Here is a 57,671-nt window from a genome sequence, read left to right on the forward strand (position 1 = left end):
GTTATTTCCGATTTTAGCCTAGAAAATAGAAATGAAAACTTAAAAAACTATCTTAAGTTTCTAAAAAAGTTGCATCGCGAATAGGTCGCAGCATAGATTAACAGGCGTTCTGAGTCATTTAACAGATTGCTCTTTGTAACAATAAAGAGGTTTCAAATGAAGAGATACTTTTTATAGTAGTTTTTACTAAATTCATCAATATACTTTTTAGTATAAATTAATATATACTTTTTAGTATATATTGAAAAACAATGTTTACATTTGTCTTATAGGTTTATTTAAATATTAAAAATCCATTATTAAAACATCAAACTTTTAAACAATGAAAATAACAGCACAAGACGAGTATGGCTTAAGACTATTAGTCCGGATTGCAAAATGTAATGATCAGTCCGGCTTGAGCATTCCTCAGCTCAGTGAAGCCGAAGGGTTATCGCAACCTAATGTTTCTAAATTGACCCGAATCCTTCGTATGGAAGGTTTAATTAATAGTACCAAAGGACATGTTGGAGGATATGTATTGGCCAGACCTGCAAATACGATAACAGTAAACGACATTTTGAATGCCTTAGGCGGGCGGTTATTTGACGAACAATTTTGCGTCAATCATGTTGGCGTAATGAAAATATGCAGCAATTCAGTTGATTGCTCCATTCGATCACTTTGGACCATAGTTCAATCTGCAATAGATAAGTTACTAGATACCATCACACTATCTGATTTGTCCCATGGTGAAAAAGAAGCTACAGTTACTTTTAAAAGTTTATTTGAAGAAATAAGTGGAGAAAATAAAGAATTATTATAATCATTAATTAGAAATAGAATGATAACAGTTTCAGAAAATGCAAAAGAACACGCATTAAGTTTAATAGCAAACGAAAATAGCCCAGAAGGAACCTTTATTAGAGTAGGTGTGGATGGTGGCGGATGTTCCGGTCTTACTTATAAACTCGTGTTTGACAATGTGATTACAGTGAGCGATAAGGTTTTTGAAGACAAAGGAATAAAGATTGCTGTTGACAAAAAAAGCTTCCTTTACTTAATAGGTACGGAGCTCGATTATGTGGGAGGCTTAAACGGAAAAGGATTTGTATTTGTTAATCCAAATGCAAGCAGAACTTGCGGTTGCGGAGAATCGTTTGGCGTTTAATATTAGATTTAAGGTTTAAAACTTGTAAGTGTTTCTTGGAAAAGCTTTCGACTTTTGAACAATTTAAAAAAAGAAAAATGGCAATTATAATTACCGATGAATGCATTAATTGCGGCGCTTGTGAACCCGAATGTCCGAATAATGCAATCTACGAAGGGGGCGATGAATGGCGCTTTGCTGATGGAACAGCCATAAAGGGAATGTTTACCTCAAAAAGTGGATTGACTGCCGATGCAAATGAACCGCAAGAACCTGTATCCAATGATGTTTATTACATAGTAGCCGATAAATGCACTGAATGTGTTGGTTTTCATGATGAGCCTCAATGTGCCGCAGTTTGTCCTGTTGATTGCTGTGTAGATGATGACAATTGGCGCGAAAGCGAAGAAGAATTATTTGCCAAAAAAGATAGTTTGCATTTAATAATTTAATCAAAATGATTTTTGGGATTGGGAATTACCGATGAACAAAATAACAATAGTAAAACTTAAATAGTATGAACGAGGTTTTAGAACAAAAACTCAGCACAGAATACAAATATGGGTTTGTTACCGATATTGATGCTGACAACGCACCGAAAGGATTGAATGAAGATATTATTCGTTTTATTTCTGCCAAAAAAAAGGAACCCGAATGGATGTTAGACTATCGCTTAACAGCCTTCCGTCATTGGATAACAATGAAGGAGCCAGATTGGGCTCACGTTTCTTACGAAAAACCAGACTTTCAGGATATCATTTATTACTCAGCTCCAAAGCCAAAAGCGGTATTAAACAGTTTAGACGAAGTCGATCCGGAATTATTAAAAACATTTCAGAAACTCGGTATTTCAATCTTGGAACAAGAACGTTTAACAGGAGTTGAAAATAGGATAGCCCTGGATATTATAGTCGACAGCGTTTCGGTCTCAACAACATACAAAAAAACATTAGCTGAAAAAGGAATTATATTTTGCTCGTTTGGCGAAGCAATTCAGGAACATCCAGAATTGGTAAAAAAATACATGAGCTCTGTAGTTCCTTATACCGATAATTTTTATGCAGCACTAAACTCCGCCGTATTTACAGATGGTACATTTTGTTATATTCCAAAAGGAGTTCGTTGTCCGATGGAACTTTCGACTTATTTCAGAATAGAAGCGGCTGGAACTGGTCAGTTTGAACGCACCTTAATTATTGCTGATGAAGATTCATATGTGAGTTACCTCGAAGGCTGTACGGCACCGATGCGTGATGAAAATCAATTGCATGCAGCCGTTGTAGAGCTCGTGGCACATAAAAATGCGCAAATAAAATACAGCACCGTACAAAACTGGTATCCAGGTGATAAAGACGGTAAAGGAGGTATTTTCAACTTTGTTACAAAACGAGGTATTTGTTTGGAAGAAAATTCTAAAATCTCTTGGACTCAAGTAGAAACAGGATCTGCAATTACTTGGAAATACCCATCGGTGATTTTAAAAGGAGACAATTCGATAGGTGAATTCTATTCTGTTGCCCTCACCAATAACTATCAGCAAGCCGATACTGGAACAAAAATGATCCACATTGGTAAAAATACTAAAAGTACCATCATATCCAAAGGGATTTCGGCAGGTTACAGCAACAACAGTTACAGAGGGTTAGTCCGTATTGGAAAAGGTGCAGATAATGCCCGTAATTTTTCACAATGCGATAGTTTATTGATGACTGATCAATGCGGAGCACATACCTTTCCATACATCGAAATAAAAAACAACACCGCCATTGTCGAGCATGAAGCAACAACTTCAAAAATTGGTGAAGACCAATTATTTTATTGCAAACAAAGGGGTATTGATAATGAAAAAGCCATTGGTTTAATTGTAAATGGCTATTGCAAAGACGTATTAAGTCAATTGCCAATGGAGTTTGCTGTGGAAGCGCAAAAATTGTTGGAGGTTTCTTTGGAAGGCTCAGTAGGATAAAGGTGAAATCTTTTACAACCTATAAATTTTAACTCATAAATTTTAAAAAAATGCTATCAATAAAAAATCTACACGCGTCAATTGACGGGAAAGAAATATTAAGAGGGATTAATCTAGAAATAAAAGCGGGAGAAGTACATGCTATTATGGGCCCTAACGGTTCTGGAAAAAGCACTTTATCTGCAGTACTTGCGGGTCGTTCCGAATACGAAGTTACAGAAGGTGAAATAATCTATAACGGTATAAATTTATTAGAACTAGAAGCGGAAGATAGAGCTAGAGAAGGCATATTTCTTGCGTTTCAATATCCCATTGAAATTCCGGGGGTAAGCAATATTAATTTTTTAAAAACAGCTATTGGCGAAATTCGCGCTTATAAAGGTTTGGAACCTCTGGCAGCAAAAGAGTTTTTAACTCTGATGAAAGAAAAGCAAAAGTTAGTTGAGATAGATAAAGCACTTATCAGTCGCTCGATAAACGAAGGTTTTAGCGGTGGTGAAAAAAAACGAAATGAAATATTTCAGATGGCGATGCTGGAGCCAAAACTTTCCATACTTGATGAAACCGATAGTGGACTTGATATTGATGCCTTACGAATTGTTGCTAACGGCGTGAATAAATTAAAATCGAAAGATAACGCAACCATTGTTATCACGCATTATCAAAGGTTGTTGGATTATATTATCCCCGATGTTGTTCACGTTTTATACAATGGAAAAATTGTGAAAACAGGGCCAAAAGAATTGGCTTTAGAACTAGAAGAAAAAGGATACGATTTTATTAAAGAAGTAGAAGAAGTAGAAGCTTAATTTAGTACAAAATGGAAACAGCAATTAAAACCAGTACGATAAAAGATAAATTGATTTTTGAATTTGAGACATCAAAATTATTTTTATTCGGCGATACACAAATTCGTGATCAGGCGATGGAAAGCTTTTACAAACAAGGTATTCCAACCAGAAATCACGAAGAATATAAATATACTCCTATCAGTTCAATATTAAAAGGGGAATTTGATTTATCGACCAGTAAAAACTGTAATGATGAGCAAATTGAACCGCTGAAATTTTTAAAAGAGGCTTATAATGTAATTATCGAAAACGGCATTTTTGTGGAAGGATTATCCAATTTAGAAAATCTTCCAAAAGGGGTAACGATTTGCAGTTTAGTAAATGCGGCAACTAGTAATTCCGCTGTTTTTGAAAAACATTATGCACAATATGCAGATATTAAAACGGATCCATTCATAGCGTTAAATACCGCAATGACTAAAGATGGCGTGTTTATTCATATCGCAAAAAATGTGGTAATTGAAAAACCAATCCATATCATTCATATTGCAACAGCATTCGAAAACACCATAATTCATCCACGTAATTTAATCGTGGTGGATGAAAATGCACAAGTGAAAATAGTAGAATCTTATCAAACGGTTGATTCCAAAGCAAAAACCTTCAGTAATGCGTTAACAGAAATTGTAGTGGATAATCACGCCATTGTTGATCATTATAAAATTCAAGATGAAAATGCCTGCCTGCCGGAGAGGAAGGAGTTGGGTTATTTAATGAATACTACACAAGTAATTCAAAAGAAACAAAGCGTATTTTCTACACATACTTTTACCTTGAGTGGCGCATTAGTTCGCAATAATTTGACTATAGTTTTAGATGATGAACATATCGAATCACATTTGAACGGGTTGTATATAACTTCAGGAAATCAAGTAGTTGACAATCATACTGTCGTAGATCATCGCAAGCCAAACTGCAACAGCAACGAGCTTTACAAAGGGATTATTGACGGAAAGTCAACCGCTACTTTCAATGGAAAAATATTTGTTAGAAAAGATGCTCAAAAAACAAATGCATTTCAATCCAACAAAAATATTTTACTAAGCGAAGACGGAACAATCAATACAAAACCGCAATTAGAAATTTATGCCGATGATGTCAAATGTTCGCACGGGACATCTACAGGTAAATTAGATCAAGAAAAAATATTTTACCTGCAAGCTCGTGGAATAGGTCTAACAAATGCTAAAAAATTATTGATGCACGCCTTCGCTTCGGAAGTTGTGAACACTGTAAAAATCGAGGCTTTGCGTGACTATATTGAAGGAAAAATTGCTAAAACATTTGAATAATAAATATGGCAGCACAAATTATAAAACAAAATATGGCGCTTGCGCAAAAGGCTATCAATACCCTTAAAACTTGTTACGACCCTGAAATACCTGTTGATATTTGGGAGTTAGGATTGATTTACGAACTCAATATTGATATAGAGAACAACCTTACTATTCTAATGACTTTAACATCACCATCCTGTCCCGTAGCAGAAACACTGCCTCCGGAAACAGAACAAAAATAACGTGAAATAGAGGGGATTAAATCAGCAAAAATAACAATGACTTTTGAACCGGCTTGGGCCAAAGAAATGATGAGTGAAGAGGCGGAATACGAACTTGGAATGATGTAAAATCCCCACCCAACCTCCCCAAAGGAGAGGAGCAAAAAAGAAATAGATGAAGGAAATCATAAATAAAGTAGCATTAAGTGGCATCATCACCATTGACTTGGAAGCTTTTTACCCTCAAGGCAATCGTGTAGTATTGGATATAAAAGAGCATTTATTTCAAGGTTTAATCTTGAAAGAAAAAGACTTTAGGGAATTTATCAAGAATGAAGATTGGAGTAAATACTCAGAGAAATATGTGGCCCTTATTTGCTCTGCCGATGCTGTAGTTCCAACTTGGGCTTACATGCTGTTAGCAATTCAGTTAGAGCCTTACGTAAAAAGGGTCGTGTTTGGTGATTTAGAAACACTGGAAACCATTTTGTATAATGAGATCCTTAACAAACTAAATCTCGATGAATATAAAGATGCACGAATCGTGATAAAGGGTTGTGGCCATTTACCAGTCCCTAAAGCGGCTTATGTTGAAATCACTAGGCTTTTACGCCCAATTGCAAAAAGTGTTATGTATGGCGAAGCTTGTTCTATGGTTCCTTTATACAAGCAGCCCAAACAAATTTAAATACGAGCTAAAGACATGAGTATATGAAGTCCGTATTGATACCAAATATTGCAGAAAAATAATTTCCAGCCTGTAAAAGGTTCCCTTATATTCTCTAGGCATATTGAGCATTTTTATTTAAGATTAAGTGTCCTGATTTAAATACTGTATAAGCTGCATCACAACAATTTTAGAGCGATTGTTCTATTGGTACACTCAGAAATTGATAGCAGCAAAACGGTAATGAAGGATCAAAAAAAGTATGTAAAATATAAAAATATAAAACCAGTAAAAATGAAAACTCAAAACGTTAGTCAAAAAATGATTAGTTCTCATCTTATTTCCGGTGAAATGACTCCCGGAACTGAAATCGGGTTGAAAATTGATCAGGTATTATTACAAGATGCCACAGGCACATTAGTAATGCTGGAATTAGAAGCATTTAATTTAAATAAAATCAAACCAGAGGTTGCAGTACAATATGTAGACCACAACCTGCTTCAAACGGATTATAAGAATATGGATGACCATCTATTTCTTCAGTCGGCAGCAGCACGTTTTGGATTCTGGTTCAGTAGGCCAGGAAATGGAATTAGCCACGTAGTACACATGGAGCGATTTGGTAGGCCAGGCAAAACGTTGTTAGGTTCAGACAGCCATACTCCTGCTGGAGGTGGTATTGGAATGCTCGCCATCGGTACGGGCGGATTAGATGTTGCCCTCGCTTCAGCAGGGGAACCGTATTTTGTTAAAATGCCAAAAGTGATGGGTATCAAACTTGTTGGAAAGCTTCCCGACTGGGTAAGCGCTAAAGATGTTATTTTAGAAATGCTTCGCAGGTATGATGTGACTGGAGGACGTGGATATATCTTAGAATATTATGGCCCCGGTTTAAAGTCTCTGAGTGCTTGGGACCGTCATGTTATCGCCAATATGGGAACAGAGACTGGCGCTACAACTTCCGTATTTCCCTCCGATGAAATCACACTTGAATTTCTTAAACAAGAAGGAAGAGAAGATGAGTGGATGAAATTGGAAGCCGATGAGGGCGCAACATATGACCTTAATATTGAAATCAATTTATCTGAGTTAGAACCTTTAATTGCACTTCCTGGAAGTCCCGGTAATGTGGTTCCGGTGAGAGAAGTTAGCGGATTGAAAATAAACCAAGTTGTAATAGGCTCTTCTGCAAATCCAGGACTACGTGATTTTTGGATCACATCACAAATTTTAAAAGGGGAAGTTATTTCTCCCGATGTTTCTTTCGATATCAATCCTTCTTCACGTCAAGTGCTAGAAAATTTGACAGAAATGGGCGCTCTTGGCCCGTTGATCGCTGCTGGTGGACGCCTTCATCAATCCGGTTGTATGGGATGCATCGGTATGGGACAAGCTCCTGCTACCAATACTATCAGCCTCCGAACGATGCCTCGTAATTTTCCGGGACGTTCAGGAACACTAGATGACCAAATATACCTATGTAGCCCGGAAACTGCGGCAGCTTCAGCAATTACAGGAAAAATTACGGATCCAAGAGAACTTGAAATTTTAATGAATATGGCTTATCCAAAATGGATAGAGCCATCCCAAATCAAGATAAGTAAGAAGATGCTAATTGCTCCAAATGAAGAATCTCCTGAATTGATTAAGGGACCAAACATTAAAACACTTCCCAATTTTGAACAACTTCCAGATAAACTAGAAATCCCTATCCTTTTGAAAATGGGAGACGATATCTCCACAGATGGAATATTAAAAGCGGGTGCCGATGTACTGCCCTTGCGTTCAAATATTCCGGAGCTAAGTAAATATGCATATTATGCTATTGACGAAAGTTTTTATGATCGAGCCATTGAAAATCAAAAATTACATACGGGCTTTTGTGTTATTGCAGGCAATAATTACGCACAAGGTTCGAGTAGAGAACATGCTGCATTATCTCCTCGTTATCTTGGACAAAAGTTTGCTATTGCCAAATCTTATGCTCGTATCGGTTGGCAGAACCTGATCAATTTTGGTATAATTCCTTTCGAATTTAAAAACCCAGCTGACTGGGATAAACTGGAACAAGGTGATATTTTACAGATAGAAGGCTTAAGGATAGCTATTAAAAACAGAGAAGCAGTAACAGCTACTGTAATTGGGAAAAATATTGAAATTCCACTTATTTACAATATAAGTGAGAGACAAGTTGAACATATCTTACAAGGTGGAGTTATTAATTTTGTAAAGCAAAAGTGATTTTTCACTTGGTTTTATTTCAAGAAAAACAGCACAACAAAATAAAATGGAGACAATAAAAAAAATAAACATTGGTATAAAACATATCGCAACACTTACTGGCCACAGCGGCTGTGTATATGCGATGGATAAAGGCATATCTGACAACACTGTTTTTACAGCGGGTAGCGATATGTTTATCGCATTATGGAATTTAGAAACTCTGCAAGCCGAAAAATTTTCAGCATCTTTACCTGCTGCTGTTTATGCTATTTGTCATATTCCTGAAAAAAAATTATTGCTTGCGGGAACAACAACCGGAAGTATTCACATCCTTGATTTAGAGAAAAAAGAAGAAAAAAAAATGCTGCAACATCATACGGCACCGATTTTTGATATCAAATATTCCTTAGAAACCAATTGCTTTTATACAGCCGGTGGCGATGGTAATTTTGCCGTTTGCTCACTCGATACTTTGTCATTGATTAAAATGAAAAAACTATCCAAGGAAAAAGTACGCAGCATTGATTTTAATTACACCACTTCCGAAATAGCGGTTGCACTAGGGGACTGTAATATTCTTGTATTTGATCTGCATACATTGGATTATAAAAAAGATTTTATTGGGCATGGACTTGCATCAAATGTTGTGCGTTACAGCCCTGATGGTAAATTTCTTTTGACCGGAGGAAGAGATGCACATTTAAACATATGGCAAGTAGGAAATTATGATTTACTAAAGTCAATTCCTGCACATAATTGGGCAATTTACGATATCGTATTTAGTCCCGATGCTACACTTTTTGCCACTGCCAGCCGTGATAAAACCATCAAAATTTGGGATGCAAAAACGTTTCAATTATTAAAACGCATCACCAAAGAAAATTTTGATGCTCATACACATTCGGTAAATAAATTGATTTGGAGTACTTATAATAACTATTTGGTTTCTGTAGGTGATGATAGATTGGTTATGGTACGGGAAGTAAATAGTTTTTAGAACAAAAAATTAAAGAAATAAAAGGAGGCCAAAATGAATATTACAAAAGAACAAGTTTTAGAAGCTTTAAAAAATGTCGAAGATCCTGATTTAAAAAAGGATTTGGTAACCCTTGGTATGATCAAGGATTTAGAAGTAGAGGGTAAAAACGTGAGTTTTACCGTAGTACTTACAACACCTGCCTGCCCAATGAAAGAATTGATTCACAAGGCTTGTGTAAATTCGATTTTGCATTTTATAGATGAAGAAGCGAATGTAAATGTGAAAATGACTTCCGATGTTTCCTCTCGAAAAAGCGGTGGACCTCTGTTACCAAATGTTAAAAATATTATAGGAGTAGCATCTGGTAAAGGTGGTGTTGGGAAATCAACGGTAGCTTCAAATCTGGCTTTGGCTTTGGTAAAACTTGGGGCATCGGTTGGTTTAGTAGATGCTGATATTTATGGACCTTCACAAACCATTATGTTTGATGTGATGGATGCAAAGCCACAAATTAAAGCGATTAATGGTGTAAATAAAATGATTCCCGTAGAAAGTTTTGGTGTCAAATTATTATCTATAGGATTTTTTGCAGATACTTCCCAAGCGCTAGTCTGGCGTGGACCAATGGCATCAAAAGCGGTTGTCCAATTGTTTCAGGAAGCAGAATGGGGGGAATTAGATTATATGATAATTGATTTACCTCCCGGAACTGGCGACATTCATTTATCATTAGTTGGTGCCGTTCCTTTGAACGGAGTTGTAATTGTAAGCACTCCTCAATTTGTGGCTTTGGCTGATGCCAAAAAAGGAGTTGGAATGTTTCAATTACCGTCGATAAATGTACCCGTTTTAGGCATTGTAGAAAATATGGCCTATTTCAGTCCTCCCGACGAGCCGGAGAAACGCTATTATATTTTTGGCAAAGATGGAGCAAAAAAACTTGCCGAAGAATTAGAAGTTCCGTTGTTGGGAGAAATACCATTAGTACAAAATATTTGTGAATCTGGTGATCTAGGTCGCCCCGCTGTGCTGCAGGAAAACACACCCCAAGCTATTGCCTACATGGAAATGGCACGTAAAGTGGCACAACAAGTGTCTATACAAAATGCAAAAGCACCAGCTCAAGTGGCAGATGTTAAATGGTAAGATCAATAAAATAACACCTATCCTTTTTTCGATAAAAGGTTAAATAAATATAAAAAAATGAACGCACCAATCTCCATTTATACCGAAATGACGCCCAATCCCGTCACAATGAAATTTGTACTGACCTTTTTATTAATCGATGAAGAAGGAGAAAGTATTGAATTCCGCACAAAAGAAAAGGCAGCCATTTCTCCTCTTGCCACAAAAATATTTGAACTTCCTTATGTAAAAGGCGTTTTTATTACTTCCAATTTTATTACCGTAACCAAGGACGAAAGCTTTGAATGGTATGAGGTAATACCGGAAATTAAGGAGCTAATTAAAGCAAAGCTTGCCCTAAAAGAACCTCTTCTCAATGGCGAATTAATTGAAGAAAAATCAGAAGTACCGGTAAACATTTCTGGGGATATTGAACAAAAAATAATTTCAATTCTTGATGAATATATTCGGCCAGCCGTTGAAGGAGATGGTGGCGCCATTAATTTTAAATCTTTCGAAAACGGAACAGTAACCGTGATGCTCAAAGGTTCTTGTCACGGCTGTCCTTCGACCAATACTACTTTGAAAATGGGTGTCCAAAACATGCAACGGGAAATGCTTCCCGAAGTGAAAAATGTAGTTACGGAAACCGCATAACAGCTATACCAAGGCAACAGTATTAGATATAGTATAAATTACGCGATTATCACTTAACAATATAAATGACGAACTAATATATTATACCGTTTTACCCTTTTTTTTAGTCTAGGATAGAACAAATGTTTAACCGGAACCAAAAATAAAAGGGTTGCTTTTATTTTAATAATTCCCAATTTTTTTAAAAATGTTACATAACGATATTAAAATAGTAGAAGAGCCAAGGTATAAAACCAAACCAGATTGGCTGAGAGTGAAACTGCCAATGGGCGAAGAATATAAAAAGGTTCGAGAAATCGTATCTACTCATAAATTACATACCATTTGCGAAAGCGGCAGTTGTCCTAATATGGGCGAATGTTGGGGGGCAGGTACCGCCACCTATATGATTCTAGGAAATATATGCACCCGTTCCTGCGGATTTTGTAATGTGGCTACCGGTCGTCCGTTGCCTGTTGATTTAAAAGAACCGGAGCGTGTAGCAGAATCTGTGCGTCTCATGAATGTGAAACATTGCGTAATTACCTCGGTTAACCGTGATGATTTAAAAGATGGCGGCTCCATTATTTGGGTAGAAACGATTAATGCGATTCGTAGAGTGAGTCCTGAAACAAAATTTGAAACGCTTATCCCCGATTTTATGGGCAGTTGGGAAAACCTACAACGTATTATAGATGCACATCCAGACATCATTTCTCATAATACAGAAACGGTTCGCAGGTTAACAAAACAGGTTCGTGTGCAGGCAAAATATGATCGAAGCCTCGAGGTATTACAACGACTGAAAGAGGCCGGAATGAAAACTAAATCAGGAATTATGCTTGGATTAGGAGAAACCGAACAGGAGATTTATGAAACAATGGATGATTTACGTGCAGTAGGCTGCGATGTATTAACAATGGGGCAGTACTTGCAACCTTCACCAAAACATTTGCCGGTTGTAGAATTTATTCACCCTGAAGTATTTGCTAAATATAAGGTAATAGGTCTCGAAAAAGGGTTTCGTTATGTGGAAAGTGGCCCTATGGTTCGTTCTTCCTATCATGCTGAAAAGCATATTTTTTAACCAATGGTTTTAAATTGATTATTCATTCGAATGATTCCTATTTTAAATTAAAAAAATCACAGAGTTTATTAGGGTTCTCTTTAAAACCTTGAATTTTATTTTAAATTATAAATATCACACTATGTATCCAGAACAATTAGTAATACCAATGAAGGAAGAACTTACATCTGCTGGTTTTGAAGACCTGCGCAACGCTGAGTAAGTAGAAGCTGCCATTAATTCAAAAGGTACCGTTTTAGTAGTTGTCAATTCAGTTTGTGGATGTGCTGCCGGTGCCGCACGACCGGGAGTAAAACTTTCATTGGACGCAAGCAAGCGCCCTGACCGAATCACAACTGTATTTGCAGGTTTCGATACTGAAGCCACTGCAGAAGCACGCAAACATTTTTTCCCATTTCCTCCTTCATCGCCTTGTGTAGGCCTATTCAAAGACGGAGAATTAGTCCATTTTGTAGAACGCCACCATATTGAAGGAAAGTCGGGAGCAATGATTGCCGAAAACCTAAAGGCCGCTTATGAGGAGTATTGTTAATCAACAAAGAAAAAAATAGCTTCTAATTTTAACGCGATAATTGCCGATTGATCGTTTGGCATTTTTAAAGATTAAATGTTATTTGGAATCTAATAAATAAGCAAATTGTATAAATCAACTGGGCTTGGAATTATTTTGCAAAAGATTTTTTATTGTGGTTACTACTTTCACCAAAAAAAAATAATGAATAATAGAATTGAACAATTACAGGAATTTTTAAAGGAAGATAGCAACGACTCTTTTCTGAAATACGCATTGGCATTAGAATATGTTTTGGTTAAAGAAAATGATACCGCTGTAAATTGCTTTTTGAAATTGATAAATGATGATGAAAATTATGTAGCGAGTTATTATCAATTGGGGAAATTATATGAGTCGCTGAATGAAGTAGACAAAGCAGCTGAAACTTATAAAAGAGGAATTGAGATTGCCAAAAAAATGGGGAATAAAAAAACGTTATTGGAATTACAAGAAGTTTACAATATGCTTCTAGGGATTGATGAAGACGAATTTTGATTATCTTTCCTTCTTTTATTAAATAGACATTTCAAACTTTCATACACTCTCGAAAGGGAATTAATATATAGGATACTATGGAAAATTATTCAACAGAAGGTCCTTCTGTTCTAAGTGGAATCAAAAGTAACGACTTAGTTTATACCTATGGTAGCAGCCAATCAGATGTATATGACTGGCTATCGGATATTGTTGTACCACTTGATGATAAAGCTTATACTATTATTGAGATAAAATTTAAAGGATCCCGAAAGGAATTTTATCTTAATCATCAAAACATAGATTTAAAAAATGGAGAATTAGTTGTAGTTGATGGCAATAAGGGTGGTTATGATGTTGGGCATGTTTCCTTAACTGGTGAACTGGTAAGCTTGCAGCTCAAGAAAAAAAATGTAAATAAGGAAGATATCTTTAAAAAAATTCAACGGAAAGCTACTCCCTATGATGCAACTAAATGGAAACGTGCCAAAGAGATGGAATTTGATACGATGTGTAAAGCACGCGTGATAGCCACAGAGCTCGGTTTATCAATGAAACTAACCGATGTTGATTATCAGGGTGATAAAGCTAAAGCCACATTTTATTACACTGCCGAAGGACGTGTGGATTATAGGGAGTTAATTAAATGCCTTTTCGAAGCCTTTCATGTGCGGATAGAGATGTGTCAAATTGGGTTGCGTGAGGAAGCAAATCGAATTGGCGATATTGGTCCTTGTGGAAGCTATTTGTGTTGTCAAACCTGGTCAACTAATTTTAAAACCGATTCTCCTTGGGCAGGTCCTCACAAAAAAAAATCATTATATAAGCGACAAGGTGATAAATTTGAATGCTACATCAATGATGAAAGCGAAAATAATCAACTAATTAAATCGGATGCTCGGCACGATGAGGCACAAACACAAAAAAAGCCTGAAGTTGTAAAGCCTCTATCCTATGTAAATGTTGTTGGTCAGGATAGTATAACTCGTTTTGATACTAAGGGGAGTGAGCTTAAAAAACACCATATTAAAAATAAGAAATGCAAACCAGAATAATAAATTTAAAAAATTACTGTGGCAGGACATAAAGTTAATTTAAGTTGGAAAAATGATTCGGACAATTTATCTTTTAAAATTATGATCATACCCATCTACGACCAAAAATAACCTTTACAGGAGATTACATTCCATATGAAACGATACTTAATGAAATTCACCATCGCGCCCACACGGAGTGTTTTATTGCAAACTCAGTTTTAACAGAGATAATTATTGAATCGGTATTTTTATAAAATATAAATCAGCAATACGATGTTACAACCCATTCATCAGCTAAGTTTTTTTAGTTTCATAGTCTAATTGCTACTTAAAATCGAAGGTATCGTATTTCTAATTAATTCTGATTTCCAGACTAATTAGCGCTTTTTAAAATTGTAGAATTAACAACTCCCTCTCTTTTGGAGAGGGTTAATGAAAAGGTTAAGAATTACTAAACTGTAGATTACTCAAATTTTTATAGATTCCATTTTCTAAGGCAATTAATTCCTGATGTGTTCCTTGCTCTGAAATTTTACCATTGTCTAAAACTAAAATTTGATCCGCACTGCGAATGGTTGACAAACGATGCGCTATAATGATACTGGTTCTTCCTTGCATCAAAATTTCTAAAGCTTCTTGTACCTGTTTTTCGCTTTCGCTGTCTAATGACGATGTGGCTTCATCTAAAATTAAAATACTTGGATTTTTTAATAACGCTCTTGCAATTGCAATGCGTTGTCTTTGCCCACCAGACAATTTAATTCCTCTTTCACCCACAATAGTTTCAAATTTTTCAGGAAAACTTTCGATAAAAGTTAAAGCATTAGCTTGTCGTGCTGCCAAAATAATTTCATCTTCAGTAGCATTGGGTTTTCCGTAGGCAATATTTTCTTTAATGGTACCTCCAAATAATATCACATCTTGGGGAACTATGCTCATATTCCCTCGAAGATTTTCTAAATCATAATCGTAAATATTTTTTCCGTCAATCAATATCTCTCCGTTATCAATGTTATAAAAACGCAATAGGAGCGAAGCGATAGTTGATTTCCCCGTTCCACTAGGTCCCACAATCGCTATTTTTTGACCAAAATTAGCGGTGAAACTAACATCTTTCAATACTTTTATTTCTTTTCTGGAATGGTAGCTAAAAGCCACATTTTTGAAAGTAACGTTTCCTTTTATTTTTTGAGCTGTTTCATTTTGAGTTGAATTAATTTTTTCAGGAGTTTCGTCTAATAATTCAAAAACGCGTTCCGTTGCTCCAATTGCTTTTTGGATTTGGGCATATAGTTCTGCAATTCCTCCAAAAGAAGCTCCTACAAACGTAGAATATAGGACAAATGAGATTAATTGTCCTACACTCATTTCTCCACTAATGCTCAATCGAACACCAAACCAAACTACGGCAACAATAGCTCCAAAAAGACAAAAAATAATGAATGAAGCGAAGTATCCTCTGTATTTCCCGCCTTTGATGGCTATTTTAACCACTTCTTTAATTTTGCCATTGTAGCGGGCAATTTCGTACCATTCATTGGCGAAAGCCTTTACAATACTAATTCCTTGCATGGTTTCTTCAACTATTACTTGACTTTCGGCTACTTTATCCTGAACATTTTTGGAATACTTACGGATAAATCTACCAAAAATAACAGCAGCAACGGCAACAAGTGGAACTACGGATAACATCAACAACGTCAATTTAATACTTTCATTTGCCAATAACAATACGCCACCGATAATTAAAATGAATTGTCTTAGGAATTCGGCTATGGTTGATGTTAAGGTATCTTGTATTTGGGTGATATCAGAACTGATTCGGCTATTTAATTCTCCAACCCTTTTTTGCGAAAAGAAGGACATTGGTAATTTTACTAAATTACTGTAAAGCGATAATCTAAGATTAGCTAAGGTATTTTCAGTAAAATTGACGAATAAGTACAATCTAAAAAACGAAAAAATCGATTGAAGAAATAAAATGACAATTAATCCTAAAGCTATAGTATTAGCTTGAGAATTATCTTTGTTTTTTACGCAATCGATAAGCATTCCCATTAATTTAGGAAAAGCCAAAGCAGTTGCGCCAGTAAATAGAAGGAAAACCAAACCAACATAAAATTTCCATTTATGATTTCCAGCATACTTAAATATAATGATTGCTTTACTGAGAGAAGTTGCGGTTATTTTTGATTTTGGTAAATCGTTTTCTTTGAATCTTGCCATTATTTATTATTTATGGGACAAATGTAAGACTATACGAAGTCAATACAAAAAAATCATTCAGTTTCATCTTTTATTTAAAATGCTGTTAAAGAGTAAGAAAGAAGATTTATCGCAAATTTTAATAATTTATTTTAAAAAAGTGTTTGCAGATATGGATTCTAAGTGTATATTTGCACACGCAATACAGAAACGAAAGTTACTAAATTGTAGAAGGGCGATTAGCTCAGCTGGTTCAGAGCACCTCGTTTACACCGAGGGGGTCGGGGGTTCGAACCCCTCATCGCCCACCAAAGACAAATAACGCCAATGGAAGACATTGGCGTTATTTTTTTATAATTATACTACTTTAAAATTTCAAAAAATGTTAAAACAGGTACAACGTGTTTGATTGTACTCCTGACAGCACACTTTGAGGTATACTTGAAAAAGTATCCCTCTTTTTTTGATATATATGATATCCTTTTTCCTCTATTTTACTGGCATTATATGATAACATTTCTGCATTGAACTGATTTTCAGCACAAACATTTTCTAGTTGTTCTAAAACAAGCCACTCCTCTTCCTTATTTGGGTCAAATGTCCTGCCTAAATTGCTGGAAAACTTATTAAAGTTTTTTTACATGTTTTCTAGACTGTGCTTACCTATACATTCGCCATTCAGAAACCGTGTGGCAAATACAAAAATTAAGCCCATTTCATGATGTATAGTATAAGTTTATATCTACTAATTTTAAAGCTTTTAGGTTAGTATTTTTACTGTTAATGTTGCTCTTCATATTAATTTTCGAGCGGTAGAAATTATTCTTTTCATAACTTCTTAATCCAAAAATTATTTAATTCACCACCTCTTAAAATTTGAAGCTAAAAAATAATCTATTCACAAATATTATTTTTAAATTTGCATTGTGAAAACTTGGAGTATACTTTTATCATTTTTGGTACTATTATTATCAACCGTACCTTGCAGCGCTTTTGAAAGCAATTCTAAGTGTACGCTAGATAAAAAGTGCGAAAAAGAATCTCACAAATGCGGTAACGATTGCACTGGAAAATGCTCTCCCTTTTACACTTGTGGTAGCTGCGTGGGTTTTGCTATGAGTACAGCTACTGTAGCCAAAGCTCAAAAAAATTTTTCTGTTAACAGTGACAAAACGCATGATATTGACATAGTTACTATTACAAATTCTTCTTTTAACGGTGCCATTTGGCAACCACCTAAATTTTCTTTTTATTTATAATCTTCAAAAACAGCTGACTACAAGTATTAGCTAAAAAAATTATTCATATTAAGAAATAAAAATGTTTAAATATATTTCACTAGTAGTGGCAATAGCAACTATTGGCACAGCTCAGGCACAGCATAGCCTCAAAATCACTGTTAAGGATATAGATTCTAAGCTGCCACTAAATGCGGTTAGAGCCACTATACAGGCACAATCACTAACTTCTTATTCGAATGCAGAAGGGATAATTACATTTGAAAACCTAGACGAAGCTATGTACTTTATGTCATTTCAACTAGAAGGATACGTAGTAGAAAATAAAACAATTCAAGTCCCTTTAAAAACAGTTGAAGTAATTGTCTTCATGAAAAGTACAGCTGAAGAGATGGATGAAATTATCATCACCTCAACCAGGGGAACAAGAACGATCAACAACATTCCTACACGAGTCGAATTTATCGCTGGTGAAGAGTTAGAGGAAAAAGCCAACATGAAGCCTGGTGATATCCGAATGATGCTGAATGAGAGTACGGGGATACAAACGCAGCAAACATCGGCTACTTCAGGAAATTCCTCTATTCGAATTCAAGGTCTTGATGGGCGTTATACCCAAATTTTAAAGGATGGTTTTCCAGTTTATTCTGGTGCTTCAAGCGGTTTAGGTTTGTTGCAAACGCCACCATTAGATTTAAAGCAAGTCGAAATAATAAAAGGTTCTGCCTCTACATTGTATGGTGGTGGAGCAATCGCTGGACTGGTAAATTTAGTTTCTAAAACGCCTAAAGATGAAAGAGAATTACGCTTTTTATTAAACGGCACTTCTGCTGGTGGTCTCGACATAAACGGATTTTACGGACAACGTTTTGATAAAATAGGATTGACTATTTTTGCTTCTCATGACCGCAACGCAGCCTACGATCCTGCTGATATTAAACTAACCGCTATTCCAAAATTCGAACGCTATAACTTCAATCCAAAATTGTTTTTATACCTTAATGATAAAACTGAATTGAACTTTGGTGTGAATACCGTTTTTGAAGATAGAATAGGTGGAAACATTGATTATATTAAAAATCGTAGTGATTTTCCCGACAGCTATTTCGAAAAAAATAAAACACAAAGAGTGAGCACTCAATTCACGCTTTCTCATAAAATTAATGACAGAGAATCTATTATCGTAAAAAACAGCATCAACAATTTCAGCCGTGTGATTACAATCCCTGACTATCTTTTTGATGGGGTTCAAACTAGTACTTTTTCTGAATTTACCTATGTAAACAATGGGGAATTATCTCAATGGATTGCAGGAGCCAATTTGTATACTGATGAATTCAAGGAGAAAAAGAAAAGTGCATTTCCCGAAAGAGATTACAATCAAATCACCTATGGCGCCTTTGTTCAAAACACGGTAAAAGCAACTGATTGGTTGCATCTAGAAACAGGATTGAGAGGTGATTACGTACATGAATATGGCTTCTCACTATTACCGAGAGCAGCGGCATTGTTTAGAATTAGTCCAAAGCTTAGCTCTAGACTTGGTGGTGGATTGGGTTACAAAACACCTACGATTTTTACTGAAGAAAGTGAATCTATACAATATCAAAACGTTTTACCAATAAATAGCGATATTAACAAACTCGAAAAAAGTTTTGGTTTCAACTTTGATGTAAATTACAAAACACATATTACAGATGCACTGTCACTATCTGTAAACCAATTATTTTTCTATACAAAAGTTAATAATCCTTTAATATTGACGCCTCTGGCAAACGACACTTTTCAGTTTTTAAATGTAGACGGAAATTTAAACACTAAGGGTACTGAAACTAATCTAAAACTCAGTTATGAAGACTTTAAATTGTTCATTGGCTACACCTACACTGATGCCACGGTCGAAAATAATGGCAATAAATCTCGAAATCCATTAACAGCCAAGCACCGTTTAAATAATGTGTTAATGTACGAGGTCGAAGACAAATGGAAAGTTGGTTTAGAGGCCTATTATTACAGTCCGCAACAATTAACTGATGGTTCCACTTCTCGTGATTATTGGATTTTTGGAGTGATGATAGAAAAATTATGGGAAAACTTTTCGATTTACGCAAATTTCGAAAACTTTACTGATACGCGTCAAACACGATTTGGTAGCATCTATACAGGGGCACTTTCAAAACCTTTGTTTAAAGATATTTTTGCCCCGCTTGACGGCTTCGTGGTCAATGCGGGAATTAAAGTTAAAATCTAAAATTTTAAATAATACGGTATATTTGTGAACCTCCTATATCGCATGATAAAGGAGGTTTTTCTTGATAAACAAATTTACATCGTAATTGAATGTTATTTAAAGCATCTCATCTAGAGTAAGGGATCCTGACTCTGTAATAAAATATGCAGCTTTTACAAATATAGGTAAATTGCTACTAACCAAGGATTACTATTGATTGCTGTATAGTAGGTGTCTTTATTCTTATCATTTAGAAACTATTTTGGTTCGCCAAACACATCAGCCTCCCCTTATTTATCCCTTTACTAATGAACAACCTACAATTATTTACTATTTTTAAATCAAGGTTGCAAACAAAATACAGTTTTTAACTCCCAAAATATTATTGGTAAATGTGTACTCTTTTTATCATCCGTACTTACAGCAATCACTTACACTCCCTTTTATACTAAAATCGGCTAATACTATTCTAATTTAATTAAATATTTTTTTAACAATGGGCAAGTAATGCTCTATATAAAAAACCAAAGTTTAAAGTTTCCTAGCTATTGTTCCTCTAAATTCCAAGTACTCTCGTATAATAAAGGAAAAAATAAGTTTAGGTGATTTATGTTGAGGTTTCGATCTGCTAATATTATTTCAAAATTAACAATTAAAGGTTTCAAATTAAAATTGTCATTTTACGAAGAGTTCATTGCCAAAATCATTAGCGCAACTAATACTACTAGAATTTAAAAAAAAATTAAGTTTTTTAAAATTAATATTTTAAACCTGTAAATTCGGCATGTTCAAAAACATTAAAAGTTGCATAAGGTTTACAATTGAAGTCTATCCACTTGACAGTAAGACAAACAACGCCATTGGAAGACAATGACGATTTTGTTTTAACATTTATACTACTTTAAATTTTCAAAAAAAGTCAAAATGGGTATCAATTGTTCGACTGTAGTCCCTGACAGCCCACAAAAAACTCCATTAGAAATAATGGAGTTTTTTTATGCCTTTATTTTTCAGGAATAGTTAAAAAGTCGATGTAGAGTTCTAGTAGGTTTAAAATTCAAATCTTTATAATTAGTTTTTATTTTAATTTACCGCAGTGCAAAAGCTACTTTTTGTCTTTTAATTGAAATAGATCTTCCTTGTAAAAGAGCGCAAATTTGTAGTTTATTTGACTCAAAAGTTATTTAAAAAAAGTTCATCATCATTCAACCTTTTCTTGTTCGGAATCTTTTTTCTTTAAAGATCTGCCTCTGGGCTCATCACTCTCATGAAGCACAGTTATGGAATGTAGAAACTTTGCAGCGGCAGCTGAATCTTTTACTTTTGAAGCACTTCGTTCTAACATTTCTGTTTCAAACTCAGTTAATACACTTTTCCTCACTCCATTTTCTCTCCATTGTGACAAGACCCCACATCCTTTTGCTATTCCTCGAGCCAGCGTAAGTGCATCCAGTAGTGCCTGATTTGCCCCTTGCCCTTTGAATGGACTCATGGGGTGAGCGGCATCTCCAATCAAAGTGACTTTGCCTCCTTTTTCTAACAATTCTGATTTTAGTAATTCGCGGTCATATACAGGATAACCAGAAATGTGAGTTTCTGGAGTTGCTGTTACAATCTGAGGAATGGGCTTATGCCACTGCGTTCTACGGCAAGCCTCTTCCTTGAGTGCTTGAGGTCCTTTAGAACTTAAGATCTTTGCCTCTTCTTCACTCATTGGGAAGCTAAGTTGCCACATCACCGATTCTAAATCATAAGGCATCATATAGATTCGCTCATTGCCATTGGCAGTTTGAAATACCGTGGCAGAGTCTAATAAAGAACTTTCAAGACCTTCAAGCGCAGCTAATGGACAAATACCTAATATTACAATACAATCGAGGTACCGTAAAGGGGTGTCATCGTCACCAATTAGTATCTTTCGCACGGCGCTACGAATTCCATCTGCTCCCACTACAAGATCGGCTTTGGCACTTTTCACCTCGCCGTTCACTTGGAATATTAGACTAACACCTTCATCCTCAGTTTCTTTAAAATCTATTAATTGGTGTCCCCACTGAACAAAATTAGCAGTGCCTAGTTGCTCGAGTAGCGCAAAGCGTAAAGACTGTCTTGAAATGTGCACATTTGAACGTTTGGCAGTCGTTATTTTATCGGACTGCATCCATTTTCTGACACCCCATTCCCCAATAACTTTTCCTTCCGTCGTGTGCATGAGATGTCTTGTTGAAACTACCCCTTTTTCCAATGAGAAAATACCTAATCCCTCGATAGCTTTACTGGCTTGTTGTAATGTTAGCCCGTAGCCTTGTGATCGAGCATCAAAATTGCTATCACGTTCATAAAGTGTAAAAGGAATCCCACGGTGCAAGCAAGCCACAGCTAAGGCCACTCCTCCTATACCACCGCCAATAATAGCAACGTGTGGGTATTTTTCTTTATCCACAACTGGATGATTAGCAGATGGAATTAACCCAGATCCGCCGCAGTTTGCGCAAGTGTAGAGGTGGGCTTTAGGTAGAGCTGGAGCTACCTCTGTTTCAGACGACTTTTCAAAATTTTCAACTGCCATCTGGTAGTTGCGTCGGGCTTTATCGCTAAGCCCTCTACTTTTTTTGCCGCGTCCCTGACATTCTTGACAAATAGTCCAACTTGTTTCTTTATATTTTTCTTTTTTCACTTTCTCCTTAAAATATTTTACTTTGACTTCCTCTATAAAAAAAAACGTAGCCAATATAATAGATGGTGAATCTCATTTTAATGTAGAGTTGATGACTTTCATCAATTCTAATTAAATTAAAGAGAGAAATTAATCTTTTTCAATCTTTTGCCGCTTGTGATAATAATTAAGCAAATTTAATGCAAAAGGACACTAATACAAAACTAAGGTGGAATTGCCGACTAAAAAGTTGCAAACGACAAGTTGTAAAAGCAAACAGAATAATAGCAGTACCTAGTATGATTTTAATAGCCTCATTATATAGGGTAAAGACAGATAATACCAGCGTCAAACTGTTTTTGAATCTATTGATGCAGTGTTTGTTGGAATTTTAAAAATGTATGTATAAACTTTAGAATACTTTTCTCTTACCTTGGTTATTATATACTGAAAGTATTTACAAATCCTGAAAAATCATTGCATGAACAGTTTCATAAGGGCCCCAAAATTTGTCAAGAAATCGATAAGCTATGTTTGGTCTTTTCGTTTCCCCTTTACGGATGAACTATAGACTTAAAATGCAATTGGCGCAGCAAGACAACTGTCAGGAATATCAAATGCTTTTACCAAAGAAACAGCATCTGGCCTAATTTCCCAGCAAAGTTGATTGACCATTTTGCGAATGGCTTTTGTTTTTACAGCTTCCATATAACCGTCCTCGAGATACCATGCCTTGTTTTTCTCAATTTGTGAAAGTGCATACAGTTGATATAATTTTACCAATATTTTTTTACTCTTCGGATCTTCTATGGTCTGAATGGCTTCTTGAAACTGCTCTAAAACAATTCGTTCAAGATAGGCTTGAGCCACATCAATCATTTGATGCTGCACTACATTAAAGGCATCGTAAGGTTCAAATCCGCTATCAATGAGTTTTTTTAATCGCTTTGCTGCAGATGCCAAAATCGTTTTTTCACGGTATTGAAAAGCCTCCAAATGAAACTCACCATCCATTAAATGAGCATCCTCGGTTTTTCGGGTTACAATTGGATTTTTTTCAGAAATAACTGTTTTAGCACTTTCATAAACATAATTGATTATACCCATAGCGTCCATTTGGCCAAATGATTTTCGAAATTCTGACAAACGGTTTTTAGCTACTAATTGCATTAATACAGTATTGTCTCCTTCAAAAGTAGTATAGATTTCGGTGTCATTTTTTAAGGCATCAATCCGATTTTCAGATAAATAACCTTTACCACCACAAGCTTCGCGACATTCTTGTAAAACAGCAGTAGTATTCCAAGTAGAGTAGGCTTTCATGCCAGCAGCAAGGGATTCAATTTCCTGCATTTCAGATTCGTTTTTATCAATGAAACGCTTCGTAACGTATTGCAAAGCAAAATGGGTTGCATACGTTTTTGCCAACAACGGTAGAAGTCTGCGTTGATGAATGCGGTAATTTAATATGGGAACTTCTGTACCTCCTTCTGGGCCAAATTGCCTGCGCTTGTCGCTGTATTTAATGGCAATTGTCAAGCCAGATTTGGCTGCAGCCAAAGCAGATCTAGGAATCCCAATTCGGCCTCCAACCAAAGTTCCTAGCATGGTAAAAAAGCGTCTATTGTCGCTAGGAATTGGGCTTTCAAATTCGCCTTTTTCATTAATCGAGGCAAATCGATCTAGCATATTTTCTTTTGGAATCACTACATTATCAAAACGAATAGTTCCATTATCGACTCCATTAAGTCCCATTTTAAGTCCACAATCACCTATAGTAATTCCTTCTAAAATTGTACTGTTGGTATCTCGAAGCGGAACGATAAAGGCATTCACCCCATAATCTATTTCACCAATAATTAATTTTGCAAAAACAGTAGCCATTTGTCCATGAACTGCTGCGTTGCCAATATATTCTTTCTGTGCCTTTTCGTGCGGTGTATGAATAGTAAATGTTTGGTTTTTATGATTGTAGGTTGCAGTCGTTTCCATTCCTTTGACATTAGAACCGTGATTTGTTTCCGTCATAGCAAAACAACCTGGGAGTTGGAGTGAACCAATATCTTTCAAGTATTTACTATAATGCTTTTCTGTACCAAGAGATTGAACGCTCATTCCCCAAAGTCCAAATTGTACACCAAACTTGATTACTAAGCTTAAATCGTGATAACTCAATGTTTCCATTATAGCAAAATAATCGGCGATATTTTCGCCACCGCCATATTGCTTCGGATAAGCCATATTACCTAAATTTTCTGCTGCGAGTATTTTACACCATTCATAAACTTTTTCACGATAAACAGCAGTATTTGTAGAAGTTTCATAGGCAAATTCGGGTCTGCTAATAACTGATTTTACCTTCTTAATAATTGCAGCTTGTTTTCCATCTAGTATTTGAGTTAATTTTTCTATTTCAAATCCAGAGTTTGTTTCATAATCTGAAGTAAAAGTCTTTGCAACCGTTTTGAAATCAGTCATCGCTTCCTCGCCTGAGATTCCTAAATCATTTTCGAGTTTTACAAAAGCAGGTCTGAGGTTGTTTAAAATTTGATCATTTTTAGCAAGCAAAATAGAAATATCAAAAATAGACTTAACGGAGGTATTCTCTTGAAGAATAGTTTCGATTTGTCTTTGCCAATCAGCCACAATTTCTCTAGCTGGAGGCGCAGAAACGGTCACCTGTGAAAGAAGTAATTTCTTTTCTTCTGCGGTAAGCCATTGCTGAGAAACGATAAACTCTTGCAGCGTCACTACTTCTTTTTGGTTTAAAAGATCGTCTGACCATACAAGATATAAATGGGGGATAAAGGCTTTGAGTTTTGAATTTTCCATAGTAAACATTAAATTTATTAAGAATTTTAAGTTTGGTTAAGATAGCGAAAATTAACGACTAAGGGTACGGAAAGCCCGTATAATTATAATTTTTGAAGGAAATAGCTCTAATTATTTAAACAAAAAAGACACCAAATTAATCTAATGTTAGTGCTCCTAAAATTTCCTCAGACAAAAAAGGTCCGCCAGGATAGGTAGCCGTGTAATCAAGGTTCATCCATATTTGACCTCGCTCGTCAACATGATAAAAGAGTTTTTTGTTGCTACTTTCGGCTGTAAATAAAACATTTTTAATTAGAAAATTTACTTTTTCTAAATCAGTCAAAGATCCTATTAAAATTTCGGGATAAATATGTCCCGTGGTATGAATCAGTCTGGGAGTTCCACCAATAGACTTGATTGTGGCCGCCATTAAAATGGAATGATCATCACAGTCACCAGAAAAATAAAGTAATGACTCTGTAGCAGTAGCAATATAATCACGGGCTTTTGGGTCGCTGACATAATTCCATCTGCTATTGATCTCTTTGAAAACGGCGAAGCACTGTATAATCGTTCGATAATCAGAATATCCTTTTACATCTTTAAAATGTTTTGAGGTAGCCATAATAGCAAAATTTCTAACTTTTGGATTTTGATATTCTATGGCGTTTATAATCTTTGATTTATTGGGAAATGGAAGTAGTTTCGCAATAATAATATCTTGTGGATAAGGATTATCGGACATTGTATACAGTATTGAATTGTAATCTTCAAAAACACTGTTAAACCCATAATTACCAACAGTTGAGCCATAAAATAATACCAATACATACAAGATAATACAAAAGATAATAATGGTTCGTAGGAAGCGTAGAATAATTTGAATAACAACTACCATTACTATGAAAAGTACTACTCTATCAATATTTAGAAACCAATTAGGATTGATTAGATTTTGATGTACAATGATAAAAACGGGGATTGCAATCAAAATATTCAGGACAAAAATAATAACGTCATCCCAGGGTTTTTTTACCTGAAATTGCTGTTTTAGACCTTGAAAATTAATTTTTTTTATTTTTATCATAGCAAAGATAAAAACAGTTCTCTATACTGTTTTTACTATATCATCAAAAGTACCTTTTTTCTCGATAATTTTAAGTTGAAAAAGTTGATTTTGCACTTTGTTTAACATTATTTCTGAAAACGTATTTTGTGACCATCTGGTTAGCGATAACCATTCTTCTATATCCTCAATTTTTTGATCGTATTTTGATGCTAAGGTTTTCTCAATACCCGGAATAGCCTTAAATTTTTGAGTAGCGTTATTGATGATTTTGATAATTTCCGAAATAATTTTGGGTTGCTTTTCCAATATTTCATTCCGAACAGCTATTACAAAACAAGGCCAAGGCGTAGGGCAATCGCCAACACGACGGAAAGTGCCTTTGTCAACTAATGGCTTGGTCATAAAACGTTCCCACATAAAATAGTCGGCAGTTCCGTTAGTCAAAGCTTCAACGGCTCCATCAATTGTATTAACGATTTTGAATTGTAAATTTTCAGTTTTCCAACCTTGATTACCCGCATTGACATATGCCATTAACTGAGAGCCAGAACCCAATCTGGAAATAGCAACTGTGGTGTTTTCTAGGTCGGCTAAGTCCGTATAATCTGAATTTGCTGCTACATGAATTCCCCAAATCAAAGGGCTTTCGACATAAACTTGAACAATTTTGCTTGGATTTCCAGCAATGATATCTTTCACGATTCCCTCTGTAAGGATGACCGCAACATCAGTTTCACCATCACGAAGCATTTGACACATTTTACCAGTTCCTTCGGGAACATCAGTCCATTGTAAATCGATGTTTTGCTTTTCGAAATCTCCGTTTTCTATGGCTAAATGCCAAGGTAAATTAAAATGTTCTGGAACGCCTGCGATTTTTATTGTAGTCATTATAGGTTGGGATTTTTTAATTCATACCAGTTCCAAGAAATAGCATCTTCAAGGTATTGCTCGGTCATTTTCAGTCCAATTTTTTGTAATATTGTGTTTGAGGCTATATTATATGTATGCGCTGCGGCCTCCATGATTTTGATTCCCATTACATTAAAACCATAATCCAACCATGCAAAACTGGCTTCGCTGGCGTATCCTTTGCCCCAGAATTTTTCGTTTAACCGATAGCCAATATCGTAAAAGTCAACCTTTTTATTTACCATTTCGATGTTGTATTTTAATCCGGCCCAACCAATTAATTCATTAGTTTCTTTCAAAACAACCACAAATCGCCCAATATTATTTTGAATGTATTGTGCTCTAACAAGTTCAACATAGGAATATACTTCGCTAATATCAGTCAATGGTTTGTTCCAAAGATATTGATGTACAGTAGGATTGCTGTCCATCTCAAATAATGCTTCGGCATCTGAAACAAGCATTTCTCTTAAAATTAAGCGGTCGGTTTCTAAAATAAGATCCATGTTTATATTGAAAATTGGATGGTTAATAATTTAGCCCTGTTAGTAGTGAAAATCCTTTTCCTTTTTACTTTAAAAAGGAAAAGATTACTTCACCATACTTTTATTTTTATTTGAGTTCAGTGAATTTTATTTGCAACGAATAGCAGGAATTAGTTCCTAAAATTACACATTAATATCTTTAAAATTATTCAATTTTGCATACCGAATCATATTGGTGAAAGCCTCCTGATCTAGTTTTGGTATTTCCAGAATGGAGTTCAACAAAGTGGTATCGTATTCGTTGGCAGCTGCCGTAAAATAAGGGTTTAAATGTTTGCCAATGCTTTCATAATACAATTTTTCAATGATATTCTTATATAAAAAGTCATTCGAATTTTGGATTAAAGTAAAATTAGTATAGCCCACTTCCTTCATAATCAACTGCAATCCATTTACCATATTGAAACTTTTGTTGTGCACAATATTAAGTTGCTCAATATCATCTCTTTGAAACGTATTTACGATCACTTTTGCCACATAATCGACAGGAATAATGTTCAAAACTGTATCTTGATTCACAATGAAGCGAACATTTTCTTGATCTCCTTTTCGCTGGGAACTAAAGTGAAAGAATTTTGCCAAAAGATAAAAAACCATATATTTTGAAATAAAATAAGGATTTTCAGTTCCTAACATTTTACCTCCAATCACACTTGGTCGCAGAATTTGAAAAGGCAAATCTATTTTTTTACATTCTTGTGCTATAAAATTTTCCGAGTGGAATTTAGCGTTTTCATACGCATTACGATGATCCGGTTTAAATTCTAAACTATGAAAATCATTGTCGATCAGTCCTTTTCGGTTTCCAGATGAAAAAGCGGTTCCTATATAAATGAATTTTTTTATAAAAGGATGAAAGAGCTGAAAAATAGATTTGGTGATGGTTGTATTTTCATCAAAAATCTTTTCGCGCTGGGCTTCATCAGTAGATAAATTCACGAATCCAGCAGAATGGATAAAATAAGCATCTTTTATTTGGCTTGAAAAAGTATCTTGAATTTCAGCCAAATCGGTATCAATGATTTCAATGTATTCGCGCAGTTTTTCTAGGCCTTTGTCTTTAATAATTTTTGGTGTATAACTGCTCGATAAAAGTTCGTTTATGCGATCTAAAGAAGATTTTTTTCCTTTATTTCGGGCAATTATAAAAAGTTTGCCATCAATTTTAGTGTTGATGAAAAGTTCCAGAATTTCATACATAATATGAGATCCTAGAACTCCTGTTGCACCTGTAAGAATTATTTTCATTATCGTTTTGTTCTAAAAACAAAAGTAGTTTTAAAAAAGCTTATATTATTTTTTAAAACTATAAATGTATGTGATTTTGAAAATTAGCATTGCTTATCCTAAAGCAATTTTCTGCAATGTATACGCAATCAATTCATCAACGGCTTTGTACGGATCCTCACTAAATGTTCCTGAAGCACGATTGGCAATTATAGCGTTTAATGACAATGCATTATGTCCTAAAAGCGCCGAAAGTCCATAAATTGCAGCAGTTTCCATTTCTAAGTTGGTGATTTGGTTGTCACCAAAATTGAAATTATCCATTTTAGAATTCAACGCTTCATCTTGAATATTCAAACGCAAAACGCGCCCTTGTGGACCGTAAAAACCACCGGCAGTTGCTGTGATTCCTTTGTGCATTTGATCACTTGCTATCATTTTTTCCAATTTTACGGAACATGCGATTACATATGGTTTTCCTTTTCGTAAATCCCAATTGGTGTGTTTCACAAAAGCATCTTCCATTTCAAGATTAGAAACTTCGTCAATTAAATAGGAGCGGAGCATGTTGTCCAATCCTAATCCAAATTTTGATAGTACAAAACTGTCTACTGGAATATCCGCTTGTAGAGAACCCGAAGTTCCAATTCGGATGATATTTAAAGATGTCAAATTTTCTTTTGGTTGGCGAGTTTCCAAATCGATATTAACCAAAGCATCCAATTCGTTGATTACAATATCAATATTGTCAGGGCCAATTCCTGTGGACATTACGGTAATTCGTTTGCCTTTGAAAATTCCAGTTTGAGTTTTGAATTCTCTTTTTTGTGTTGAAAATTCAATGCTGTCAAAAAACTGTGTGATTTTTTCCACACGATTTTGATCTCCTACAAAGATGATATCGTGAGCAATATGTTCTGGTTTTAAATTCAAATGGTATACGCTACCGTCTGGATTTAATATTAATTCTGATGATTGTATCATTTGTTTTTTTGTTTGATGTTTAAGGTTTAAAATTGCTCAACTGAATACTAATAACTGAACACTGACCACTTTTCTAACCTCCAACTCGTTTTACTTTGAATCCTTTTTCCTTTAAGATAATCATTATTTTATCGCGATAATCTCCTTGAATGATGATAGCATCATCTTTAAAAGTACCTCCAACACTCAATTTTGTTTTGATTTCTTTGGCTAGAATTTTAAAATCGGCGTCGCTTCCTTCGTAACCCTCAATTATAGTGGTCGCTTTTCCTTTTCGCTTTTCGAATTTACAAATCATAGGTTCTTTTTGAACGTATAATTCGTGCGGAACGGCTTCAACTGTTTCTTCAGGAAGTGGCTCGTGATCTGGAAAAAGATTTTTTAATTGATCTTGTAAGTCCATTTTTTTAATTTAATTGGTTATTAAAAACATTGAGGAATTAAGAAAATCAAGTTTTACTACTCTTAATTTACCTTAATTTCTTAATGGTAAAAAAACAAAAAGACATCAAGCGAACTCGATGTCTTCCTTGAACTATATATTAAGAATTACTTTTTAATAAGCCCTAAATCTACTAGACGCTCGTATAAATAATCACCGGCTGTAATATCTTCAAATTGTTTTGGGTTTTCTGCATCAATACAGTTTTCTAAACAATTCAACGGCATATCACTCACTGGATGCATAAAAAATGGAACAGAATAACGGGAAGTTCCCCATAATTCTCTTGGTGGATTAACCACTTGATGAATCGTAGATTTCAATTTGTTATTGGTATGACGCGATAACATATCACCTACATTAATCACTAATTCATCTGGTTCAGCAATAGCATCAATCCATTCTCCATTGTGGTTTTGTACTTGCAATCCTTTTCCTTGCGCACCCATCAACAAAGTAATCAAGTTGATATCACCATGAGCAGCAGCACGAATTGCGTTTGCTGGTTCTGATGTGATTGGTGGGTAATGAATAGGTCTTAAGATTGAATTTCCATCTTTGGCATAATTGTCAAAATAGAATTCATCTAAACCAAGACGCAAAGCCAACGCTCTTAATACATAAACGCCTGTTTTCTCCAGCATTTGGTATGCTTCTTTACCAACTACGTTAAAACGAGGAAGTTCTTTTACTTCAACGTTTTCAGGATATTCTGATGCGTACTTTGAATTTTCAGAAACATACTGTCCAAAATGCCAAAATTCTTTCAAATCACCTTCTTTCCTGCCTTTAGCATGCTCTGTTCCAAACGAAACATAGCCTCTTTGTCCGCCAATGCCAGGGATTTCATAGCTGTGTTTTGTTTCTAAAGGTAAAGCGAAAAAATTTCTGATTTCACCATACAATTCATCAACCAACTGGTCGTTTAAAAAATGCCCTTTGAGTGCTACGAAGCCAATATCTTCAAATGCACTTCCGATTTCATTTACAAATTTTTGTTTACGTTTCGGGTCGTCCGAAAGGAAATCACGCAAGTCAACACTAGGAATGTTTTGCATACTTTTAAATATTTTTAATAACTTGAAGGTTGAAAACCTTGCAAATACAAATGTAAAGAATAATTTTATATTTGAATTTTAAAATTTACAAACAACACGAAAAAATATAACAAATTAATACAAAACTGTTATATTTTTTTATCTTTGAACCATACAATAAAATTAAAAAAATGATATTCGATAGAAAAAATCTTACTGACAATCAATTATTAGATTTATATAAAAGAATACTGAAACCGAGGTTGATAGAGGAGAAAATGTTGATTCTTATTCGGCAAGGAAAAGTATCCAAATGGTTTTCTGGAATAGGTCAAGAGGCTATTTCTGTGGGAGTCACAGCAGTTTTAGATTCGGATGAGTACATTTTACCAATGCACAGGAACTTAGGAGTTTTTACGGGAAGAGACATTCCATTGTACCGTCTTTTTTCGCAATGGCAAGGCAAAGTTAATGGTTTTACCAAAGGTCGTGATCGCAGTTTTCACTTTGGTACACAACAATATAAGATTATTGGAATGATTTCGCATCTCGGACCGCAATTAGGTGTAGCTGACGGAATCGCATTGGCCAATAAACTAAAGAAAAACGGAAAAGTTACCGCAGTTTTTACCGGTGAAGGAGCAACAAGCGAAGGCGATTTTCATGAAGCATTGAATATTGCTTCGGTTTGGGAATTGCCGGTGATGTTTGTCATTGAAAATAATGGTTACGGACTTTCAACTCCAACGAATGAGCAATACCGTTGCGAAAACCTTGCTGATAAAGGAAAAGGCTACGGAATGGAAAGCCATATTGTGGATGGAAATAATATTCTGGAAGTTTTTAATTTGTTATCTGAATTGAAGGCTTCGATGAAAAAAAATCCACGTCCTGTTTTATTGGAATTTAAAACCTTCAGAATGCGTGGACATGAAGAGGCGAGTGGCACTAAATACGTTCCACAGGAATTAATGGATATGTGGGCGATTAAAGATCCAGTTGAAAATTACAGAAAATATTTAACCGAAAACGGAGTTCTTACAACCGATTTTGATGCGGCTTTACATGCTGAAATAAAAAAGGATATTGACGAAAGTCTGGCTATTGCCAATGCGGAACCGGAGATTGAGGCTTCTTTAAGTGAAGAACTAAATGATGTTTACAAACCGTATGTATTTGAACAAGTTAATCCATCAGAGGAAAAAGAAAATATTCGTTTTATAGATGCCATTTCCACTAGTTTGAGACAATCGATGAAGCGTCATGATAACTCGGTAATCATGGGACAAGATATCGCTGAATATGGTGGTGCTTTCAAAATCACCGATGGTTTTGTAGCGCAGTTCGGTAAAGAGCGCGTCATCAATACACCCATATGTGAAAGTGCAGTAGTTTCGGCAGGAATGGGATTGTCGATTAATGGATACAAAGCGATTGTGGAAATGCAGTTTGCCGATTTTGTTTCGACAGGATTTAATCCAATTGTCAATTTATTAGCCAAATCACATTACCGTTGGTTAGAAAAAGCCGATGTTGTAGTCCGAATGCCTTGTGGTGGAGGAACGCAAGCGGGGCCTTTTCATTCGCAAACCAATGAAGCTTGGTTTACCAAAACACCGGGTTTAAAAGTAGTTTATCCAGCATTTCCGTATGATGCGAAAGGATTGTTGAATACTTCTATAAACGACCCAAATCCTGTACTATTCTTTGAACATAAACAATTATATCGAAGTGTTTACCAAGAGGTACCAAAAAACTATTACACGATTCCATTAGGAAAAGCGGCTTTGTTGAAAGAAGGGAATCAGGTTACGATTATTTCGTTTGGAGCAGCGGTACATTGGGCCTTAGATACCTTGGCTAAAAATCCTGAAATTTCTGCTGATTTATTGGATTTAAGAACTTTACAACCTTTGGATACCGAAGCTATTTTCGCATCTGTGAAGAAAACGGGAAGAGTGATTATTTATCAAGAAGACAGCATGTTTGGTGGAATAGCCAGTGATATTTCGGCAATGATAATGGAAAACTGTTTCAAATATCTTGATGCGCCAGTTAAACGCGTGGCAAGTTTAGACTCACCAATTCCCTTTACAAAAGCATTGGAAGATCAATATTTGCCAAAAGGTCGATTTGAAAATGATCTAAAAGAACTTCTGGCGTACTAATAGTTAAAATTATAATTAGGTTATTTTTAGTGTTTTAATTCTAAAAATAACCTAATATCCAATAGATAATAATAAAAATTAGAATTGTGCCAAAACAGCCACCGCCTAATTTTTTGGCTCCGTAACCTGCGAGTATTGTCTTGAAAAATCCATTCATAAGTTTAAAATTTAATGATTTATAAAATTAAAATATATTTCCAGAATAACAAATTTTAGTTTAACTCAATGAAGATTTTCTTAATCAAAGCGATTTCTTCCTCATACATTGTCTTTTTTCTGGTTGCAAAGTAGAGTGTGTTTTTTAGTGGTGTTTTTCCTTCCCAAATGAGTTTGATTGTTCCATTGTCAATTTCTTTACGGCAAAGAAAATCAGGAACAACGGCTAATCCTTTGCCAATGCTCAAACAGCGTACAATAGAATTTAGATTTGGAACAATATAATTAGGTCTGAAATCAGGATGTTTATTGAAATTTAATTGCCAAAAACGACGCAAATGTTCCATGTCGCCTGTAGTTCCGTACCATTTTTGTTGCTTTAACCAAAGTTCGATTTCTTCTAAATTTTCATTTTTTGCTACCGAATTGAATTCCAAATCGTCAATTTCGCTACCGCCAACAAGTACAATAGTTTCAGATGAAAATGCTTGATATTCGATGGCATTTTTAACTACCATTTGTGGTGTAATGATTAAATCCAGAATTCCTTTTTCTAAATTTTCAACCATTTCAGGATAATCTCCAAACTGAATAATCACATTAAATGGCAAGGTCGAAATATACTGTTCCAGTGTAATTTGGAATGTTTCAAAACACATTCCCACACTTATTGTTGGCGTATTTTTCTCGGTGCTGCGTTGAAAATTTTTTTCGGCTTCCTCCAATTTAGTTAATGCTTCAATGATGAAATTGTAGAGTACTTTTCCTTTTTCGGTGGGAACCATTTTTCGACCTGTTCTGTCAAATAATTTATAGCCTACATAAGTTTCCAAGGAACTCAGATGCAGACTCACACCAGGTTGTGAAATAAATAATACTTCCGCTGCGCTGGTCAACGTTCCAGTTTTATAAACTGCTTTAAACGTTCGATACCACTCTAAATTTACCATAACTATTATAATTATGATACAAAGGTATGAATTAAGTTATTTTAATAATAGCCTTTCTCGTTCTAACTTTGCACTATCAAATTAAAAATACAAATCATGACAAAAATATTTATAATCAATGGCGGACAAAAATTTGGCCATTCTGGAGGAAGATTTAATGAAACCATTTCGAATGAAACCTTGAATTTTTTTATGAGGAATAGCGATTTCGAAGTAAAAACTACGAACATCAATGACGATTACAATCCTGTTGCTGAAGTGGAGAAATTTGTTTGGGCAGATGTAATCATTTACCACACGCCATTATGGTGGTTCCAGTTGCCACAAGGTTTTAAAAAATATATTGATGTGGTTTTCACCGAAGGTCACGCCAAAGGAATTTATAAAAGTGATGGACGTTCCGCTGAAAATCCGACCATTAATTACGGAACAGGAGGAATGCTTCACGGCAAAAAATATATGTTGACGACCTCTTGGAATGCACCAAAAGAAGCTTTTACTTTACCTGGAGAATTTTTCAATCAGCACAGTGTGGATGAAGGACCGTTATTTGGTTTTCACCGAATGAACGCTTTTACAGGGATGCAACCGTTACAAAGTATTCACTTTCATGACATTGAAAAAAATGCAAATGTTGGAAATGATCTTAAAGTATATCAAAACCATTTAACACAACTATTTTTAAATTAATTATGCCAATAAATCTAACAGTTATCCTAAAAAGTAAACCAGAAAGTAAAGAAACATTGAAATCACTATTACTGGATTTGGTTCAAAATTCAACTAAAGAAGCTGCTTGTTTGCAGTACGATTTACATCAAAGTGTGGAAGAGTCAACTATTTTTATTTTTCACGAAATTTGGGAAAATGAAGCGGGATTAAAGCTTCATAATGAGCAATCGTATCTTATTTCGTTTTTCGAAAATGTTAAACCATTGTTGCAAGAACCGCCAATTGTTTATAGAACAGAGAAATTAACGTAATAAATAGTGTATAATTTTTAATTTTTCAACGGTAAAAAAATATAAGTTGCTAAAAAGGAGGTCTTGAACCTCCTTTCGTCAATTAAAGTCTTATCGATTAATCAATTTGGCTTTTTCCTTAATAATGTCACTTATTTTTCGGTTTTCAATTTTGCTTTCGAGCCAAGAAATAATATCGAGATAAAGGAAAGCTCTTTTTTCGTAGGTATTTTTTTCTAATTCAATAAAGCGTATTCTCATTTTTACAAATTCCTTTTTGATATCTCCAGGATAAATGGAGTTCAAGTTTTTCATGAACCGTATAATTTCTTTTTGCACTTCTTGCAAATCGTTCATTTTGAGTAGAAATTTATAGGTGTTTTTCAACTGATTTTCTAAATAATAATCGTTACCCATTTCATAATGTGCAATCAAACTTAATAAACGGGCAAAACACATTAAATCCTCGCGCATGGAAAGGTTCTTGTTGTTTATGATTTTTTCTAAATAGAAAATACATTCTGCATATTTTTCGGTTCCAAAATAGATTGAAGCAAATTTATAGTAAAATAGCATTTCGTGGTGCTCATCAAGGTGGTCCGTATGAACTGTTAATTTATTTAGTATTTCAGGTATTAAATATTCGCTTTCAGAAAAAGTACCTTCCAAAATATGGTAATTCAACTTGTTGTTATACAAGTAAAGAAATGATAACGACGCAATATTATCATTGACGGGAAAACGAGGATCTTTTATCGTATCTTCTAATAATACCAAATATTTTTTAAATTTTGATTTGTATTTCAACATATATAGGGATTCCAACAGGTAATGATTTCCCTTAAGGAAAAATACTGGATTGAGATATATCATGCTGGGATTATCATAAAAAAGGGTGACCCATTTCAAAGCGTATTTATAACAAGATAAAAAATCCTGAACTAGGAAACTTCTCCAAAGATTAGCATTATAAAACCAATATTTCTCTCTGAAACCAAATTTTTTATCATCAAATTTTGAAAGATGCTTTTTGAAATAATCATCAATATAGGTGTACTCTTCGTCACTTTTCACATATCCAGTTTTCAGCATGATGCCATACAATTGGAGTGATAAATTTGATAATTTACTAGAAATAGTATTGCGATAATTCAACTCTTTTGCCTGAACTACCAGTTCATCTGCTCGACCTTGAATACTTCGGGTAATGTATTGTGCTTCAATTAATTTTTCAAATTCAACAATTTCATACGCCATCAATTTTTCATCATTTTCTAAGGCAAGAATTTTAGTTTTATCCAAGATCTTCAAACTTTGCTTGTACAAGCCTTTATTGTACAATATGGTAGCAAAATCGATTTGTTCCCGCAATTGATATCTAATATTCTGGCTAGGAATATTCAATCGGATGCTAACCAAAATTTGCTTATATAAATATGATTTTAGATTAGATAATTGCACTTTTTTAATGATTCCACTTTTTAAAATTAGCTTCTCATCATACCCATTTGATTTATCTAAAATATTAAATAATTCAATGAATTTTGTATTCGAACTGGTCTCTAATCGACTTGCAAAAATCTTAAATTGTCTTTTTTCAGATTTTGAAAGTGATTTAATTAATACAAACAGAAAATCTTTTTGATGGTTAGCCATTGTAAAATAAAGTAGTATAATATATTATAATTCAGCGGTTTACAAAGTTATTGATTGCTTTATAAGTAGTATATTTCATTAATTTGAATTTTATATTAAAGTAATGAAAGATATTTTTGTTATGAAGTTGTGAAATTACATTAAATAAATGAAAATGAATAGAGAGAAAGTTCAAATTTTTGATACCACTTTGAGAGATGGAGAACAGGTCCCGGGATGTAAGTTAGACACCAATCAAAAATTAGTTATCGCAAATCGATTAGATCAAATGGGTGTTGATATTATAGAAGCTGGTTTTCCAGTTTCAAGTCCTGGGGATTTTTTATCTGTTTCAGAAATAAGTAAGGTTGTTAAAAATGCCATCGTTTGCGGTTTAACAAGAGCTGTGAAAAATGATATTGATGTTGCTGCACAAGCTTTAAAGTATGCAAAAAGACCAAGAATTCATACCGGAATAGGAACTTCGGAATCACACATTGTACACAAATTAAACACCACCAGAGAAGATATAATTGCTAGGGCTAAATTTGCCGTTTCGCATGCTAAATCGTATGTAGAAGATGTTGAATTTTATGCTGAAGATGCCGGCAGAACGGACAATGAATTTTTAGCTCGAGTCTGTGAGGAAGTGATTAAATCAGGGGCAACAGTTCTTAATATTCCAGACACGACAGGATATTGCTTGCCAGAGGAATATGGAGCCAAAATAAAATATTTAAAAGAAAATGTAAAAGGTATTGATAATGTAATTCTTTCCTGTCATTGCCATAATGATTTAGGAATGGCAACTGCTAATTCAATTGCAGGAGCAATAAATGGAGCTAGACAAATTGAATGCACTATAAACGGAATTGGAGAAAGAGCTGGAAATACGGCATTAGAAGAAGTAGTGATGATTTTCAAGCAACATCCATATTTGAATTTAGATACCAATATCAATACGCGTCAACTGAATGAAATGAGTAGATTAGTTTCTGAAAGCATGGGAATGATGGTGCAACCTAACAAAGCAATTGTGGGAGCCAATGCTTTTGCGCATAGTTCAGGAATTCATCAAGATGGCGTGATAAAAAATAGAGCTACCTATGAAATTATGGATCCATTAGAGGTTGGTGTCAATGAATCATCAATAGTGCTGACCGCTAGAAGTGGCAGAGCAGCATTGGCTTACAGAGCCAAAAAAGTTGGTTATGAACTTACAAAAGTTCAATTAGATGCTGTTTATCTTGAGTTTTTAAGGTTTGCCGATATTAAAAAAGAGATTCTTGATACGGATATTCATCAAATCATTGAAGCCTGTAAAATGAATAAGGAATTACTCCTTAATTAAAATATTTTGATTCCCATTAAAATCTAAATCCTACTATTATGAACTTAAAAATAGCAGTACTTTCAGGAGACGGAATAGGTCCGGAAGTAGTTTTACAGACAAAAAAAGCGTTGTATGCCATCGGCGTAGTTTTCGATCATGAGTTTGTATTCGAAGATGCACTGATTGGGGCTGTTGCCATTGAAAAAACAGGAAAGCCACTACCAGACCAAACTTTAAATCTTTGCCTTAATACTGATGCAGTGTTGTTTGGAACTGTTGGAGATCTTAAGCAAGATGGTAATTCTAATACTCATTTAAGTCCTATTCAAGGATTATTAAAGCTAAGACAAGCTTTAGGATTGTATGCTAACATTAGACCCATAAAACCCTACAACGACTTATTGGATTTATCTCCTTTAAAAAGAAAAATAATTGAAGATACTGATTTTGTTATTTTTAGAGAAATTTCAGGAGGATCCTATTTTAGTGAAAAAAAAATCAATGAACAAGGAACGTTAGCTTCTGATTTATGTGAATATTCCGATGAAGAAATTATTCGGATTACTCATTTAGCCTTCAGAACTGCTCAAAAAAGAAGAAAAAAAGTTACGCTCGTAGACAAAGCAAGTATTCTTGAAACCTCTAGATTGTGGCGAAAAATTGTTAAAGAAATTAGTGAAAATTATCCAGATGTTGCAGTAGATTTTATATATGTTGATAACGCAGCGATGCAAATAATTATTAATCCAAAGCAATTTGACGTCATTTTAACGGAGAATTTATTTGGGGATATTTTATCGGACGAAGCTAGTGTAATTACGGGAGCGATTGGATTGTTGCCTTCAGCATCTTTAGGAAATTCTAGTGCGCTTTTTGAACCTATTCATGGTTCTTTTCCTGAAGCAAAAAGGAAAAATATTGCAAATCCTATTGCTTCCATACTCTCAGCAGCCATGCTTTTAGATCATTTTGGTCTTCAAGAGGAATCTCGCAGAGTATATGAGGCCGTTGAAAAAGCAATTGAATTCAATGTAGTTACCGCTGATTTAAATCCGTATTCAAAATTTGGAACCAATGAAGTAGGAGACTTTATATCAAATTATATTTTAAGCAAGGACGACTTGTATTTTAAAAGTGATAATGTGTACATAGGACAGTCCACTATAGTTTAGTCTTTAAGAGGTTAAACGTTAACTCTACTTTTTCATATAAAATAAATTACATACAAATTAACATAAAATGGAATTAAATAAATACAGTAAAACCATTACACAAGATGAAACACAACCAGCAGCACAAGCTATGTTGTATGGAATTGGTCTAACTGAAGAAGATTTAAAAAAAGCACAAGTCGGAATTGTTAGTATGGGTTACGAAGGAAATCCGTGCAACATGCACCTAAATGGTTTAGCAAGTGAAATAAAAACAGGAGTCTGGAAAGAAAATTTAGTTGGATTGATTTTTAACACGATTGGTGTCAGTGATGGTATTTCAAATGGTACCGATGGGATGCGTTTTTCTTTAGTTTCTAGAGATGTCATTGCAGATTCTATTGAAACTGTAATGGGTGCGCAATGGTATGATGGTTTAATTGCTATTCCAGGTTGTGATAAAAATATGCCTGGTTCTGTAATTGCAATGGGTAGAGTGAATCGCCCATCAATTATGGTGTATGGCGGAAGCATCCATTCTGGGAAATGGAAAGGAGAATCGTTGAACATAGTTTCTGCCTTTGAAGCTTTAGGAAAAAAATTCAGTAATTCGATTACTCCAGAGGATTTTAAAGGAGTAATTCAAAACGCTTGTCCTGGCGCAGGAGCATGTGGTGGAATGTATACCGCAAATACAATGTCTTCGGCTATCGAAGCTTTAGGGATGAGTTTGCCTTATAGTTCATCCAATCCAGCATTAAGTCCTGAAAAAAAACAAGAATGTATTGATGCTGGAAAAGCAATTAGAATCTTATTAGAAAAAGATATCAAACCCAGAGATATCATGACACGCCAGGCCTTTGAAAATGCCATAACAATGGTAGCTGTTTTAGGTGGATCTACCAATGCCGTCATGCATTTGATCGCTATGGCACATTCAGTTGATATAGAAATTACGTTGAAGGATTTTCAAGATATCAGTGATAAAACGCCATTACTTGCTGATTTGAAACCCAGTGGGAAATACTTAATGGAAGACCTACATGAAGCAGGAGGTGTACCAGCGGTAATGAAATATTTATTAAAACAAGGATTGCTACATGGAGATTGCTTAACCGTTACCGGTAAAACATTGGCTGAAAATTTAGCTATTGTTCCAGATTTGCACGACGGTCAAGAGGTTATTCATGAAATTCAAAAAGCGCTGAAAGCGACAGGAAATATTCAAATTTTATTTGGAAATCTTGCTGAAGATGGTTGTGTGGCAAAAATTAGTGGAAATGAAGGAGAATATTTTGAAGGTGACGCTATCGTTTATGAAAATGAACAGGATGTAATTACAGGCGTTCGCAGTGGAGAAGTTAAACCCGGAAATGTAGTCGTCATTCGGTACTGCGGACCTAAAGGCGGTCCTGGAATGCCAGAGATGCTTAAGCCTACTTCGGCCATTATGGGTGCAGGACTTGGAAAAAGTGTAGCCTTAATTACAGACGGGCGTTTTTCTGGAGGCTCACATGGTTTTGTGGTTGGGCATGTTACACCTGAAGCTTTTGAGGGCGGAGGCATAGCACTGGTCAAGAATGGAGACATTATTACTATCGATGCAGTGAATAATACCATCAACTTGAAGATTTCGGAGGCAGAGTTTGCATCAAGAAAGGCAGAATGGGTACAGCCTGCTCTAAAAGTAAATAAAGGCGTTTTATTAAAGTATATCCGATCAGTTTCAAGTGCATCAACAGGATGTGTAACCGATAAATAAAAGTAAAAAAGCTGTAAGAATTACAAAAAAGTAATTTTTATAGCGGTAGGAAAATAATTCTAATTGATTTTTGACATTGATTTTTGAAAAAGGCTTTTGCTAAAAAAAATAAAAAATGAAAAACAATAAAATATCTGGCGCTGAGGCCGTTATTAGATGCTTACTAGAAGAAGGGGTAAATTTGGTTTATGGATATCCAGGTGGTGCTATTATGCCAGTTTACGACGAATTATATAAATTTAAAGATCAATTACATCATGTGCTTGTCCGTCACGAACAAGGGGCAACGCATGCCGCACAAGGTTTTGCCAGAGCTACCGGAAAAGTAGGAGTCGCTATTGCTACATCAGGTCCGGGAGCAACAAATTTAGTCACAGGAATTGCTGATGCACAAATCGATTCGACACCTATGGTTTGTATTACTGGACAAGTAGGCAAACACTTATTGGGTTCTGATGCTTTTCAGGAAACTGATATTATTGGAATTTCGACTCCTGTAACCAAATGGAATTACCAAATTACGGAAGCTTCTGAGATTCCAGAAATTATGGCTAAAGCTTTTTATATTGCAAAATCAGGTCGCCCAGGTCCTGTTTTAATTGATATTACAAAAAATGCTCAATTTGATGAAATAGAGTTCAGCTATAAAAAATGTACTAGCATTCGAAGCTACAATCCAAAGCCTACTTTAAATCTCGAAAGAGTGAAGGAAGCTGCTGAATTAATAAATGCAGCTAAAAAGCCATTTATCATTTTTGGTCAAGGAATTATTCTTGGTCAAGCGGAAGCCGAGTTAAAAGCGCTGGTTGAAAAATCGGGCATTCCTGCGGCTTGGACTATATTAGGTCTTTCGGCATTGCCAACAGATCATCCATTAAATGTAGGAATGTTAGGAATGCATGGAAATTATGGTCCCAATGTTTTGACCAATGAATGTGATGTATTAATTGCACTTGGAATGCGTTTCGATGACCGTGTTACTGGAAATTTAGCTACTTATGCGAAACAAGCCAAAGTAATTCATTTCGAAATTGACCCCGCCGAAATTGATAAAAATGTAAAAACAACGGTCGCTGTTTTAGCAGATGTAAAAGAGTCTTTAAGCGCTTTGATTCCTTTAATCGAAAGTAAAACGCATGAATCATGGCACAATGAATTCAAGGAGAAGTATGAAATCGAATTGCAGGCGGTAATTAATGACGAGTTAAACCCTAAGAAAGAAGGAATTTCGATGGGAGAAACCATTGAAATGATCAACAAGCACTCTAAAGGAGATGCTATTATGGTTTCGGATGTGGGACAACACCAAATGTTTGCGTGTCGTTATGCCAAATTCAATTCGACAAAAAGTAATGTTACCTCTGGTGGTTTAGGAACAATGGGATTTGCATTACCTGCTGCTATTGGTGCTAAAATGGGAATGCCAAACCGAGAAGTAGTAGCGATAATTGGTGATGGTGGTTTTCAAATGACCATTCAGGAATTAGGAACTATTTTCCAAACTAAAGTTCCTGTGAAAATTGTTGTCTTAAACAATGAATTTTTAGGAATGGTACGTCAATGGCAACAGTTGTTTTTTGACAAAAGATACGCTTCTACGGAAATGATCAATCCAAATTTTATAGCCATTGCTGAAGGCTATTATATCAAAGCGAAAAAAGTAACTAAAAGAGAAGATTTAGATGCTGCCGTTGCCGAAATGATGGCTTCAAAAGAATCCTATTTCCTTGAGGTTATGGTAGAAAAAGAAAATAACGTATTCCCAATGATTCCAACAGGAGCATCGGTTTCGGACATTCGTTTGTCCTAAAATAGTTTAAAGTTTAAGGTTTAAAGTTGTTGGAAACTGAAAATAATGTTCCTCAACTTTAAACTTTAAACATAAAAACTTTAAACAAAAATTAAAATGGAAAATAAAACATTCACCATTTCTGTATATTCAGAAAACAACGTTGGCTTATTAAATAGAATATCTGGAATATTCTTGAAACGCCATATCAATATTTTAAGTTTAAATGTATCCGAATCGGAAATCGAAAGTGTCTCTCGATTTATTATTGTAGTGAATACAACCGAAAAATGGGTGCAAAATATAGTAGGGCAAATTGAAAAGCAAATAGAAGTTATCAAAGCATTTTACCATGTTGATGAAGAAACTATTTTTCTGGAAAATGCTTTGTTTAAAATTGAATCCAGTTTATTATTCGACGAAAAACAGATTCAAAATATCATCAAAGAAAGCCATTCTGAAATAGTAACCGTAGCAAGAGACTTTTTTGTGATTTCAAAATCAGGGCAACGTGCTGAAATAGAAGCATTATACGAAAAATTAAAACCCTTTGGAATCATGCAATTTGTTCGCTCGGGAAGAATTTCCGTTTCAAAAGAAAGAATGCAAATTTCAACACTATTAGAAGAACTTTCATAAAGTGTTCAGTTTGCAGTGTTCAGTCGCCGTGCAGTTTGTCATTCCGACGAAGGAGGAATCTCAACATGATTAGCATCAATTATTAAATTATAAAAATTTACATTCATTAAATATAAAAAAATGGCAAATTATTTCAATTCATTACCACTTAGATTACAATTAGAACAATTAGGCGTTTGCGAATTCATGGATCAATCTGAATTTGTAGACGGAATTAAAGCTTTAGAGGGGAAAAAAGTAATTGTTGTAGGTTGTGGAGCTCAAGGTTTAAACCAAGGATTAAACATGAGAGATTCTGGCCTAGATATTTCTTATGCTTTGCGTGCAGATGCAATTTCCGAAAAAAGAGCTTCTTATAAGAATGCTTCTGATAATGGATTCAAAGTGGGAACCTATGAAGAATTAATACCAACCGCTGATTTGGTTTGCAACCTTACACCGGATAAACAGCATACGGCTGTCGTAACAGCAATTATGCCTTTGATGAAAAAAGGATCTACATTAGCTTATTCTCACGGGTTTAATATTGTCGAAGAAGGAATGCAAATTCGTAAGGACATTACTGTAATTATGTGTGCTCCAAAATGTCCTGGTTCCGAAGTACGAGAAGAATATAAAAGAGGTTTTGGTGTGCCTACTTTAATCGCGGTTCATCCTGAAAACAATCCCAATGGAGAAGGTTTCGCTCAAGCAAAAGCCTATGCAGTAGCAACAGGCGGTCATAAAGCGGGAGTTTTAAACTCATCATTTGTTGCGGAAGTAAAGTCTGATTTGATGGGAGAACAAACCATTCTTTGTGGAATGTTACAAACAGGTTCTATTTTATGTTTTGATAAAATGGTAGAAAAAGGAATTGAGCCTGCTTATGCTTCGAAGTTAATTCAGTACGGTTGGGAAACAGTAACAGAAGCTTTGAAACATGGTGGAATTACTAATATGATGGATCGTTTATCAAATCCTGCAAAAATTGAAGCTTTCCGTTTGTCTGACGAATTAAAAGAGATCATGCGTCCTTTGTTTCAAAAACACATGGATGATATTATCTCTGGTGAATTTTCAAAAAATATGATGATTGATTGGGCTAATGATGATATTAATTTATTGACTTGGAGAGCTGCAACTGCAGAAACTAATTTCGAAAAAACAGCGCCAACAGCAGCTCCTATTTCAGAACAAGAGTATTTTGACAATGGAGTATTAATGATTGCTATGGTGAAAGCAGGCGTGGAGTTAGCTTTTGAAACCATGACACAAACAGGAATTATTGAAGAATCGGCGTATTATGAATCGTTGCATGAATTGCCTTTAATAGCGAATACAGTAGCCAGAAAAAAATTATATGAAATGAACAGAATCATTTCGGATACTGCAGAATATGGTTGTTATTTATTTGACCATGCATGTAAACCGCTATTAACGGATTTCATGAAAACGATTGATACAAATGTAATAGGTAAACCTTTTTCAAATTCAAACGGAGTAGAAAATGCGGTTCTTATTGCTGTAAACAAAACAATACGCCAACATCCAATTGAAGAAGTTGGAGAATGGCTAAGAGAATCTATGACCGCTATGAAAAAGATAGGATAAATAAAAATTAGGAATTACCACATGAAAGGGTGTGTGGAATTAGCACTATATCATTTGATTAGATAATATTTTGAATTAGTTAAAATTTATTAAAAAAGGTAAATGATTATGGATGCTTTTACATTCACTTAATTTTAAACGAGCTTAAAGTTGAGTGAAGTAATTCTTAATGAATAATGGGTCTGTAGAATATCCCTTTTGTTTATAGTTGTAAGTTGGTACAGAAAATCTTCCTATATTAATCCTTTTTTAGCTGTTTTTTAGGATGTGATTTATTCAATTTATTGGTGATTATAATTGTTGTTAAATTTTGTTGATGCATTAGGTGTGGTAGATTTAAATCTATCTCGCCCTTTTGTGTTTTATAAATTTTGCCAAAACAATAAAAATTGAACTAATTAGTACCAAAACAGCCTTATAATTTGATAATCTGTATTTTTTTGTCGGTATTTATAAAATATATAATTTAAAGAATAGCTAGAGATTTAATACTTTTATAAAAAATTATATTATGAGCTACTACAAAATTGAAAATCTAGAACAATATTTTAAACATTACAATAAATCAGTTCGTGAACCTAGAAAATTTTGGGGTAAAATAGCAGAAGAAAATTTCACTTGGTACCAGCAATGGGATAAAGTTGTTGACTTTAATATGGCTGATGCCGACATTAAATGGTTTACGGAAGCCAAAGTAAATATTGTCAAAAATTGTATTGACAGGCATCTTGCAAAAAGAGGGGAGAAAACGGCAATTATTTTTGAACCTAATGATCCTTCCGAGACCGCATTGCATATTACTTATACTGAATTGCATCAACGTGTTTGTAAAATGGCAAATGTATTGCGAGAACAAGGAATAACAAAAGGAGATCGAGTGTGTATCTACTTACCGATGATTCCTGAGTTAGCCGTTTCAGTATTGGCTTGTGCAAGAATTGGAGCCATACATTCTGTTGTTTTTGCAGGATTTTCAGCCTCGGCGGTGGCCAGTCGTATCAATGACAGTAGCTGTAAAATGGTTATCACCTCAGATGGAGGTTTTCGTGGAAACAAAACCATTGATTTAAAAGGAATAATTGATGAAGCATTAGAAAAATGTCCTTGTGTCGAAAAAGTTTTAGTAGCCAAGAGAATTCACTCTGATATCACTATGAAAGAAGGACGTGACCAATGGTTGCAACCACTTTTGGATCAAGCTTCAGACAATAATGTAGCCGAAATTATGGATGCTGAAGATCCATTATTTATTTTATACACGTCTGGTTCAACTGGAAAACCGAAGGGAATGGTTCATACTACAGCCGGTTACATGGTCTATACCGCGTATACTTTTAAGAATGTTTTCAATTATGAAGAAAGTGATGTTTTCTGGTGTACTGCCGACATTGGTTGGATTACCGGACATTCCTATATCCTTTACGGACCATTATTGAACGGAGCAACTACTGTACTTTTTGAAGGAGTTCCTTCGTATCCTGACTTCAGCCGTTTTTGGGAGGTAATCGAAAAACATAAAGTGACACAGTTTTATACGGCTCCAACTGCTATTCGTGCTTTGGCAAAAGAAAATGTCAAATTTGTACAAAAATATCCATTGAAGTCGCTGAAAGTAATTGGATCTGTAGGAGAACCAATCAATGAGGAAGCTTGGCACTGGTACAATGACCATGTTGGTGATAAAAGATGTCCTGTTGTAGATACGTGGTGGCAAACAGAAACAGGTGGAATTATGATTTCGCCGTTGGCATTTGTTACACCAACAAAACCAACATACGCTTCTTTGCCTTTACCTGGAATCCAACCTGTTCTTATGGATGATAAGCGCAATGAAATAGAAGATAATCAAGTGACGGGAAGCCTATGTATTAAGTTTCCGTGGCCAGGAATTGCTCGAACTATTTGGGGGGACCACCAGCGCTATAAAGACACCTATTTTTCGGCCTTTCCAGGGAAATTTTTTACGGGAGACGGTGCATTACGCGATGAAGTGGGCTACTATAGAATTACGGGTCGTGTCGATGATGTAATAATTGTTTCAGGACACAATCTAGGAACAGCACCCATAGAAGACGCAATTAATGAGCATCCAGCCGTTGCTGAGTCAGCAATTGTCGGTTTCCCACATGACATCAAAGGGAATGCTTTATATGGCTTTGTTATTTTGAAAGAAATGGGAGAAACCAGAAACAAAGAAAATCTAGCTAAAGAAATTAATCAACATATTTCAGATCATATTGGACCAATAGCTAAATTAGATAAAATCCAGTTTGTTTCTGGTTTGCCAAAAACCCGTTCTGGAAAAATTATGAGGCGAATCCTTCGAAAGATTGCCGAAGGAGATTATTCTAATTTTGGAGATACATCAACGCTGTTGAATCCTGAGATTGTAGAGGAAATTAAAAATAATAAAGTATAATTAAACTGAAGGTTGAGAATCATCTAAATGATTTTCAACTTTTTTTTTGCTTACAACAAAGAGATAAATTAAATAGAAAGAACCAAAATGAAGTAATCTATCTAAACTATTTAAAACAATATTGTGTACAAAATAAGTGCCAATGGCGGCAAAAACATCATTAAAAATAAGGGCAAAGGCTCCGAAAAAGAAATAGTATGCTTTTCTATCTCCAAATTTACTTAAGTACAATACGGCCGTAACACCTAAAAATACAGTAATGATGGCATTAAAAACTAAAATAATATTAAGATATTGATCACCAATGGCAGATATCAAAATATACAAAATTAGCAGTAAAAACATGCAATTTAGTAGTAATATAAAAAGTGTAAATCCACTAGGCAGTGTGTATAATTTACTGCTTTTAATGGATCGATAACCTAATCGTATTAGAGATAAATAGCAAAAAAAAGAGGCTACCATGGCTGCTCTAAACAAGTGTGCTGAATCCTCCCAAAACAAGATTAAAAGCTGGTAAACATAAAAAAAGGATACAAATGAAATATAATTCAATGTAAGTTTCTTGCCATTAGTTAGTACGGCATAGCCTATGAAGCATGGTATAATAAAAGGTTTTATATATATTACTAGACTGGGATCAAAAAGAATCCCTGCACAATAATAAACTACCACCAAAATAATAGTTAGTGAAAGTAATACTCGCTTAATAGTGGTTTTTTTCATAGTTAAAACAAATCTAGTACTTTATATTTTTTATTACAAAATTTGTGTAAAAATTTAGAGCATTTTAAAACGCTTTATAGATCTAAATTCTTAAGTTTACCACTATGATACAAAATTCAATAGTTATTGTTGGTGGCGGTTTGGCAGGACTAATTGCTGCAATCCATCTTAAAAATAATAACTATACTGTTTTAGTAATCGAAAAAAATGAATTTCCCAAACACAAGGTCTGTGGCGAATACATTTCTAATGAAGTTTTACCTTATCTAATATCACTTGGTTTAGAGATTAATTCGATGCTTCCTAAACACATTGATACACTTTCCTTTTCATTAGTTTCTGGAAAATCTTTAAACACAGTTTTGCCTTTGGGCGGATTTGGGATAAGTAGGTATCAATTAGATAACTATTTATATCACCAAGCGAAAGAGCGTGGTTGTGTAATTGTTCAAGAGACGGTAAATGATATTGAATTTTTAGACGGTACATTTACAGTCACCACAAATTCGAATACCTATGCTACATCAATTGTACTTGGAGCTTTTGGAAAAAGATCCAATCTAGACATCAAATTAAAACGTAACTTTATTCAAAAACAATCACATTGGTTAGGTGTTAAGGCTCATTATAAGCTAGATTTTCCAGATGACTGTGTTGGTTTACATCATTTTAAGGGAGGCTATTGTGGTGTGTCTAAAATAGAAAATAATTTAGTAAATATATGTTATCTTGCCAATTATGACACATTTAAAAAGTACAAGTCTATTGAAGAGTATCAAACTCACGTAGTTTATCAAAATCCAAATTTGAAAGAAATTTTTAAAAATGCTACCATACAATTTGAAAAGCCTTTAACAATTAGTCAAGTTTCATTTGAAGAAAAAAAATGTATAGAAGAGCATATACTTATGATTGGTGATACCGCCGGATTGATTCATCCTTTGTGTGGAAACGGAATGGCAATGGCTATTCACAGTGCAAAACTAGCGGCGGAAAATACAATACATTTTTTAGAAAATAAAATTGATAGAGCCACCTTAGAAGATAATTATTTAAACGATTGGAATAAAAATTTTAAAAAAAGATTGCAAACAGGTCGTCGGTTAGGAAAGCTATTACAACATGAAAAAACAGCACAAATTGTACTGAAAATTTTGATACTTTTCCCATTCCTTCTGCCAATGATAATAAAAAAAACGCATGGTAAACCTATATAAATGGCTATAAACACAACGCACAGAACCAATGATTCCGAAATAATGGATGACTTTCTGCTCGAAGGAGAAGAATTAAGAGATGCCTTGGATAAAATAGCTAAAATTAATCAGCTTTTAGGAGGAAATCAGTTAACTTTAAAAGGAGTAAGGGAACTAATTGCCAAAGAATCCAAATCAAAAGAAATTGTAATTCTTGATGTAGGTTGCGGTAATGGTGATATGTTAAGGACTTTAGCCGATTTTGGATTAAAAAATAATTTGAAATTCCGATTGATAGGAATTGACGCTAATAATTTCACCATTTCACATGCTCGAAAATTATCTGAAGATTATCCCAACATCAGCTACCAATGTCTAGATATTTTCAGACCTTCATTTGCAGAATTAAAATATGATATCGTTCTGTGCACTTTGACATTGCACCATTTCAAAGACGATGAAATTGTTCAGTTGTTGAATGTATTTGAAAGCAATGCAAGTATAGGCATAGTGATCAATGATTTACATCGAAGTGCAATTGCATACCGCTTGTTTCAAGGATTATGTTTTGTGTTTCAATTGAACGACATGTCAAGAGAAGATGGATTGACTTCAATATTAAGGGGTTTTAAAAAGGAAGAGTTAGTTCGTTTCTCCAAAAAATTAAACTTTATCAACTATAAAATTCATTGGAAATGGGCTTTTCGCTACCAATGGATAATTTCAAAAATATGAGTGTAAAAATTAAAACCGTAACAAAACAGTTACCAAAATATTCCAGAAATACAGATGAAATACTTCCTTTTTTGGATTCCTGGTTAGTAGGGCAAGACGAACGTTTCATTAGAAAAGTAAAGAAGATTTTTGAAGGAGCAGCTGTAGATAAAAGATATTCCATTATGGATCCAATTGAAGTATTTACAAAAACTTCATTTGAAGAAAGAAATGATATTTATGTTCGTGAAGTCATTGACTTAGGGGAAAAGGTTCTCGAAAAAGCACTGACAAAAGCCAATTGGAATCCAGAAGATTTAGATTACATCATTACAGTCAGTTGTACCGGTATTATGATTCCTTCACTGGATGCCTATTTAATAAACAAATTAAAATTACGTCAGGATATTGTTCGCCTTCCCGTTACTGAAATGGGTTGCGCGGCTGGAATTTCTGGGATTATATATGCTAAGAATTTCTTGCAAGCCAATCCAGGAAAACGTGCTGCTGTCATTGCAGTTGAAAGTCCAACGGCAACGTTTCAATTAGATGATTTTTCGATGGCAAATATTGTAAGTGCAGCAATTTTTGGTGATGGAGCGGCTTGTGTGTTGCTATCTTCTCATGAAGATGATGAAGGCCCGGAAATTGTAGCGGAGGAGATGTATCATTTCTATGATAACATTCACATGATGGGTTTTAAACTAACGAATTCAGGATTGCAAATGGTTTTAGATATTGAAGTGCCAGAAACAATTGCTTCTCATTTTCCAGCTATTATTTATCCGTTTTTAGAAAAAAACAATTTAAAAATAGAAGATATTGATCATTTAATATTTCATCCCGGTGGAAAAAAAATTGTACAAACAGTAGAAAGTTTGTTTTCGAGTATGGGAAAAAATATCGATGATACGAAAGAAGTTTTGCGCTTATATGGAAACATGTCTAGTGCCACAGTTTTATATGTTTTAGAGCAAATAATGGAGAAGCAGCCTAAAAAAGGAGACAAAGGATTAATGTTAAGTTTTGGCCCTGGATTTTCCGCACAACGGGTTTTGTTACAGTTTTAAATCAGTGTTCAAAAATATGACTAACCAAGAAATCATAGCAAAATTACCGTATTCCAAACCGTTTTTGTTTGTGGACGAAATTCTTCATATCAACGAAAATGGAGTAGAAGGTACGTATTATTTTGACGAGAATCTGGATTTTTACAAAGGACATTTTAAAGATAACCCGATAACTCCAGGAGTTATCCTAACAGAAGTAATGGCGCAAATTGGATTGGTTTGTTTAGGAATTTTTCTATTAGATGATTCATTTAATAAAGCTACTTCAATTGCCTTAACATCATCAGAAATAGAGTTTTTAAAACCGGTATTTCCTACTGAAAGAGTGACTGTAATTTCAGAAAAAATATACTTTAGATTCGGAAAATTAAAATGTAAAGTAATTATGAAAAATAAAAAAGGAGAAGAGGTTTGTACGGGAACAATAGCAGGAATAATGGTTTCAAAGAGTGAAATAAATTAATGTTCTTAATGCCTTAATGGTTTAAAATTAATTTTTGTATGGAAAAACGAGTAGTTATAACGGGTCTTGGTGTTGTTGCTCCAAATGGAGTAGGACTTGATGTGTTTACTCATGCTATCAAAAATGGAATTTCAGGGATTAAGCACGACGCAGAGTTGGAGCGATTACAATTTTCTTGTCAAATTGCTGGAAAACCTGAAATTTCTACTGAACTGGCATTGCAATATTTCTCAGAATTAGAGTTACGAAACTTCAATTCAACTGGGATTTTATATGGGGTGATTGCGGGAATAGATGCTTGGAAAGATGCTGGTTTGACTTTAGAAAATAACGAAGAACCGGATTGGGACAGCGGAACCATTTTTGGTACTGGAACTTCAGGAATTGATAAATTTCGCGAAAGCATTTATAAAATAGATGATTTTCAAACACGACGGTTGGGAAGTACGGCCGTAGCACAAACGATGAATAGTGGTGTAAGTGCTTACTTAGGTGGGAAATTAGGATTAGGGAATCAAGTGACAACTAATTCTTCTGCCTGTACAACAGGAACCGAAAGTATATTGATGGCTTATGAACGAATTAAATTAGGTCAGGCCAAACGCATTTTAGCAGGGAGTACCAGTGACTCTGGACCGTATATTTGGGGTGGTTTTGATGCCATGCGCGTGTGTACTTTCAAACATAATGACGCACCAGAACAAGGCTCGAGACCCATGAGTGCTAGTGCTTCGGGATTTGTTCCAGGTAGCGGAGCAGGGGCTTTGGTTCTAGAAGATTTAGAAACTGCTTTGGCTCGTGGTGCCCGAATTTACGCTGAAGTCTTAGGAGGAAACATCAATTCTGGAGGGCAACGGGGATTGGGAACCATGACGGCACCAAATCCAATGGCGGTACAAAGGTGTATTAAAAATGCTATTGCAAATGCTGGAATACATCCAAACGAGATTGATGCCATCAACGGCCATTTGACTGCAACTTCTAAAGATGGTTTAGAAATTCAGAATTGGAGCGAAGCTTTAGAACGAAAAGGGAAAGACTTTCCTTATATAAATTCCTTAAAATCAATGGTAGGTCATTGCCTGTCTGGAGCGGGAAGTATTGAAAGTGTAGCATCGGTATTGCAATTAGATCAAGGATTTGTTTTTCCGAATATTAATTGCGACGATTTGCACGCCGAAATCACAGCACTCATCGATGAGTCCAAGATTCCAAAAGAATTGATAAAAAAAGAACTAAATATAATTGCTAAAGCCAGTTTTGGTTTTGGAGATGTCAATGGTTGTGTGATTTTTAAAAAATGGAAAGCGGCATAGCCTTAAAGACCTAATTTATCACGTCAGTCCTTTCTTCACAAACAAAGTAGTAAAGCTAAAATAAATTAACAGAAATAACAGATCAAATAAATGATAAGTAAGCAAGAAATAATCGAGCAATTAAAAACCATCGTAAAACCGTATGTACAAAATCAGGAATCATTTGATGCCCTTACAGAGGAAACCGATTTTATCAATGATTTAAAAATAAATTCAGCTAACCTTGTCGATGTGATTCTAGATATCGAAGAGAAATACAATATAATAATTGATAATGAATCGATGGAAAAAATGATAAATGTAAAAGCGGCGATGGAAATTGTTGCAATAAAACTAGCTGAAAAGTAGAGTACAAGTATTAAAATGATTCTCTTTTATTGTTCCAAACTGAAAACTAGCAAATGATAGGAAACGATATTGTAGATTTGGCTTTAGCTAAGAAAGAAAGCAACTGGCAACGGAACCGTTTTTTAGACAAAATTTTTACAGAAAAAGAGCAACTGCTTATTGCTAATGCCTTAAATCCAGAGATAATGGTTTGGAACTTATGGACTAGAAAAGAAGCTGCTTATAAAATCTACAATCGGGAAACGGGAATCAGAGGCTATATTCCGTTGCAATTAGACTGTTGGTACGAAAGTGAAAATTTAGGAACCGTTTCTTGCAATGGCTTTACATACCATACGCAAACACAAATTTCAAACGAATTAGTTTATACTATTGCTGTTGCTAAAAAAATGTATTTTAGTCAAATTAAGAAGATAGAATTAGAAACAAAAATCACCAAAATCAATGGTGTTCCATTTGTTAAAGACATTTCAAGTTTAATTGTAAGCCCTGTTTCAATTACACATCATGGGCGGTTTTGGGAGGGAATAATGCTTGTTGAATAGATTGAAAGCTACTTTATGCCCAATCTCGATTTTAACTTTAAAAATAACAAAGCAGTTTTATACGCATCTTCGGCTGCTGAATTTCGATCGTTTTTAGGAATATTGTAGGCAGTGCAAAGTTCATCTAGGGAAAATTGCTTGTCGTTAATATCATTTAGTTTTCGATGCATAACATCAATGTCTAATGCTTCATTTTTTAAGCGCCCACAATCTAACCTTTCTAAAGCAGCGTTGATCATCTCGACATCAAAATCGATATGATGTCCAACTAAAGTGGAATTCCCTATAAAATCGATAAATGCTTTTATAGCATCCGGCTCTCCTAGTTTTTTCATTTTACTCTCTACCAGAAATTCATTAGAAAGACCATTATCATGGAAAAATTTATATTGTAATAAAACCGCTTCAAAACTGTCACCTATAATGATACTGCTGTCAATTACTGCAAAAGAACCAATAGATAAAATAAAATCTTTATCTGTATTTAAACCAGAGGTTTCTGTTGATAAAACAACATATCGAGATGATTTTTTATCAAATTTTGAAACATAATTTTTCCAAAATTCAGGGTGTTCTTTATTAATATTTTTTAGCCAGTCTAACATGATTATGAAAATTGTGTAAGTTGAAATTTTCCTTTTATAAGTTCTTCTAATTCCCTCATAGGAGCTAATGCATTTTTTAATTTTTCACGATCAATTTTTGATAATTCTTCCAAATTTATAAATTGGCCTGAATTGTCATTTTTTAGACCTTCTGATATTCTAAATTTTGATAAAGTCAAAAAGGCTTCGGCACAATTAAGATAAATTTCAGCATGTTTTGGGTCTGTGATTGATAGTTGTTTGAATCTTTGGAACGTATTATTAATGCCTCTAATATCAAAATACAAAGCAAAAAGTCTCGCGCCATCAATTAATGGCATCAAGGCCCGTGTTTTAATATCAAATTTGTCTTTATTGACTCCCTCTTCTTCAACATTGAATTTTTTGAAAAAAGTTAATGGAGAGTTTTTTCGTAATGCATCGTTTCCAAGAAAGTCAAAAAACAAAGTGTTGTTTTTTGCATTTTTGAAAACGACATTTCCAATCGCATCTTCAATTTTTTGTTCTCCAAAAGTGATTTCATAATCAAAGAAAATACTGCTTAAATCATTACTGTTTTCACCTGGAGTATTCATCCAACTATCGTACTGTTTTATCCAGTCTGTCAAAGACTTACACCATAACATATTACTTCCCATGTGTCCGTTTGGACAAAGTTCGTAACCAATTTTTTCAAGCGTGGCCGTCGTTCTTTTTCCCAACTTTAAGAAATAGTCTTTTACCTCTCGATATTTGTCCGCAGACACATCTTCAAAGATCAAAATACTATCTTGATCCGTTAATAATAATTGTTCTTTTCTACCTTGACTTCCTATACTCAACCAGGCAAAACGGGCAGGAGGTGAGCCTAAATCTAAAATCGATAATTCAACTGAACGTTTAATGATTGCCAAATTGATTTCGCTGGCAATATTAAATACGTGAGAAAGCGGTATATTTTTTGAAATGGACGTCTGAATTAAATCAGTTAACCGTTCCCGAATTTGTTTTAATTCTTTTGATGATTGACAGCGTTTAATTTCTTTGATTAAAACCCCTGGATTATTAGCTTGCGCAAGAATTAAATCGTGTTCACTAATAATTCCTTTAACAATAGATTTATCGGTACCATCTTGAGTTACACACAAATGAGTCACATTATATTTTAGCATCAGCAATTGCGCTTCGGCTAAAGAAACATTTTCCAATACTGTAATTACAGGCGAAGACATTATTTTAGCAACAGAGGCAGTCAGAGGAAATCGTCCCGTGGCAACTTTAGAGCGCATATCGGCGTCTGTAATAATACCTAAAGGAATATTATTGTCACAAACGACAATATTATTCTTTAAAGCTTCGGTCATTAATTGCGCAACTTCTTGAACTATAGCGCTACTATTGGTTTTTAAGGGCGAAGTGTTGTAAGATAAAGTTTGAAAGTATTGCATTTCGGACTGTTGATCTGAATAAAAAACGTTGTCAGAGATCAATTTTCCTATTAAATTTTCTTTATCCTTGGGATTCCGCGTGTTCACAGCAAAACTTTCCAATAAAAAATTTAAAACTTCTGCATTATTGGCTACAAAAGGCCGAAAAGTAGCAATAGGAATGGCATAAACAATGCTTTCTTCTCTTGCTTTTGCCGTCATCATGTAATTGTTTTTAGCAAAAAATGGACGCAAACCAAAAATATCTCCTTCGTTACATTTGTTCAATAGTGTTTCCTCTGCATCAGCAATCACAGATAAATTGATCACACCAGAGGCGACAACATAAAAACTATCGTGCAAAAGATCATTTACCTGGAACAATATTTTGTGTTTTTCTAAATTTACCACTCGGATACTGGTCGCAATTATTGATAACTCTACAAAAGTCAAATGATTAAATGGTGGGTATTCCTTTAAAAAGTCAGCAATGTGTTCCGCAATTGTATTCATAGTTTGCAAATAAAGAATGTATATTTTTGTAAAAATAACAAAATTTAAAATTATAACGCAGCCATTTATCAGGCAAAAGTATTAATTTACATATTACTTAATATTTTCATAAAATAAACAAGAATGACAATGAATTAAATTGCCTTTTTTTACTTTTATAACTTAAACTTAAACATTTTAAATCATGAAAGGAATTAGAAAAATGCATTTTTCACTTATCGCCTTATTCATTGTGAATATTATTGCTGCTCAAGGAAAACCTACAAGCAGTAAAGAAGTAGCTACAGGAAAAATAAATGGTGCTACCATTACTATTAATTACGGCAGTCCGTCGGTAAATGCAAGAAAAATTTGGGGCGCTTTAGTACCATTTAATAAAGTTTGGCGTGCCGGAGCAAACGACGCAACTACTTTTGAAACAGATAAAGAGGTAACAATTGAAGGAGCAAAATTGCCAGCAGGGAAATATTCCTTTTTTATTGTGCCCAGTGAAAAAGAATGTGTAATCATCTTTAACAAAGAAGCAAAACAATGGGGAGCTTACGATTACAAAGAAAAAGAAGATCAATTGCGTGTGACAGTAAAACAAAAAGTAGCTAAATCAACCGCTGAAAAATTAGTGTATACCGTG

48 protein-coding genes, 1 tRNA gene and 2 pseudogenes (1 of these 51 running past the window's edge) are annotated in these 57,671 nt (G+C 34.7%); 36 read left to right on the plus strand and 15 right to left on the minus strand.

Translation table 11 applies throughout. From position 1 onward, the window contains the following. Positions 1-322: 322 nt before the first annotated feature. The 16 genes and pseudogenes from BUC11_RS01140 to BUC11_RS01215 all read left to right on the plus strand — a co-directional run bounded on the left by BUC11_RS01140 (position 323) and on the right by BUC11_RS01215 (position 14,243). On the plus strand, positions 323-805 hold the full coding sequence (locus tag BUC11_RS01140) for an RrF2 family transcriptional regulator (protein WP_073351071.1): 483 nt from the start codon (positions 323-325) through the stop codon (positions 803-805). Between the two features lie 18 nt (positions 806-823). Then, on the plus strand, positions 824-1,150 hold the full coding sequence (locus BUC11_RS01145; RefSeq protein WP_073351074.1) for a HesB/IscA family protein: 327 nt from the start codon (positions 824-826) through the stop codon (positions 1,148-1,150). A gap of 77 nt (positions 1,151-1,227) precedes the next feature. Next, the gene (locus BUC11_RS01150) at positions 1,228-1,581 is read left to right on the plus strand and encodes a 4Fe-4S binding protein (RefSeq protein ID WP_073351312.1); all 354 of its coding nucleotides are present in this window, start codon (positions 1,228-1,230) and stop codon (positions 1,579-1,581) included. Between the two features lie 65 nt (positions 1,582-1,646). Then, entirely contained in the window at positions 1,647-3,095 is a 1,449-nt protein-coding gene (gene sufB / locus BUC11_RS01155) for a Fe-S cluster assembly protein SufB (RefSeq protein ID WP_073351075.1), read from the plus strand. 50 nt (positions 3,096-3,145) lie between these two features. After that, positions 3,146-3,904, plus strand: a complete 759-nt coding sequence (gene sufC / locus BUC11_RS01160) for a Fe-S cluster assembly ATPase SufC (protein ID WP_073351077.1) — start codon at positions 3,146-3,148, stop codon at positions 3,902-3,904. A gap of 11 nt (positions 3,905-3,915) precedes the next feature. Next, entirely contained in the window at positions 3,916-5,238 is a 1,323-nt protein-coding gene (gene sufD, locus BUC11_RS01165) for a Fe-S cluster assembly protein SufD (protein WP_073351079.1), read from the plus strand. A gap of 5 nt (positions 5,239-5,243) precedes the next feature. Continuing rightward, a pseudogene (locus BUC11_RS01170) lies at positions 5,244-5,573 on the plus strand (iron-sulfur cluster assembly protein). A gap of 46 nt (positions 5,574-5,619) precedes the next feature. Continuing rightward, the gene (locus BUC11_RS01175; protein WP_073351082.1) at positions 5,620-6,132 is read left to right on the plus strand and encodes a DUF2480 family protein; all 513 of its coding nucleotides are present in this window, start codon (positions 5,620-5,622) and stop codon (positions 6,130-6,132) included. Positions 6,133-6,405: 273 nt separating this feature from the next. Beyond that, positions 6,406-8,352 (plus strand): aconitate hydratase, encoded by a 1,947-nt coding sequence (locus BUC11_RS01180; protein WP_073351314.1) that lies wholly within the window; start codon positions 6,406-6,408, stop codon positions 8,350-8,352. Between the two features lie 46 nt (positions 8,353-8,398). Then, positions 8,399-9,331 (plus strand): WD40 repeat domain-containing protein, encoded by a 933-nt coding sequence (locus tag BUC11_RS01185; RefSeq protein ID WP_073351084.1) that lies wholly within the window; start codon positions 8,399-8,401, stop codon positions 9,329-9,331. A gap of 33 nt (positions 9,332-9,364) precedes the next feature. Then, positions 9,365-10,459 (plus strand): Mrp/NBP35 family ATP-binding protein, encoded by a 1,095-nt coding sequence (locus BUC11_RS01190; RefSeq protein WP_073351086.1) that lies wholly within the window; start codon positions 9,365-9,367, stop codon positions 10,457-10,459. Between the two features lie 57 nt (positions 10,460-10,516). Next, positions 10,517-11,095, plus strand: a complete 579-nt coding sequence (locus tag BUC11_RS01195) for a NifU family protein (RefSeq protein ID WP_073351088.1) — start codon at positions 10,517-10,519, stop codon at positions 11,093-11,095. Positions 11,096-11,282: 187 nt separating this feature from the next. Continuing rightward, positions 11,283-12,161 carry a lipoyl synthase gene (gene lipA / locus BUC11_RS01200; protein WP_073351090.1) on the plus strand — a complete coding sequence of 293 codons (879 nt, stop codon included), beginning with the start codon at positions 11,283-11,285 and terminating at the stop codon, positions 12,159-12,161. Positions 12,162-12,282: 121 nt separating this feature from the next. Beyond that, a pseudogene (locus tag BUC11_RS01205) lies at positions 12,283-12,693 on the plus strand (BrxA/BrxB family bacilliredoxin). Between the two features lie 183 nt (positions 12,694-12,876). Then, complete coding sequence (locus tag BUC11_RS01210; RefSeq protein WP_073351316.1) at positions 12,877-13,209, plus strand: tetratricopeptide repeat protein; 333 nt, start codon at positions 12,877-12,879, stop codon at positions 13,207-13,209. Between the two features lie 77 nt (positions 13,210-13,286). Beyond that, positions 13,287-14,243, plus strand: a complete 957-nt coding sequence (locus BUC11_RS01215) for a PSP1 domain-containing protein (protein WP_073351092.1) — start codon at positions 13,287-13,289, stop codon at positions 14,241-14,243. Between the two features lie 423 nt (positions 14,244-14,666). Here BUC11_RS01215 and BUC11_RS01220 read toward each other — a convergent pair whose 3' ends face one another. After that, complete coding sequence (locus tag BUC11_RS01220; protein WP_073351094.1) at positions 14,667-16,451, minus strand: ABC transporter ATP-binding protein; 1,785 nt, start codon at positions 16,449-16,451, stop codon at positions 14,667-14,669. A 212-nt stretch (positions 16,452-16,663) separates the two neighbouring features. Between BUC11_RS01220 and BUC11_RS01225 the strand changes: the two genes are divergently transcribed. After that, positions 16,664-16,741, plus strand: a tRNA-Val gene (locus BUC11_RS01225). A gap of 1,009 nt (positions 16,742-17,750) precedes the next feature. Next, positions 17,751-19,919, plus strand: coding sequence for a TonB-dependent receptor plug domain-containing protein (locus tag BUC11_RS01235; protein WP_073351098.1), 2,169 nt, complete (start codon positions 17,751-17,753; stop codon positions 19,917-19,919). Between the two features lie 1,180 nt (positions 19,920-21,099). Here the strand turns inward: BUC11_RS01235 and BUC11_RS01240 are convergent. The 9 genes from BUC11_RS01240 to BUC11_RS01280 form a co-directional block, all read right to left on the minus strand. Beyond that, complete coding sequence (locus BUC11_RS01240) at positions 21,100-22,575, minus strand: FAD-dependent oxidoreductase (RefSeq protein ID WP_073351318.1); 1,476 nt, start codon at positions 22,573-22,575, stop codon at positions 21,100-21,102. Positions 22,576-23,127: 552 nt separating this feature from the next. Next, positions 23,128-25,386, minus strand: a complete 2,259-nt coding sequence (locus tag BUC11_RS01245) for an acyl-CoA dehydrogenase family protein (protein WP_073351322.1) — start codon at positions 25,384-25,386, stop codon at positions 23,128-23,130. 136 nt (positions 25,387-25,522) lie between these two features. Beyond that, positions 25,523-26,455: a transglutaminase gene (locus BUC11_RS01250; RefSeq protein WP_073351100.1), complete on the minus strand. Its 933-nt coding sequence runs from the start codon at positions 26,453-26,455 to the stop codon at positions 25,523-25,525. A 21-nt stretch (positions 26,456-26,476) separates the two neighbouring features. Further along, the gene (locus BUC11_RS01255) at positions 26,477-27,328 is read right to left on the minus strand and encodes a substrate-binding domain-containing protein (RefSeq protein WP_073351103.1); all 852 of its coding nucleotides are present in this window, start codon (positions 27,326-27,328) and stop codon (positions 26,477-26,479) included. Then, complete coding sequence (locus tag BUC11_RS01260; RefSeq protein WP_073351104.1) at positions 27,328-27,855, minus strand: GNAT family N-acetyltransferase; 528 nt, start codon at positions 27,853-27,855, stop codon at positions 27,328-27,330. Before BUC11_RS01260 ends, BUC11_RS01255 begins: the two co-directional genes overlap by 1 nt. A 162-nt stretch (positions 27,856-28,017) precedes the next feature. Next, a complete protein-coding gene (locus BUC11_RS01265; RefSeq protein ID WP_073351106.1) occupies positions 28,018-29,142 on the minus strand; it encodes an SDR family oxidoreductase in 1,125 nt (374 codons plus the stop codon). A 93-nt stretch (positions 29,143-29,235) separates the two neighbouring features. Further along, entirely contained in the window at positions 29,236-30,105 is an 870-nt protein-coding gene (locus BUC11_RS01270) for a nucleoside phosphorylase (RefSeq protein ID WP_073351108.1), read from the minus strand. A 73-nt stretch (positions 30,106-30,178) separates the two neighbouring features. Then, positions 30,179-30,508 carry a translation initiation factor gene (locus BUC11_RS01275; protein WP_073351110.1) on the minus strand — a complete coding sequence of 110 codons (330 nt, stop codon included), beginning with the start codon at positions 30,506-30,508 and terminating at the stop codon, positions 30,179-30,181. A 146-nt stretch (positions 30,509-30,654) separates the two neighbouring features. After that, positions 30,655-31,605 (minus strand): isopenicillin N synthase family dioxygenase, encoded by a 951-nt coding sequence (locus BUC11_RS01280; protein ID WP_073351112.1) that lies wholly within the window; start codon positions 31,603-31,605, stop codon positions 30,655-30,657. A gap of 170 nt (positions 31,606-31,775) precedes the next feature. Here BUC11_RS01280 and BUC11_RS01285 point away from each other — a divergent pair, with 170 nt between their 5' ends. Continuing rightward, entirely contained in the window at positions 31,776-33,752 is a 1,977-nt protein-coding gene (locus tag BUC11_RS01285) for an alpha-ketoacid dehydrogenase subunit alpha/beta (protein ID WP_073351114.1), read from the plus strand. A gap of 212 nt (positions 33,753-33,964) precedes the next feature. On the opposite strand, the gene BUC11_RS01290 is transcribed toward BUC11_RS01285, so the two are convergent. Beyond that, the gene (locus BUC11_RS01290; protein ID WP_073351116.1) at positions 33,965-34,858 is read right to left on the minus strand and encodes a LysR family transcriptional regulator; all 894 of its coding nucleotides are present in this window, start codon (positions 34,856-34,858) and stop codon (positions 33,965-33,967) included. A gap of 96 nt (positions 34,859-34,954) precedes the next feature. Between BUC11_RS01290 and BUC11_RS01295 the strand changes: the two genes are divergently transcribed. Together BUC11_RS01295 and BUC11_RS01300 are read left to right on the plus strand one after the other, a co-directional pair. Further along, a complete protein-coding gene (locus tag BUC11_RS01295; protein ID WP_073351118.1) occupies positions 34,955-35,548 on the plus strand; it encodes an NAD(P)H-dependent oxidoreductase in 594 nt (197 codons plus the stop codon). 2 nt (positions 35,549-35,550) lie between these two features. Then, positions 35,551-35,841, plus strand: a complete 291-nt coding sequence (locus BUC11_RS01300) for a putative quinol monooxygenase (protein ID WP_073351120.1) — start codon at positions 35,551-35,553, stop codon at positions 35,839-35,841. Positions 35,842-35,931: 90 nt separating this feature from the next. On the opposite strand, the gene BUC11_RS01305 is transcribed toward BUC11_RS01300, so the two are convergent. Further along, a complete protein-coding gene (locus BUC11_RS01305; protein WP_073351123.1) occupies positions 35,932-37,476 on the minus strand; it encodes a hypothetical protein in 1,545 nt (514 codons plus the stop codon). Between the two features lie 154 nt (positions 37,477-37,630). Between BUC11_RS01305 and BUC11_RS01310 the strand changes: the two genes are divergently transcribed. The 7 genes from BUC11_RS01310 (at position 37,631) to acs (ending at position 48,138) form a co-directional block, all read left to right on the plus strand. After that, positions 37,631-38,806, plus strand: coding sequence for a 2-isopropylmalate synthase (locus BUC11_RS01310; protein WP_073351324.1), 1,176 nt, complete (start codon positions 37,631-37,633; stop codon positions 38,804-38,806). A gap of 38 nt (positions 38,807-38,844) precedes the next feature. Further along, on the plus strand, positions 38,845-39,960 hold the full coding sequence (gene leuB, locus BUC11_RS01315) for a 3-isopropylmalate dehydrogenase (protein WP_073351124.1): 1,116 nt from the start codon (positions 38,845-38,847) through the stop codon (positions 39,958-39,960). 67 nt (positions 39,961-40,027) lie between these two features. After that, positions 40,028-41,701, plus strand: coding sequence for a dihydroxy-acid dehydratase (gene ilvD / locus BUC11_RS01320; RefSeq protein WP_073351126.1), 1,674 nt, complete (start codon positions 40,028-40,030; stop codon positions 41,699-41,701). 115 nt (positions 41,702-41,816) lie between these two features. Beyond that, positions 41,817-43,511 carry a biosynthetic-type acetolactate synthase large subunit gene (gene ilvB / locus BUC11_RS01325; protein ID WP_073351128.1) on the plus strand — a complete coding sequence of 565 codons (1,695 nt, stop codon included), beginning with the start codon at positions 41,817-41,819 and terminating at the stop codon, positions 43,509-43,511. A 96-nt stretch (positions 43,512-43,607) separates the two neighbouring features. Next, the gene (ilvN, locus tag BUC11_RS01330; protein ID WP_073351130.1) at positions 43,608-44,129 is read left to right on the plus strand and encodes an acetolactate synthase small subunit; all 522 of its coding nucleotides are present in this window, start codon (positions 43,608-43,610) and stop codon (positions 44,127-44,129) included. A 120-nt stretch (positions 44,130-44,249) separates the two neighbouring features. Beyond that, positions 44,250-45,719 (plus strand): ketol-acid reductoisomerase, encoded by a 1,470-nt coding sequence (gene ilvC, locus BUC11_RS01335; protein ID WP_073351132.1) that lies wholly within the window; start codon positions 44,250-44,252, stop codon positions 45,717-45,719. A gap of 511 nt (positions 45,720-46,230) precedes the next feature. Then, a complete protein-coding gene (gene acs, locus BUC11_RS01340; protein WP_073351134.1) occupies positions 46,231-48,138 on the plus strand; it encodes an acetate--CoA ligase in 1,908 nt (635 codons plus the stop codon). Here acs and BUC11_RS16705 read toward each other — a convergent pair whose 3' ends face one another. Further along, positions 48,139-48,864, minus strand: a complete 726-nt coding sequence (locus BUC11_RS16705; RefSeq protein ID WP_139259408.1) for a hypothetical protein — start codon at positions 48,862-48,864, stop codon at positions 48,139-48,141. 104 nt (positions 48,865-48,968) lie between these two features. On the opposite strand from BUC11_RS16705, the gene BUC11_RS01350 reads away from it, so the two are divergent. The 7 genes from BUC11_RS01350 (at position 48,969) to BUC11_RS01380 (ending at position 54,516) form a co-directional block, all read left to right on the plus strand. Next, on the plus strand, positions 48,969-50,081 hold the full coding sequence (locus BUC11_RS01350; protein WP_073351139.1) for an NAD(P)/FAD-dependent oxidoreductase: 1,113 nt from the start codon (positions 48,969-48,971) through the stop codon (positions 50,079-50,081). Next, positions 50,082-50,795, plus strand: a complete 714-nt coding sequence (locus BUC11_RS01355; RefSeq protein ID WP_073351142.1) for a methyltransferase domain-containing protein — start codon at positions 50,082-50,084, stop codon at positions 50,793-50,795. It abuts the gene before it with no gap. Further along, complete coding sequence (locus BUC11_RS01360; protein WP_073351325.1) at positions 50,792-51,844, plus strand: type III polyketide synthase; 1,053 nt, start codon at positions 50,792-50,794, stop codon at positions 51,842-51,844. Before BUC11_RS01355 ends, BUC11_RS01360 begins: the two co-directional genes overlap by 4 nt. A gap of 16 nt (positions 51,845-51,860) precedes the next feature. Continuing rightward, positions 51,861-52,307: a 3-hydroxyacyl-ACP dehydratase FabZ family protein gene (locus tag BUC11_RS01365; RefSeq protein ID WP_073351144.1), complete on the plus strand. Its 447-nt coding sequence runs from the start codon at positions 51,861-51,863 to the stop codon at positions 52,305-52,307. Positions 52,308-52,345: 38 nt separating this feature from the next. Further along, positions 52,346-53,623 carry a beta-ketoacyl-[acyl-carrier-protein] synthase family protein gene (locus tag BUC11_RS01370; protein ID WP_073351147.1) on the plus strand — a complete coding sequence of 426 codons (1,278 nt, stop codon included), beginning with the start codon at positions 52,346-52,348 and terminating at the stop codon, positions 53,621-53,623. A 93-nt stretch (positions 53,624-53,716) separates the two neighbouring features. Further along, positions 53,717-53,971: an acyl carrier protein gene (locus BUC11_RS01375; RefSeq protein ID WP_196829033.1), complete on the plus strand. Its 255-nt coding sequence runs from the start codon at positions 53,717-53,719 to the stop codon at positions 53,969-53,971. 53 nt (positions 53,972-54,024) lie between these two features. Further along, complete coding sequence (locus BUC11_RS01380) at positions 54,025-54,516, plus strand: 4'-phosphopantetheinyl transferase family protein (protein WP_073351151.1); 492 nt, start codon at positions 54,025-54,027, stop codon at positions 54,514-54,516. An 8-nt stretch (positions 54,517-54,524) separates the two neighbouring features. Here BUC11_RS01380 and BUC11_RS01385 read toward each other — a convergent pair whose 3' ends face one another. Further along, positions 54,525-55,121, minus strand: a complete 597-nt coding sequence (locus BUC11_RS01385; RefSeq protein ID WP_073351156.1) for a 3'-5' exonuclease — start codon at positions 55,119-55,121, stop codon at positions 54,525-54,527. A 2-nt stretch (positions 55,122-55,123) separates the two neighbouring features. Continuing rightward, entirely contained in the window at positions 55,124-57,040 is a 1,917-nt protein-coding gene (locus BUC11_RS01390; RefSeq protein WP_073351157.1) for a DUF294 nucleotidyltransferase-like domain-containing protein, read from the minus strand. Positions 57,041-57,224: 184 nt separating this feature from the next. On the opposite strand from BUC11_RS01390, the gene BUC11_RS01395 reads away from it, so the two are divergent. Continuing rightward, positions 57,225-57,671, plus strand: the 5' portion of a protein-coding gene (locus BUC11_RS01395) for a DUF2911 domain-containing protein (protein ID WP_073351159.1). 60 nt of this gene lie beyond the right edge of the window; 447 of the gene's 507 nt are visible here — the first part of the coding sequence; it begins with the start codon at positions 57,225-57,227; its stop codon lies off the right edge, out of view.

Source organism: Flavobacterium xanthum (assembly GCF_900142695.1).
Classification (GTDB): domain Bacteria; phylum Bacteroidota; class Bacteroidia; order Flavobacteriales; family Flavobacteriaceae; genus Flavobacterium; species Flavobacterium xanthum.

Coding starts and splice junctions, on each gene's coding strand:
- ilvC (WP_073351132.1), top strand. CDS start 44,250: ATGGCAAATTATTTCAATTCATTACCACTTAGATTACAATTAGAACAA.
- BUC11_RS01360 (WP_073351325.1), top strand. CDS start 50,792: ATGAGTGTAAAAATTAAAACCGTAACAAAACAGTTACCAAAATATTCC.
- lipA (WP_073351090.1), top strand. CDS start 11,283: ATGTTACATAACGATATTAAAATAGTAGAAGAGCCAAGGTATAAAACC.
- BUC11_RS01215 (WP_073351092.1), top strand. CDS start 13,287: ATGGAAAATTATTCAACAGAAGGTCCTTCTGTTCTAAGTGGAATCAAA.
- BUC11_RS01370 (WP_073351147.1), top strand. CDS start 52,346: ATGGAAAAACGAGTAGTTATAACGGGTCTTGGTGTTGTTGCTCCAAAT.
- ilvD (WP_073351126.1), top strand. CDS start 40,028: ATGGAATTAAATAAATACAGTAAAACCATTACACAAGATGAAACACAA.
- sufC (WP_073351077.1), top strand. CDS start 3,146: ATGCTATCAATAAAAAATCTACACGCGTCAATTGACGGGAAAGAAATA.
- sufD (WP_073351079.1), top strand. CDS start 3,916: ATGGAAACAGCAATTAAAACCAGTACGATAAAAGATAAATTGATTTTT.
- BUC11_RS01235 (WP_073351098.1), top strand. CDS start 17,751: ATGTTTAAATATATTTCACTAGTAGTGGCAATAGCAACTATTGGCACA.
- BUC11_RS01250 (WP_073351100.1), bottom strand. CDS start 26,455: ATGATAAAAATAAAAAAAATTAATTTTCAAGGTCTAAAACAGCAATTT.
- BUC11_RS01295 (WP_073351118.1), top strand. CDS start 34,955: ATGACAAAAATATTTATAATCAATGGCGGACAAAAATTTGGCCATTCT.
- BUC11_RS01180 (WP_073351314.1), top strand. CDS start 6,406: ATGAAAACTCAAAACGTTAGTCAAAAAATGATTAGTTCTCATCTTATT.
- BUC11_RS01300 (WP_073351120.1), top strand. CDS start 35,551: ATGCCAATAAATCTAACAGTTATCCTAAAAAGTAAACCAGAAAGTAAA.
- BUC11_RS01310 (WP_073351324.1), top strand. CDS start 37,631: ATGAATAGAGAGAAAGTTCAAATTTTTGATACCACTTTGAGAGATGGA.
- BUC11_RS01275 (WP_073351110.1), bottom strand. CDS start 30,508: ATGGACTTACAAGATCAATTAAAAAATCTTTTTCCAGATCACGAGCCA.
- BUC11_RS01270 (WP_073351108.1), bottom strand. CDS start 30,105: ATGATACAATCATCAGAATTAATATTAAATCCAGACGGTAGCGTATAC.
- BUC11_RS01220 (WP_073351094.1), bottom strand. CDS start 16,451: ATGGCAAGATTCAAAGAAAACGATTTACCAAAATCAAAAATAACCGCA.
- BUC11_RS01255 (WP_073351103.1), bottom strand. CDS start 27,328: ATGACTACAATAAAAATCGCAGGCGTTCCAGAACATTTTAATTTACCT.
- BUC11_RS01280 (WP_073351112.1), bottom strand. CDS start 31,605: ATGCAAAACATTCCTAGTGTTGACTTGCGTGATTTCCTTTCGGACGAC.
- BUC11_RS16705 (WP_139259408.1), bottom strand. CDS start 48,864: ATGAAAAAAACCACTATTAAGCGAGTATTACTTTCACTAACTATTATT.
- BUC11_RS01185 (WP_073351084.1), top strand. CDS start 8,399: ATGGAGACAATAAAAAAAATAAACATTGGTATAAAACATATCGCAACA.
- BUC11_RS01150 (WP_073351312.1), top strand. CDS start 1,228: ATGGCAATTATAATTACCGATGAATGCATTAATTGCGGCGCTTGTGAA.
- BUC11_RS01305 (WP_073351123.1), bottom strand. CDS start 37,476: ATGGCTAACCATCAAAAAGATTTTCTGTTTGTATTAATTAAATCACTT.
- BUC11_RS01140 (WP_073351071.1), top strand. CDS start 323: ATGAAAATAACAGCACAAGACGAGTATGGCTTAAGACTATTAGTCCGG.
- BUC11_RS01265 (WP_073351106.1), bottom strand. CDS start 29,142: ATGAAAATAATTCTTACAGGTGCAACAGGAGTTCTAGGATCTCATATT.
- BUC11_RS01260 (WP_073351104.1), bottom strand. CDS start 27,855: ATGGATCTTATTTTAGAAACCGACCGCTTAATTTTAAGAGAAATGCTT.
- BUC11_RS01210 (WP_073351316.1), top strand. CDS start 12,877: ATGAATAATAGAATTGAACAATTACAGGAATTTTTAAAGGAAGATAGC.
- BUC11_RS01245 (WP_073351322.1), bottom strand. CDS start 25,386: ATGGAAAATTCAAAACTCAAAGCCTTTATCCCCCATTTATATCTTGTA.
- BUC11_RS01195 (WP_073351088.1), top strand. CDS start 10,517: ATGAACGCACCAATCTCCATTTATACCGAAATGACGCCCAATCCCGTC.
- BUC11_RS01385 (WP_073351156.1), bottom strand. CDS start 55,121: ATGTTAGACTGGCTAAAAAATATTAATAAAGAACACCCTGAATTTTGG.
- BUC11_RS01390 (WP_073351157.1), bottom strand. CDS start 57,040: ATGAATACAATTGCGGAACACATTGCTGACTTTTTAAAGGAATACCCA.
- BUC11_RS01365 (WP_073351144.1), top strand. CDS start 51,861: ATGACTAACCAAGAAATCATAGCAAAATTACCGTATTCCAAACCGTTT.
- BUC11_RS01355 (WP_073351142.1), top strand. CDS start 50,082: ATGGCTATAAACACAACGCACAGAACCAATGATTCCGAAATAATGGAT.
- acs (WP_073351134.1), top strand. CDS start 46,231: ATGAGCTACTACAAAATTGAAAATCTAGAACAATATTTTAAACATTAC.
- BUC11_RS01285 (WP_073351114.1), top strand. CDS start 31,776: ATGATATTCGATAGAAAAAATCTTACTGACAATCAATTATTAGATTTA.
- BUC11_RS01175 (WP_073351082.1), top strand. CDS start 5,620: ATGAAGGAAATCATAAATAAAGTAGCATTAAGTGGCATCATCACCATT.
- leuB (WP_073351124.1), top strand. CDS start 38,845: ATGAACTTAAAAATAGCAGTACTTTCAGGAGACGGAATAGGTCCGGAA.
- BUC11_RS01380 (WP_073351151.1), top strand. CDS start 54,025: ATGATAGGAAACGATATTGTAGATTTGGCTTTAGCTAAGAAAGAAAGC.
- ilvB (WP_073351128.1), top strand. CDS start 41,817: ATGAAAAACAATAAAATATCTGGCGCTGAGGCCGTTATTAGATGCTTA.
- ilvN (WP_073351130.1), top strand. CDS start 43,608: ATGGAAAATAAAACATTCACCATTTCTGTATATTCAGAAAACAACGTT.
- BUC11_RS01145 (WP_073351074.1), top strand. CDS start 824: ATGATAACAGTTTCAGAAAATGCAAAAGAACACGCATTAAGTTTAATA.
- BUC11_RS01190 (WP_073351086.1), top strand. CDS start 9,365: ATGAATATTACAAAAGAACAAGTTTTAGAAGCTTTAAAAAATGTCGAA.
- BUC11_RS01350 (WP_073351139.1), top strand. CDS start 48,969: ATGATACAAAATTCAATAGTTATTGTTGGTGGCGGTTTGGCAGGACTA.
- sufB (WP_073351075.1), top strand. CDS start 1,647: ATGAACGAGGTTTTAGAACAAAAACTCAGCACAGAATACAAATATGGG.
- BUC11_RS01290 (WP_073351116.1), bottom strand. CDS start 34,858: ATGGTAAATTTAGAGTGGTATCGAACGTTTAAAGCAGTTTATAAAACT.